At 63.5% G+C, this 56,657-nt stretch carries 54 protein-coding genes (2 of these 54 cut by a window edge); 38 read left to right on the top strand and 16 right to left on the bottom strand.

The window, feature by feature from the left end; translation table 11 throughout:
- From BM382_RS08805 to BM382_RS08740, 14 genes are all read left to right on the top strand, one after another.
- On the top strand, window positions 1-29 hold the final stretch of the coding sequence (locus BM382_RS08805) for an MIP/aquaporin family protein (protein WP_011063121.1). The gene continues 820 nt to the left of window position 1, outside the view; 29 of the gene's 849 nt are visible here — the last part of the coding sequence; the start codon falls outside the window, past its left edge; its stop codon occupies window positions 27-29.
- 76 nt (window positions 30-105) lie between these two features.
- Window positions 106-1,611: a glycerol kinase GlpK gene (gene glpK / locus BM382_RS08800; protein ID WP_019093252.1), complete on the top strand. Its 1,506-nt coding sequence runs from the start codon at window positions 106-108 to the stop codon at window positions 1,609-1,611.
- A 95-nt stretch (window positions 1,612-1,706) separates the two neighbouring features.
- The gene (locus tag BM382_RS08795; protein ID WP_011063123.1) at window positions 1,707-2,462 is read left to right on the top strand and encodes a DeoR/GlpR family transcriptional regulator; all 756 of its coding nucleotides are present in this window, start codon (window positions 1,707-1,709) and stop codon (window positions 2,460-2,462) included.
- Window positions 2,463-2,737: 275 nt separating this feature from the next.
- The gene (gene glpD / locus BM382_RS08790) at window positions 2,738-4,276 is read left to right on the top strand and encodes a glycerol-3-phosphate dehydrogenase (RefSeq protein WP_072442635.1); all 1,539 of its coding nucleotides are present in this window, start codon (window positions 2,738-2,740) and stop codon (window positions 4,274-4,276) included.
- A gap of 364 nt (window positions 4,277-4,640) precedes the next feature.
- The gene (locus BM382_RS08785; RefSeq protein WP_011063125.1) at window positions 4,641-5,555 is read left to right on the top strand and encodes a glutamate/aspartate ABC transporter substrate-binding protein; all 915 of its coding nucleotides are present in this window, start codon (window positions 4,641-4,643) and stop codon (window positions 5,553-5,555) included.
- A gap of 191 nt (window positions 5,556-5,746) precedes the next feature.
- Window positions 5,747-6,493 (top strand): amino acid ABC transporter permease, encoded by a 747-nt coding sequence (locus BM382_RS08780; protein WP_011063126.1) that lies wholly within the window; start codon window positions 5,747-5,749, stop codon window positions 6,491-6,493.
- A complete protein-coding gene (locus BM382_RS08775) occupies window positions 6,493-7,164 on the top strand; it encodes an amino acid ABC transporter permease (protein ID WP_011063127.1) in 672 nt (223 codons plus the stop codon). The genes BM382_RS08780 and BM382_RS08775 overlap by 1 nt, the downstream gene beginning before the upstream one ends.
- A complete protein-coding gene (locus BM382_RS08770; protein WP_011063128.1) occupies window positions 7,161-7,895 on the top strand; it encodes an amino acid ABC transporter ATP-binding protein in 735 nt (244 codons plus the stop codon). Before BM382_RS08775 ends, BM382_RS08770 begins: the two co-directional genes overlap by 4 nt.
- A gap of 133 nt (window positions 7,896-8,028) precedes the next feature.
- Window positions 8,029-9,930 carry a two-component sensor histidine kinase AauS gene (locus BM382_RS08765; protein WP_065365275.1) on the top strand — a complete coding sequence of 634 codons (1,902 nt, stop codon included), beginning with the start codon at window positions 8,029-8,031 and terminating at the stop codon, window positions 9,928-9,930.
- Window positions 9,927-11,252 carry a two-component response regulator AauR gene (locus BM382_RS08760; RefSeq protein ID WP_011063130.1) on the top strand — a complete coding sequence of 442 codons (1,326 nt, stop codon included), beginning with the start codon at window positions 9,927-9,929 and terminating at the stop codon, window positions 11,250-11,252. The genes BM382_RS08765 and BM382_RS08760 overlap by 4 nt, the downstream gene beginning before the upstream one ends.
- Window positions 11,253-11,279: 27 nt before the next feature.
- Window positions 11,280-11,609 (top strand): GlpM family protein, encoded by a 330-nt coding sequence (locus tag BM382_RS08755; protein WP_169892259.1) that lies wholly within the window; start codon window positions 11,280-11,282, stop codon window positions 11,607-11,609.
- A 177-nt stretch (window positions 11,610-11,786) separates the two neighbouring features.
- Window positions 11,787-12,707, top strand: coding sequence for an arginase family protein (locus tag BM382_RS08750; RefSeq protein ID WP_072442633.1), 921 nt, complete (start codon window positions 11,787-11,789; stop codon window positions 12,705-12,707).
- Window positions 12,704-13,078, top strand: coding sequence for a DMT family transporter (locus BM382_RS08745; protein WP_011063133.1), 375 nt, complete (start codon window positions 12,704-12,706; stop codon window positions 13,076-13,078). The genes BM382_RS08750 and BM382_RS08745 overlap by 4 nt, the downstream gene beginning before the upstream one ends.
- 31 nt (window positions 13,079-13,109) lie before the next feature.
- Window positions 13,110-13,511 carry a DMT family transporter gene (locus BM382_RS08740; RefSeq protein WP_011063134.1) on the top strand — a complete coding sequence of 134 codons (402 nt, stop codon included), beginning with the start codon at window positions 13,110-13,112 and terminating at the stop codon, window positions 13,509-13,511.
- A 106-nt stretch (window positions 13,512-13,617) separates the two neighbouring features.
- Here BM382_RS08740 and BM382_RS08735 read toward each other — a convergent pair whose 3' ends face one another.
- Both BM382_RS08735 and BM382_RS08730 read right to left on the bottom strand, forming a co-directional pair.
- Entirely contained in the window at window positions 13,618-14,484 is an 867-nt protein-coding gene (locus BM382_RS08735) for a fatty acid desaturase family protein (RefSeq protein ID WP_072442631.1), read from the bottom strand.
- 102 nt (window positions 14,485-14,586) lie between these two features.
- Window positions 14,587-15,396, bottom strand: coding sequence for a MipA/OmpV family protein (locus BM382_RS08730; RefSeq protein ID WP_081305227.1), 810 nt, complete (start codon window positions 15,394-15,396; stop codon window positions 14,587-14,589).
- Window positions 15,397-15,586: 190 nt separating this feature from the next.
- Between BM382_RS08730 and BM382_RS08725 the strand changes: the two genes are divergently transcribed.
- The 6 genes from BM382_RS08725 to BM382_RS08700 are packed head-to-tail and all read left to right on the top strand — an operon-like array spanning window position 15,587 to window position 22,830.
- A complete protein-coding gene (locus BM382_RS08725; RefSeq protein ID WP_011063137.1) occupies window positions 15,587-16,282 on the top strand; it encodes an HAD-IB family phosphatase in 696 nt (231 codons plus the stop codon).
- Window positions 16,275-17,669: an aspartate aminotransferase family protein gene (locus BM382_RS08720; protein ID WP_011063138.1), complete on the top strand. Its 1,395-nt coding sequence runs from the start codon at window positions 16,275-16,277 to the stop codon at window positions 17,667-17,669. The genes BM382_RS08725 and BM382_RS08720 overlap by 8 nt, the downstream gene beginning before the upstream one ends.
- Window positions 17,666-18,532 (top strand): alpha/beta hydrolase, encoded by an 867-nt coding sequence (locus tag BM382_RS08715; RefSeq protein WP_041119697.1) that lies wholly within the window; start codon window positions 17,666-17,668, stop codon window positions 18,530-18,532. Before BM382_RS08720 ends, BM382_RS08715 begins: the two co-directional genes overlap by 4 nt.
- A 14-nt stretch (window positions 18,533-18,546) precedes the next feature.
- Window positions 18,547-19,674 (top strand): GNAT family N-acetyltransferase, encoded by a 1,128-nt coding sequence (locus BM382_RS08710; protein WP_015636831.1) that lies wholly within the window; start codon window positions 18,547-18,549, stop codon window positions 19,672-19,674.
- Window positions 19,671-21,443, top strand: a complete 1,773-nt coding sequence (locus BM382_RS08705) for a sensor histidine kinase (protein WP_011063141.1) — start codon at window positions 19,671-19,673, stop codon at window positions 21,441-21,443. The genes BM382_RS08710 and BM382_RS08705 overlap by 4 nt, the downstream gene beginning before the upstream one ends.
- Window positions 21,433-22,830, top strand: a complete 1,398-nt coding sequence (locus tag BM382_RS08700) for a sigma-54-dependent transcriptional regulator (RefSeq protein ID WP_015636832.1) — start codon at window positions 21,433-21,435, stop codon at window positions 22,828-22,830. Before BM382_RS08705 ends, BM382_RS08700 begins: the two co-directional genes overlap by 11 nt.
- A gap of 71 nt (window positions 22,831-22,901) precedes the next feature.
- Here the strand turns inward: BM382_RS08700 and BM382_RS08695 are convergent, their stop codons facing one another.
- Window positions 22,902-23,936: an alpha/beta fold hydrolase gene (locus BM382_RS08695; RefSeq protein ID WP_015636833.1), complete on the bottom strand. Its 1,035-nt coding sequence runs from the start codon at window positions 23,934-23,936 to the stop codon at window positions 22,902-22,904.
- 289 nt (window positions 23,937-24,225) lie between these two features.
- Between BM382_RS08695 and metR the strand changes: the two genes are divergently transcribed.
- Window positions 24,226-25,143 carry a transcriptional regulator MetR gene (gene metR, locus BM382_RS08690; protein WP_011063144.1) on the top strand — a complete coding sequence of 306 codons (918 nt, stop codon included), beginning with the start codon at window positions 24,226-24,228 and terminating at the stop codon, window positions 25,141-25,143.
- Window positions 25,144-25,188: 45 nt separating this feature from the next.
- Here metR and BM382_RS08685 read toward each other — a convergent pair whose 3' ends face one another.
- The 8 genes from BM382_RS08685 to BM382_RS08650 form a co-directional block, all read right to left on the bottom strand.
- Window positions 25,189-25,698 (bottom strand): GNAT family N-acetyltransferase, encoded by a 510-nt coding sequence (locus tag BM382_RS08685; RefSeq protein ID WP_053159936.1) that lies wholly within the window; start codon window positions 25,696-25,698, stop codon window positions 25,189-25,191.
- A gap of 2 nt (window positions 25,699-25,700) precedes the next feature.
- The gene (locus BM382_RS08680) at window positions 25,701-26,066 is read right to left on the bottom strand and encodes a nuclear transport factor 2 family protein (RefSeq protein WP_072442629.1); all 366 of its coding nucleotides are present in this window, start codon (window positions 26,064-26,066) and stop codon (window positions 25,701-25,703) included.
- A gap of 15 nt (window positions 26,067-26,081) precedes the next feature.
- Window positions 26,082-26,720: a LysE family translocator gene (locus tag BM382_RS08675; protein WP_011063147.1), complete on the bottom strand. Its 639-nt coding sequence runs from the start codon at window positions 26,718-26,720 to the stop codon at window positions 26,082-26,084.
- A gap of 25 nt (window positions 26,721-26,745) precedes the next feature.
- On the bottom strand, window positions 26,746-27,180 hold the full coding sequence (locus tag BM382_RS08670; protein ID WP_011063148.1) for an NUDIX hydrolase: 435 nt from the start codon (window positions 27,178-27,180) through the stop codon (window positions 26,746-26,748).
- 100 nt (window positions 27,181-27,280) lie between these two features.
- Window positions 27,281-28,627, bottom strand: coding sequence for a response regulator c-di-GMP phosphodiesterase, NosR family (locus BM382_RS08665; protein ID WP_015636838.1), 1,347 nt, complete (start codon window positions 28,625-28,627; stop codon window positions 27,281-27,283).
- A gap of 196 nt (window positions 28,628-28,823) precedes the next feature.
- Window positions 28,824-29,093: a type B 50S ribosomal protein L31 gene (locus BM382_RS08660; RefSeq protein ID WP_011063150.1), complete on the bottom strand. Its 270-nt coding sequence runs from the start codon at window positions 29,091-29,093 to the stop codon at window positions 28,824-28,826.
- A 100-nt stretch (window positions 29,094-29,193) separates the two neighbouring features.
- Window positions 29,194-30,519, bottom strand: coding sequence for an APC family permease (locus BM382_RS08655; RefSeq protein WP_072442627.1), 1,326 nt, complete (start codon window positions 30,517-30,519; stop codon window positions 29,194-29,196).
- Between the two features lie 96 nt (window positions 30,520-30,615).
- The gene (locus tag BM382_RS08650; protein ID WP_015636841.1) at window positions 30,616-31,437 is read right to left on the bottom strand and encodes a carbon-nitrogen hydrolase family protein; all 822 of its coding nucleotides are present in this window, start codon (window positions 31,435-31,437) and stop codon (window positions 30,616-30,618) included.
- Between the two features lie 93 nt (window positions 31,438-31,530).
- Here BM382_RS08650 and BM382_RS08645 point away from each other — a divergent pair, with 93 nt between their 5' ends.
- The 7 genes from BM382_RS08645 to BM382_RS08615 all read left to right on the top strand — a co-directional run bounded on the left by BM382_RS08645 (window position 31,531) and on the right by BM382_RS08615 (window position 37,141).
- Window positions 31,531-32,331, top strand: coding sequence for a helix-turn-helix transcriptional regulator (locus BM382_RS08645; protein ID WP_011063153.1), 801 nt, complete (start codon window positions 31,531-31,533; stop codon window positions 32,329-32,331).
- Between the two features lie 108 nt (window positions 32,332-32,439).
- Window positions 32,440-34,059, top strand: a complete 1,620-nt coding sequence (locus tag BM382_RS08640) for an FMN-binding glutamate synthase family protein (RefSeq protein WP_011063154.1) — start codon at window positions 32,440-32,442, stop codon at window positions 34,057-34,059.
- Window positions 34,060-34,122: 63 nt separating this feature from the next.
- The gene (locus BM382_RS08635; protein ID WP_019093120.1) at window positions 34,123-34,407 is read left to right on the top strand and encodes a putative quinol monooxygenase; all 285 of its coding nucleotides are present in this window, start codon (window positions 34,123-34,125) and stop codon (window positions 34,405-34,407) included.
- Between the two features lie 76 nt (window positions 34,408-34,483).
- Window positions 34,484-34,780, top strand: a complete 297-nt coding sequence (locus BM382_RS08630; RefSeq protein WP_011063156.1) for a cupin domain-containing protein — start codon at window positions 34,484-34,486, stop codon at window positions 34,778-34,780.
- A gap of 79 nt (window positions 34,781-34,859) precedes the next feature.
- Window positions 34,860-35,702 carry an alpha/beta fold hydrolase gene (locus BM382_RS08625; RefSeq protein WP_015636843.1) on the top strand — a complete coding sequence of 281 codons (843 nt, stop codon included), beginning with the start codon at window positions 34,860-34,862 and terminating at the stop codon, window positions 35,700-35,702.
- A 240-nt stretch (window positions 35,703-35,942) separates the two neighbouring features.
- Window positions 35,943-36,533, top strand: coding sequence for a papain-like cysteine protease family protein (locus tag BM382_RS08620; protein WP_011063158.1), 591 nt, complete (start codon window positions 35,943-35,945; stop codon window positions 36,531-36,533).
- An 8-nt stretch (window positions 36,534-36,541) separates the two neighbouring features.
- Window positions 36,542-37,141: a hypothetical protein gene (locus BM382_RS08615; RefSeq protein ID WP_011063159.1), complete on the top strand. Its 600-nt coding sequence runs from the start codon at window positions 36,542-36,544 to the stop codon at window positions 37,139-37,141.
- 101 nt (window positions 37,142-37,242) lie between these two features.
- Here BM382_RS08615 and BM382_RS08610 read toward each other — a convergent pair whose 3' ends face one another.
- Window positions 37,243-38,664 carry an amino acid permease gene (locus tag BM382_RS08610; RefSeq protein WP_011063160.1) on the bottom strand — a complete coding sequence of 474 codons (1,422 nt, stop codon included), beginning with the start codon at window positions 38,662-38,664 and terminating at the stop codon, window positions 37,243-37,245.
- A 477-nt stretch (window positions 38,665-39,141) separates the two neighbouring features.
- On the opposite strand from BM382_RS08610, the gene BM382_RS08605 reads away from it, so the two are divergent.
- The 3 genes from BM382_RS08605 (at window position 39,142) to BM382_RS08595 (ending at window position 43,730) form a co-directional block, all read left to right on the top strand.
- Window positions 39,142-42,249, top strand: a complete 3,108-nt coding sequence (locus BM382_RS08605; protein ID WP_053111590.1) for a transglycosylase domain-containing protein — start codon at window positions 39,142-39,144, stop codon at window positions 42,247-42,249.
- Between the two features lie 120 nt (window positions 42,250-42,369).
- Window positions 42,370-42,948, top strand: coding sequence for a PadR family transcriptional regulator (locus BM382_RS08600; protein WP_011063161.1), 579 nt, complete (start codon window positions 42,370-42,372; stop codon window positions 42,946-42,948).
- Complete coding sequence (locus BM382_RS08595; RefSeq protein WP_015636848.1) at window positions 42,945-43,730, top strand: siderophore-interacting protein; 786 nt, start codon at window positions 42,945-42,947, stop codon at window positions 43,728-43,730. The genes BM382_RS08600 and BM382_RS08595 overlap by 4 nt, the downstream gene beginning before the upstream one ends.
- Before the next feature lie 72 nt (window positions 43,731-43,802).
- On the opposite strand, the gene BM382_RS08590 is transcribed toward BM382_RS08595, so the two are convergent.
- Window positions 43,803-44,471 (bottom strand): Pr6Pr family membrane protein, encoded by a 669-nt coding sequence (locus BM382_RS08590; protein ID WP_011063163.1) that lies wholly within the window; start codon window positions 44,469-44,471, stop codon window positions 43,803-43,805.
- Between the two features lie 8 nt (window positions 44,472-44,479).
- Entirely contained in the window at window positions 44,480-44,710 is a 231-nt protein-coding gene (locus BM382_RS08585) for a VF530 family protein (protein WP_019093117.1), read from the bottom strand.
- A 265-nt stretch (window positions 44,711-44,975) separates the two neighbouring features.
- On the opposite strand from BM382_RS08585, the gene BM382_RS08580 reads away from it, so the two are divergent.
- Window positions 44,976-47,015 (top strand): TonB-dependent receptor, encoded by a 2,040-nt coding sequence (locus BM382_RS08580; protein WP_072442625.1) that lies wholly within the window; start codon window positions 44,976-44,978, stop codon window positions 47,013-47,015.
- A 65-nt stretch (window positions 47,016-47,080) separates the two neighbouring features.
- On the opposite strand, the gene BM382_RS08575 is transcribed toward BM382_RS08580, so the two are convergent.
- Window positions 47,081-48,475: an aminotransferase-like domain-containing protein gene (locus BM382_RS08575; protein WP_072442623.1), complete on the bottom strand. Its 1,395-nt coding sequence runs from the start codon at window positions 48,473-48,475 to the stop codon at window positions 47,081-47,083.
- Between the two features lie 306 nt (window positions 48,476-48,781).
- Between BM382_RS08575 and BM382_RS08570 the strand changes: the two genes are divergently transcribed.
- From BM382_RS08570 to BM382_RS08545, 6 genes are all read left to right on the top strand, one after another.
- Window positions 48,782-49,984 carry a benzoate/H(+) symporter BenE family transporter gene (locus BM382_RS08570; RefSeq protein WP_011063167.1) on the top strand — a complete coding sequence of 401 codons (1,203 nt, stop codon included), beginning with the start codon at window positions 48,782-48,784 and terminating at the stop codon, window positions 49,982-49,984.
- A gap of 227 nt (window positions 49,985-50,211) precedes the next feature.
- Window positions 50,212-51,585 carry a carbohydrate porin gene (locus tag BM382_RS08565; RefSeq protein ID WP_072442621.1) on the top strand — a complete coding sequence of 458 codons (1,374 nt, stop codon included), beginning with the start codon at window positions 50,212-50,214 and terminating at the stop codon, window positions 51,583-51,585.
- A gap of 117 nt (window positions 51,586-51,702) precedes the next feature.
- Window positions 51,703-54,123, top strand: coding sequence for a glucose/quinate/shikimate family membrane-bound PQQ-dependent dehydrogenase (locus BM382_RS08560; RefSeq protein WP_015636854.1), 2,421 nt, complete (start codon window positions 51,703-51,705; stop codon window positions 54,121-54,123).
- Window positions 54,124-54,470: 347 nt separating this feature from the next.
- Window positions 54,471-54,782, top strand: coding sequence for a hypothetical protein (locus BM382_RS08555; RefSeq protein WP_019093113.1), 312 nt, complete (start codon window positions 54,471-54,473; stop codon window positions 54,780-54,782).
- A gap of 229 nt (window positions 54,783-55,011) precedes the next feature.
- Window positions 55,012-55,305: a hypothetical protein gene (locus BM382_RS08550; protein ID WP_015636856.1), complete on the top strand. Its 294-nt coding sequence runs from the start codon at window positions 55,012-55,014 to the stop codon at window positions 55,303-55,305.
- 105 nt (window positions 55,306-55,410) lie between these two features.
- Complete coding sequence (locus BM382_RS08545; protein ID WP_026019976.1) at window positions 55,411-56,058, top strand: carboxypeptidase-like regulatory domain-containing protein; 648 nt, start codon at window positions 55,411-55,413, stop codon at window positions 56,056-56,058.
- On the opposite strand, the gene BM382_RS08540 is transcribed toward BM382_RS08545, so the two are convergent.
- Window positions 56,036-56,657 carry the 3' end of an ATP-binding response regulator gene (locus BM382_RS08540; protein WP_072442619.1) on the bottom strand. The gene runs 1,037 nt beyond the window's last position, so 622 of the gene's 1,659 nt are visible here — the last part of the coding sequence; the start codon falls outside the window, past its right edge — the gene reads right to left on this strand; its stop codon occupies window positions 56,036-56,038. The genes BM382_RS08545 and BM382_RS08540 overlap by 23 nt on opposite strands.

The following is a 56,657-nucleotide window of genomic DNA, read 5'->3' as shown; positions in this document are numbered from 1 at the left end:
TCACCGAAGGCAAAGTCAAAGCTTCCTGAATCCAGTGGCGCGTGATCCTGCCCAAATCGATCGCGCGCCTGTTCTCACTCCCTTATTTCGTCCAAGGCAATCGACATGACCGACATTCAGAATAAGAACTACATCATTGCCCTCGATCAGGGTACGACCAGTTCCCGGGCGATCATTTTCGATCGCGACGCCAACGTGGTCTGCACCGCCCAGCGCGAATTCGCCCAGCATTACCCTCAGGCCGGCTGGGTCGAACATGACCCGATGGAAATCTTCGCCACCCAGAGCGCGGTGATGGTCGAGGCCCTGGCACAAGCCGGCCTGCATCACGACCAGGTGGCCGCCATCGGTATCACCAACCAGCGTGAAACCACTGTGGTCTGGGACAAGAACACCGGCCGGCCGATCTACAACGCCATCGTCTGGCAGTGCCGCCGCAGCACCGAGATCTGCCAGCAGCTCAAGCGCGACGGCCTGGAAGACTACATCCGCGAAACCACCGGCCTGGTGACCGACCCCTACTTCTCCGGCACCAAGCTCAAGTGGATCCTCGACAACGTCGAAGGCAGCCGCGAGCGTGCGCGCAACGGCGAGCTGCTGTTCGGCACCATCGACAGCTGGCTGATCTGGAAATTCACCGGCGGCAAGACCCACGTCACCGACTACACCAACGCCTCGCGCACCATGCTCTTCAACATCCACACCCTGGAGTGGGACGCGAAGATGCTGGAGGTGCTGGACATCCCGCGGGAAATGCTCCCGGAAGTGAAGTCCTCGTCGGAAATATATGGCCGCACCAAGAGCGGCATCGCCATCGGCGGTATCGCCGGCGACCAGCAGGCCGCGCTGTTCGGCCAGATGTGCGTCGAGCCGGGCCAGGCCAAGAACACCTACGGCACCGGCTGCTTCCTGCTGATGAACACCGGCGACAAGGCGGTTAAATCCCAGCACGGCATGCTCACCACTATCGCTTGCGGCCCCCGTGGCGAAGTGGCCTACGCCCTGGAAGGCGCAGTATTCAACGGTGGTTCCACCGTGCAGTGGCTGCGTGATGAACTGAAAATCATCAACGACGCCCACGACACCGAATACTTCGCCGGCAAGGTCAAGGACAGCAACGGCGTGTATCTGGTGCCGGCCTTCACCGGCCTGGGTGCTCCCTACTGGGACCCCTATGCCCGTGGCGCGCTGTTCGGCCTGACCCGCGGCGTGCGCGTGGACCACATCATCCGTGCCGCCCTGGAGTCCATCGCCTACCAGACCCGCGACGTGCTCGACGCCATGCAGCAGGACTCCGGCGAACGCCTCAAAGCCCTGCGGGTGGACGGCGGCGCCGTGGCCAACAACTTCCTCATGCAGTTCCAGGCCGACATCCTCGGCACCCAGGTGGAACGCCCGCAAATGCGTGAAACCACCGCCCTGGGCGCTGCCTACCTGGCGGGCCTGGCCTGCGGTTTCTGGGGCAGCCTGGAAGAACTGCGGGGCAAGGCGGTGATCGAGCGCGAGTTCGAACCACAACTGGCGGAAGCGGAAAAAGAAGGCCTGTACGCAGGCTGGAAGAAGGCCGTCAGCCGCACCCGCGACTGGGAACCTCACGACGAGGCCAAATAAGCCAAGCCGTGGATTGGTAACCGCTTGTAACTGGTAGGGAGGGGATTCCTGCGGCATCATGGGCAAATTTTGCACGGCAGCCCAAAGGAAGCCCCATGAATCTGCCTCCCCGTCAGCAGCAAATCCTCGATCTGGTTCGCGAACGCGGCTACGTCAGCATCGAGGAATTGGCCCAGCTGTTCGTCGTAACCCCGCAAACCATCCGCCGCGATATCAACCAGCTGGCGGAAGCCAATCTGCTGCGCCGCTACCACGGTGGCGCAGCCTATGACTCCAGCGTAGAAAACACCGCCTACGCCATGCGCGCCGACCAGATGCGCGACGAAAAGCAGCGTATCGGCGAAGCCGTTGCCGCGCAGATCCCCGATCACGCCTCGCTGTTCATCAATATCGGCACCACCACCGAATCCATCGCCCGGGCCCTGCTCAATCACAGCCACCTGAAGATCATCACCAACAACCTGCACGTGGCCTCGATGCTCAGCGCCAAGGATGATTTCGACGTGCTGCTCACCGGCGGCAATGTGCGCCGTGACGGCGGCGTGGTGGGCCAGGCCAGTGTCGACTTCATCAACCAGTTCAAGGTCGACTTCGCCCTGGTGGGCATCAGTGGCATCGACGAGGACGGCAGCCTGCTGGACTTCGACTACCAAGAAGTGCGGGTATCCCAGGCGATCATCGCCAATGCCCGGCAGGTAATCCTGGCTGCCGACTCCAGCAAGTTCGGGCGCAACGCCATGATCCGCCTGGGGCCCATCAGCCTGATCGATTGCCTGGTCACCGACCAGCAACCGGTACCGGCCCTGACCCAACTGCTCAACCAGCACAAGATCCGCCTCGAAGTGGTCTGACTGCTCCCCCTCCTGCGGATCCGGCCGCGCTCGAACGACGAGCCTCGACGCTTCATCGCTTTCGAAATCGCCGCGGCCGATCCCGCCATCCAGCCCAAGGCAACAGCAGCGGCTACAGTTACCCGTCGACAATGTTCGAAAACTTTCCTTTAGCGCTGCTTCGATCAGTTTTTTCAATCGAAGCACGCTGGATGCGTGCATCTTTATGCGCTAGTATTTTCGAAAATGAACATTAATGTTCGAATTCAAATATCAAAGTAACACGAGGCCTGTCGATGCCCACTTCTACCTTGCCCGCGCGCCCTCTTTCCGAGGTTTACGATATCGCCGTCATTGGCGGTGGGATCAATGGTGTTGGAATTGCCGCCGATGCGGCAGGTCGCGGCCTGTCCGTGTTCCTTTGCGAAAAGGACGACCTGGCCAGCCATACCTCCTCGGCCAGCAGCAAGCTGATCCACGGCGGCCTGCGCTACCTCGAACATTACGAGTTCCGCCTGGTGCGCGAAGCCCTGGCCGAACGTGAAGTGCTGCTGGCCAAGGCCCCGCATATCGTCAAGCCCATGCGTTTCGTCCTGCCGCACCGGCCACACCTGCGCCCGGCCTGGATGATTCGCGCCGGCCTGTTCCTGTATGACCACCTGGGCAAGCGGGAAAAGCTCGCAGGCTCGCGCAGCTTGAAGTTCGGTGCCGACAGCGCCCTGAAGGCCGAAATCACCAAGGGCTTCGAATACTCCGATTGCTGGGTCGACGATGCGCGCCTGGTGGTGCTCAATGCCATGGCCGCCCGCGAACACGGCGCCCACGTTCATACCCAGACCCGCTGCATCAGCGCCCGCCGCAGCAAGGGCCTGTGGCAACTGGAGCTGGAGCGCGCCGATGGCAGCCTGTTCTCCATCAGCGCCAAGGCCCTGGTGAACGCCGCGGGCCCCTGGGTCGCCAAGTTCATCAAGGACGACCTCAAGCTGGAGTCGCCATACGGTATCCGCCTGATCCAGGGCAGCCACCTGATCGTGCCCAAGCTGTACGAGGGCGAGCACGCGCACATCCTGCAGAACGAGGACCAGCGCATCGTCTTCACCATTCCCTACCTCAACCAGTTCACCCTGATCGGTACCACCGACCGCGAATACACCGGTGACCCGGCCAAGGTGGCGATCACTGAAGGTGAAACCGATTACCTGCTGCAAGTGGTCAATGCGCACTTCAAGAAACAGCTGAGCCGCAGCGATATCCTGCACAGCTATTCCGGCGTTCGCCCGCTGTGCAACGACGAATCCGACAACCCTTCGGCCGTGACCCGCGACTACACCCTGGCCCTTTCCGACCATGGCGAGGAAGCCCCCCTGCTGTCGGTGTTCGGCGGCAAGCTGACCACCTACCGCAAACTGGCGGAATCGGCGATGGCGCAGCTGGCGCCGTACTTCAAGCAGGCCAAGCCGAGCTGGACAGCCCAGGCCACCCTGCCCGGTGGCGAGAACATGAGCACGCCACAGGCACTGGCAGAAGCCATCCGCAAGAAGTTCGACTGGGTACCCAGCCAGATCGCCCAGCGCTGGGCCACCAGCTACGGCAGCCGTACCTGGCGCCTGCTGGAAGGCGTGCACAGCCTCAGCGACCTGGGCGAACACCTGGGCGGCGGCCTCTATACCCGTGAAGTGGATTACCTGTGCAGCGAGGAATGGGCAGTGAAAGCCCAGGACATTCTCTGGCGCCGGAGCAAGCTCGGGCTGTTCACCACCGAGGCGCAGCAGCAGCAACTGCAGGATTATCTGCAGAAAGTCGAGCACAATCGCGGCAAGATCAAGGCTGCCTGAGCCACATAGGCAAGCAAAGCCCCTGCACCGGAAGGTCCAGGGGCTTTTTTGTGGGCCAGCAGGATTGAACGTTTCGCCGGCAAGCCGGCTCCTACAATGGCAGGGGCGCGTTCGGTTTTCCGAATGACAAAGCCACAGGGGTTCGGATAACCGGATACAGCCGCTGAAATCCCCAGGTCATAAATATTCTATAGGCTTGAAAATCAAGGGTTTGACGATGATCAATGGGTCTGGCACGACTCATGCTCTACACTGTGCGACGAATGCCTGTCGTGCCAACACAACAGGAGCCGTCAAGGCATTCGCTGTATAAAAGAGCCGTCGAACTGGCTTCATAAAAAAAACAAATGTCGAGGAAATATTGATGCGCATCGTTCCCCATCTGTTGGGCGCAGCTATCGCTGCCGCTCTGATTAGCACTCCAGTTTTCGCTGCCGAGCTCACCGGCACACTGAAGAAAATCAAAGAGTCCGGCACCATCACCCTCGGACATCGCGACGCTTCCATTCCGTTTTCCTACATCGCTGACGCTTCCGGCGTGCCAGTGGGTTACTCCCACGACATCCAGCTGAAAATCGTCGAAGCGATCAAGAAAGACCTCGACATGCCTGACCTGAAGGTCAAGTACAACCTGGTCACCTCCCAGACCCGCATCCCGCTGGTGCAGAACGGCACCGTGGACGTCGAGTGCGGCTCCACCACCAACAACGTCGAGCGTCAGCAACAAGTCGACTTCTCCGTTGGCATCTTCGAGATCGGCACCCGTCTGCTGTCCAAGAAGGACTCTTCCTACAAGGACTTCGCGGACCTGAAAGGCAAGAACGTGGTAACCACAGCCGGTACCACTTCCGAGCGCATCCTCAAGGCCATGAACGCCGACAAGCAGATGGGCATGAACGTGATCTCCGCCAAGGACCACGGTGAGTCGTTCCAGATGCTGGAATCGGGCCGCGCCGTAGCCTTCATGATGGACGACGCGCTGCTGGCCGGTGAAATGGCCAAGGCCAAGAAACCGACCGACTGGGCCGTGACCGGTACCCCTCAGTCCTACGAAATCTACGGCTGCATGGTGCGCAAGGGCGATGCCCCGTTCAAGAAAGCCGTGGATGACGCCATCGTCGCCACCTACAAATCGGGCGAAATCAACAAGATCTACGACAAGTGGTTCCAGTCGCCGATCCCGCCAAAAGGCCTGAACCTGATGTTCCCGATGAGCGATGAGCTCAAGGCCCTGATCGCCAACCCGACCGACAAAGCGGCTGACGACAAAAAGTCCTGATTCCTGACTAACCTTATCTCCTGAAGGGGCCCTGCCCTTTCAGGAGTCTGTCACTACCTGCTGGCATTTTTTGGAAACACTCGAACCGGTGGTTGTCGAGCCGATCGTGTGTGCCTGATCGTCATGATCAGGCGGGAACGGACGTCCCCAGGCGGGTGCTTGTACATCGAACGATCTGAGGGGTAACCCTAATGAATTACAACTGGGACTGGGGCGTGTTCTTCAAGTCCACCGGCGTGGGCAGCGAGACCTATCTCGACTGGTTCATCTCCGGCCTGGGCTGGACCATCGCCATCGCCGTGGTGGCCTGGATCATCGCGCTGCTGCTGGGCTCGATCCTGGGCGTCATGCGCACCGTGCCGAACCGCCTGGTGTCGGGCATCGCCACTGTGTACGTGGAGATCTTCCGCAACGTGCCGCTGCTGGTGCAGCTGTTCATCTGGTACTTCCTGGTGCCGGACCTGCTGCCGGAGAACCTCCAGGAGTGGTACAAGCAGGACCTCAACCCGACCACCTCGGCCTACCTGAGCGTTGTCGTGTGCCTGGGCCTGTTCACCGCCGCACGGGTTTGCGAACAGGTACGTACCGGTATCCAGGCCCTGCCCCGTGGCCAGGAATCCGCCGCACGCGCCATGGGCTTCTCGCTGCCGCAGATCTACTGGAACGTGCTGCTGCCCCAGGCCTACCGGATCATCATTCCGCCGCTCACCTCGGAATTCCTCAACGTATTCAAGAACTCCTCCGTGGCGTCGCTGATCGGCTTGATGGAATTGCTGGCCCAGACCAAGCAGACCGCCGAGTTCTCGGCCAACCTGTTCGAAGCCTTCACCCTGGCTACCCTGATCTACTTCACCCTGAACATGAGCCTGATGCTGCTGATGCGCCTGGTGGAGAAGAAAGTTTCGGTCCCCGGCCTGATCTCCGTGGGAGGTAAATAATGGAATTCGACTTCTCGGGCATCATCCCGGCCATTCCCGGCCTGTGGAACGGCATGCTGATGACCCTCAAGCTGATGGTCATGGGTGTGGTCGGCGGGATCATCCTCGGTACCTTGCTGGCCTTGATGCGCTTGTCTCACAACAAGCTGCTGTCGAACCTGGCGGGCGCCTACGTCAACTACTTCCGCTCGATCCCGCTGCTGCTGGTGATCACCTGGTTCTACCTGGCGGTGCCTTTCGTGCTGCGCTGGATCACCGGCGAAGACACCCCGATCGGCGCATTCACCTCGTGCATCGTGGCCTTCATGATGTTCGAAGCGGCGTACTTCTGCGAAATCGTCCGTGCCGGCGTGCAGTCGATCCCCAAGGGCCAGATGGGCGCCGCCCAGGCACTGGGCATGAGCTACGGCCAGACCATGCGCCTGATCATCCTGCCCCAGGCGTTTCGCAAGATGACCCCGCTGCTGCTGCAGCAGAGCATCATCCTGTTCCAGGACACCTCCCTGGTGTACACCGTGGGCCTGGTGGATTTCCTCAACGCCTCGCGGTCCAGCGGCGACATCATCGGCCGCTCCAATGAATTCCTGATCATCGCTGGTCTGGTCTATTTCACAATCAGCTTTGCCGCCTCGCTGCTGGTCAAGCGTCTGCAAAAAAGGTTCGCCGTATGATCTCTATCAAGAACATCAACAAGTGGTATGGGGACTTCCAGGTGCTGACCGATTGCAGCACCGAGGTCAAGAAAGGTGAAGTGGTGGTGGTCTGCGGGCCGTCCGGCTCCGGCAAGTCGACCCTGATCAAGTGCGTCAACGCCCTGGAACCCTTCCAGAAAGGCGACATCGTGGTGGACGGCACTTCCATCGCCGACCCCAAGACCAACCTGCCGAAACTGCGTTCCCGCGTGGGCATGGTATTCCAGCATTTCGAGCTGTTCCCGCACCTGACCATCACCGAGAACCTGACCATCGCGCAAATCAAGGTGCTGGGCCGCAGCAAGGAAGAGGCCACCAAGAAAGGCCTGCAACTGCTGGACCGCGTCGGCCTCGCCGCCCACGCCCACAAGCACCCGGGGCAACTCTCCGGTGGCCAGCAACAACGTGTGGCCATCGCCCGCGCCCTGGCCATGGACCCGATCGTCATGCTGTTCGACGAACCGACCTCGGCCCTGGACCCGGAAATGGTCAACGAAGTGCTGGACGTCATGGTGCAACTGGCCCATGAAGGCATGACCATGATGTGCGTAACCCACGAAATGGGCTTTGCCCGCAAAGTGGCGAACCGGGTGATCTTCATGGACAAGGGCCAGATCATCGAGGACTGCCAGAAAGAAGAGTTCTTCGGCGATATCAGCGCCCGCTCCGAACGTGCGCAGCACTTCCTCGAGAAGATCCTGCAGCACTAAAACCCGCGTTCCTGTAGGCGCCGGCTTGCCTGCGAGGGGACGGTATCTGACTCCCCTATCGTCAGTGCCGCCCTGGTCGCCGGCAAGCCGGCTCCTACAGACACTGCGCAGTGGTTGACCCAAGGCATCTGTGATGAAATGCGACCCCACTCTCTATCGCGCCGCGCCGCCATCACTCGCCGTGAAACCCCGCCTGATCCGACATCTGTTCCTGCCGCCCCTGGTCATCCTGCTGATGATCGGCCTGGGCTACGTCGGGTTCTGGATCAGCGAGCACAACGGCATCCGCACCCTCGGCGAAAATGGCCAGCGCCAGCTGGAGCTGCATGCCCGCGCCGTAGAAAGTGAGATCAGCAAGTACACCTATCTGCCGAGCCTGCTGGAACTGGAATCCAGTGTTTCCCAGCTGCTGGGCGATCCTTCGCCGGAACACCGGCAAACCGTCAATCAATACCTCGAAGGCCTGAACCGCCGCAGCCGCAGCCGGGCCATCTATGTCATGGACACCACGGGCCGGGTGGTGGCCACCAGCAACTGGCGTGACGTCGACAGCTACCTGGGCGAAGACCTGTCGTTCCGGGCCTATTACCAGAACGCCGTGCGCGGCCAGCCCGGGCGCTTCTACGGCATCGGCAGCACCAACGGCGAACCTGGCTACTACCTGGCCCATGGCCTGGAAGAACAAGGCAAGATCATCGGCGTGGCGGTGGTCAAGGTACGCCTGGAGGCCCTGGAGGAACGCTGGCAGCGTGCCCGCCTGGAAGCCTTCGTCAGCGACGAGAACGGCATCATCATCCTGTCCAGCGATCCGGCGCGCCGCCTCAAGTCGGTCCGCCCGCTCAGCGACGACACCAAGGAACGCCTGGCCCGCAGCCTGCAATATTACTGGTTCCCCCTCAACGAACTGGAACCCCTGGCCCGGGAACGCCTGGCCGAAGGCGTGGAAAAGCTGACCTTTCCGGCCAACACCGAGCTGGTGTCCGACGAGAAAGCCATCAGCTACCTGTCCCAGACCCGGCCCCTGAGCGATACCCCCTGGAACTTCACCCTGCTCACCCCGTTGCAGGACCTGCGCCGCGAAGCCATCAACCAAGGCATCCTGGTGGCGGTGGCCTTTGCCCTGGTGGCCTTTCTGCTGATCGCCTGGAACGAACGGCGCAAGGTCATCGCCACTCGCCTGGCCGCCCGTGAAGCCCTGCAGGAAGCCAACAGCCAGCTGGAACGGCGGATCACCGAACGCACCGCCGACCTGCGGGCCAGCAACGAACGGCTCAAGGGCCAGATCCGCGAACGCCGCCAGGCCGAGGAAACCCTGCGCCGCGCCCAGGACGAACTGGTCCAGGCCGGCAAGCTGGCGGCCATCGGCCAGATGTCCACCAGCATCGCCCACGAACTGAACCAGCCCTTGGCGGCCTTGCGTACCTTGTCCGGTAACACCGTGCGCTTCCTCGAACGCGGCGCCCTGGACACCGCCAGCGCCAACCTCAAGACCATCAATGAACTGATCGACCGCATGGGCCGCATCACCGCCAGCCTGCGCTCCTTCGCCCGCCGTGGCGACGACCAGGGCCAGGCCAGCCTGGACAAGGCCGTTGACGCAGCCCTGCAAGTGCTCAATGCGCGCCTCGAACCCCTGCCCCTGCAACTGCACCGCGACTTCACCGAGCAGACCCTGCAGATCGACCAGACCCGCCTGGAGCAGATCCTGGTCAACCTGATCGGCAATGCCCTGGATGCCATGCAGGCCCAACCGGAGCCGCAACTGTGGCTGGAGGGCGAATTCAGCGAGGGCAAGTACCGCCTGCGGGTGCGCGACAACGGCCACGGCATCGATCTTGAAGCGCGCAAGCACCTGTTCGAACCCTTCTTCACCACCAAACCCGGCGAGCAGGGCCTGGGCCTCGGCCTGACCCTGTCCGCCAGCCTCGCCGCCGCCACCGGCGGCAGCCTGGGGGTGGAACACCCGGCAAGCGGCGGCACCGCCTTTGTCCTCAGCTTGCCCCTGGCAAGCCCCACTCGAGCCGAGCCGATATGAACAACGAGCTGACCGTGCTGATCGTCGAAGACGACCCCCATGTCCTGCTGGGTTGCCAACAGGCCCTGGCCCTGGAAGACATTCCCTGCATCGGTGTGGGCAGCGCCGAAGAAGCCCTGGCCCAGGTCGGTGAAAACTTTCCCGGCATCGTGGTCAGCGATATTCGCCTGCCGGGCATCGATGGCCTGGAACTGCTGAACCGCCTCAAGGCCCGGGACCGCAGCCTGCCGGTGGTGCTGATCACTGGCCACGGCGATATTTCCATGGCCGTGGGCGCCATGCAGAAAGGCGCCTACGACTTCATGGAAAAACCCTTCTCCCCCGAGCGCCTGGTGGATGTGGCCCGCCGCGCCCTGGAGCAACGGGGCCTGGCCCGGGAAGTGACCTCGCTGCGCCGCCAACTGGCCGAACGCAGTTCCCTGGAAGGGCGGATCATCGGCCGCTCGCCGGCCATGCAGAACCTGCGGGAGCTGATCGCCAACGTTGCCGATACCTCGGCCAACGTGCTGATCGAAGGCGAGACCGGCACCGGCAAGGAACTGGTCGCCCGTTGCCTGCACGACTTCAGCCGGCGCCACCAGCAGCAGTTCGTCGCCCTGAATTGCGGCGGCCTGCCCGAGAACCTCTTCGAAAGCGAGATCTTCGGCCACGAGGCCAACGCCTTCACCGGCGCCGGCAAACGGCGCATCGGCAAGATCGAGCACGCCCACCAGGGCACGCTGTTCCTCGACGAAGTGGAAAGCATGCCGATCAACCTGCAGATCAAGCTCTTGCGCGTGTTGCAGGAGCGTACCCTGGAGCGCCTCGGTTCCAACCAGAGCGTGGCCGTGGATTGCCGGGTGATCGCCGCCACCAAGTCGGACCTGGACGAAATGAGCCGGGCCAAGGAGTTTCGCAGCGACCTGTACTACCGCCTCAACGTGGTGACCCTGGAACTGCCGCCCCTGCGCGAACGCCGCGAAGACATCCTGCAGTTGTTCGAGCATTTCCTGCAGCAGTCGTCCCTGCGCTTTGACCGCGCGGTGCCGGAGCTGGACAACCAGACCCTGTCGACCCTCATGAGCCACGACTGGCCGGGCAACGTGCGCGAGTTGCGCAACGTCGCCGAACGCTTTGCCCTCGGCCTGCCGGCCTTCAAGAAGCCCGGCAGCAGTGTCGCCCAGGGGCTGGGCTTTGCCGAGGCGGTGGAAGCCTTCGAGCGCAACCTGCTCAACGATGCCTTGCAGCGCAGCGGCGGCAACCTGACCCAGGCCAGCCAGGAGCTGGGCATGGCCAAGACCACCCTGTTCGACAAGGTCAAGAAGTACGGCCTGAGCCACTAACCCAAGGCGCGAGTAACCATGGATCTATTGTTGAAGGCCGCCCTGGGCGCGGCGGTGGTGGTGATTCTGGCAGCCCTGGCCAAGACCCGGAACTACTACATCGCCGGCCTGGTGCCGCTGTTCCCGACCTTTGCCCTGATCGCCCACTACATCGTCGGCAAGGGCCGCTCCCTCGATGACCTGAAGACCACCATCCTGTTCGGCATGTGGTCGATCATTCCCTACTTCGTCTACCTGGCGACCCTGTATGTGATGGTCGACCGCCTGCGCCTGGAAGCTTCCCTGGCAGTGGCTGCCGTGGCCTGGCTGATCGCCGCGACGATCCTGGTCAGCGTCTGGGTGCGCCTGCACGCCTGAGCCCTGCCATTCCCGTAGGAGCGAGCTTGCTCGCGAAGCCTGCGCCGCGGTCTTTCACCGGCAACCCGGCAACGACCCTGGCCCGCCCCTTGCATTTACCCGGCAAAGCCCGCCCAGCCTGCGTTTCAGCCTGATCACGCAGTTTTCTGGAGGGCGCTGCCATGGGTAAAGAACACTTTGAATATCTTAGATCTCGACCACAGCCTGACCGCCCAGGAGCCGATCATCCGACGCCTGAACAGCGGCCAGGCGCGGCGTCTCGACCTGCTGGACCTGGGGCCCAAGCTGCGCCTGTGGTCCACCGAGCGCACCTACCGTCACTTCACCGAACGCCTGCGCCAGCGGCCCCGCCACAGCGGCCCGCAGCCGGAAATCTTCTTTGTCGGCTCCGGTGACTATCACCACCTGACCCCGGCCTTTCTCGGCGACCTGCAAGAGCCGGTGAGCCTGATCCACTTCGACAACCACCCGGACTGGGTGCGCCTGGCTCCGCGCCGGCATTGCGGCTCCTGGGTCAACCGGGCGCTGAAACTGCCGCACATCCAGCGCATCGTCACCCTTGGCCCCTGCAGCGAAGACCTGCACAACCCACAACTGCGCGGCGGCAATGTCGCCGCCCTCAAGCACGGCAAGCTGCAATTGTTCCCCTGGCAGCACGCGCCGTCCAAGGTATGGGGGCGGGTCGGCGACGGCGCCGGGCACCAGCAGCAGGAAAACCACCTGCACTGGCGCAACCTGGCGGAACTGGACTGGCAGGCCTTTCTCGAACAGATGATCGACAGCCTGCCCACCGAGGCGATCTGGATCACCATCGACAAGGATGTGCTGGCCAGCGAAGACGCCGCCACCAACTGGGACCAGGGCGGCATGCGCCTGACCCACCTGCTGCAGGCCCTGCGCACCCTGGCCGCGCGCAAGCGGATCCTGGGCATCGACGTCTGCGGCGAGTTCGCCCAGCCGGCCTTCAGCAACGCCCTCAAACGCTGGGAAGCCAAGTCCGACCAGCCTCCGGCCGAGCGCTGGAGCCAGGACGACCTGCTGCGCAACTCGGTGACCAATGAAGCCCTGATCTCGCTGTTCGAGGAGCTGTTCCCGTGACCCTGACCGTTGTTCTGCTGGTGGCCTTTTCCATTGTCCTGGACGTGGTCGGCCAACTCTGTTTCAAGCTCGGCCTGGACCGCCTGCCAGAGCTGGAAGGCGGTTTTCGCCTGAACGCTTTCTGGGGCCAGGTGTTCAACGCGCCCTTGCTGTGGTGCGGCATCGGCGCCTACGCCATCGAGTTCTTCGTCTGGCTCGAAGCCCTGTCCCGGGCGCCCCTGAGCCTGCTGTTCCCCGCGGCGGCCCTGGCCTATTGCGGCGTGGTACTGGCGGGCAAGGTGGTGCTGGGCGAGACCGTCAGCCGCCGTCGCTGGCTCGGCACCCTGGTGATCACCGCCGGGGTGATGCTGGTGTGCGTGGCCAGTACCTGAGCCTTGTTCAACGAATAGAAGGAAGCGTTTGATGAGTTCCAATACCTCCCACGGCTGGCTGCACGAGCGCCTGGGCACCATCGTGCTCTGGGCCTTGCTGATCGGTTTCGAAAGCGCCGGGCAGATCGCCACCAAGGTTGGCGGCGACCAGCTGGGCCAGATGGATTTCAACCTGCAGTGGCTGGCGGCGGTCGCGGTCAACCCCGGGGTGCTGATGGCGATTGCCTGCTATATCGGCGCGTTTTTCGTGTGGATGCTGATCCTGCGGCGCAGCAGCCTGTCCCTGGCCTTCCCCTTGAGCTCCCTGGTATTCGTGGTGGTGCTGCTGGGCTCGTGGCTGGGCCTGGGCGAGCAGATCAGCCTGCTGCACTGGGTCGGGGTCTTTGTGATCATCGGCGGGATTGCCCTCTTGGCGGAGGGTGAAGAGGCCTGAGGGCCTCTTTGCTACAGCGAAGGGATGTTGTGCAGGAGCCGGCTTGCTGGCGAAGGCGATCTTGCCGGCCCCTTCGCTGGCAAGCCAGCTCCTACAGCCTCGGGGTTTAGGCCTTGCGGTGGGACACCAGGAAACCCAGGCCGTGGGACACCGGAATCACTTTCACCCCGGCAGCCCGTTGCTGCTCGCGGATCTCGCGGTGGAAAGCCTTGACCTTGGTCCAGTGCATCTTCGGCCGGTAGTGATGCTCGGCGTGGTAGCCGTTGTTCATCCAGATCAGGTTGTACAGCGGGCTGTAGGAGCTCACGCCCCAGGCGATCGGCAGGTCCGGGTTGCCCCCCAGGTGCTCGTAGTAGCCATTGAGTGACGACAGTGACTGCCCCAGGTACCAGAACGGCAGCAGCACCAGCACCGCGTGCCAGTCATACAGCGCCAGAACCAGGTAGAAGGCGACCGTGACGCCGATTTCCACCTTTACCCAACGGGCATCATCAGGCCGCTTGCGCTGCATTTCCTGGTAGATCTCCTTGGGGTCGTCGCGGAAAAAGCTCAGGAAGGTGTAGGCCCAGGGATTGTCCGGCTGGCCATCCTTGCCATGCAGGTAGATGGAGAGCGGGTCGACGGTCTTGCCATTGGCGTCCGGCAGGTCGGAGTTGCCCCGGTGATGACGGTTGTGGATGTCGCGGTACAGGGTCTGGGAAAAACCTATGGTCACCGACAGCAGCAGGTCGAAGCCGCGGTTCATCCACCCGGGGGTGAAATAGGCGTTGTGGATCTGGTTATGGGAAATGCTGTTGATGCTCCACGACAGGCTGACTGCGTAGAGCAGCGCCGCCGGCAGGATGACCCACCAGGACAGGGCGTGGAAATCCAGCACCAACCACAGTACAAAGGCGAAATGTACCAGTGCCATGGCAATCGGGATCAGGTCCCAGAGGGAATAGGCGAGTAGACGATAGGCAGGTCGAGCCATGAAGAACTTCCTGAGAAATTGAATTCATGGCGACCATTGCAAAGGCCAGACCAGTTTTTGCTGTAGCCGCCCCAGGCCGTGCTCAGGCCTGGGCGGCGCCCCTCAGAACTTGTAGCTGATGGCGGTCTGCACCTGCCCCTGGTTGACCTCGCCCTTGTCGCGGACGATGGTGCTGTCGGCGGCGGAGTTGACCAGGCGCGTCCAGCTGGCACTGGCCACCAGCGCCCAGTTGTCCCCCAGGGGGAAGTGGAAATTCTGGCTCAGGGTGAAGTTCTGCATGCCACCGCTGGCGTTGTACTGGCCAATGCCGGAAGCGAGGGACTCCTTGGCGTCGACGCCGAAGAAGGTCTGGCTCTGGCGGCCATCGGCGAAGTGCAGGGTCAGGTTGTTGCTGCCAATGATGCCCAGGCCCAGCGGGTAGCCGATTTCACCCCCGACCTTGCCCAGCACCCCGCCCTGGCCCCCGGCACCGCCCACCGCCTGGCCCACGGCGGCGAACAGCCGCCAGAAGTCCTCGGGGGCGTACTCGATGAAGGCGCCGATATCGGCCATGTCGCGAACATCCCGCAGGCCGCGCAGCGCGCCGTCGGAATTACGCCCCTGCAGGTAATTGATGTAGGGGCCGATGCTCAAGCCATTGCTCTTGAAGGCATCCCAGGTCAGGCCATCGTCACCGCTCAGGCTGACATCTCCCCAATCCAGGTCCATGTACGGCAGCGGCACGGTGTCGTAGCTGCTGCCTGTGGGGTCATGGGGTTGATAGCCCAGGCCCAGGCCCAGTTCACCGGTGATGCCGGAGTCGGCCATGGCGCCACTGGCGAGGGTCAGGGAGAGCAGGCCGGCCAGTAAGGCGGGGGAAGAAAGCCTGGGCATGAATGAGTTTCCTTGTCTGAACATGCGCGCATCAATCATCAGAGCGGCCCTTGGGCGCAAGCACTGATGTTCTTTGTAGGGACCTACAAAAATTGTAGCCAGAACTCTACAAATCACCCTCTTTCCTCGCCAAGACCCCAGCCCCGCTGGGTTTTCGCCACTTGGCACAGTCCCTGCTCTACCCCTGCCACAAGCGCAAAGAGCGCTCTTATTCAACAGGTAACAGCAGATGATGCACTGGCATATCGTATGTGACTTCGACGGGACCATCTCCCGCGCCGACGTGATCGATAACGTTCTCCAACGCTTCGCCGACCCCAGTTGGGAAGGCATAGAGCAGGAATGGCTGGACGGTCACATCGGCTCCCGAGAATGCCTCAGCCGCCAACTGGCCCTGGTCAAGGCTTCGCCCGCCGAACTGCTGGGCTACTTCGACAGTGTCGAAATCGACCCCGACTTCCCCGACTTCGTCGATCACGTGATCGGCCTGGGCGCTTCCATCGAAGTGGTCAGCGACGGCATCGAGCAGGGCATCGCCCGCATCCTGGCACGCAACTACGTGACCCTGCTGCCGATCCTCGCCAACCGCCTGCGCCAGGTCGACCACAACAGCTGGCGCATCGACTTCCCCTACGCCAGCGACGCCTGCCGCGCCGCTTCCGGCAACTGCAAGTGCAAATCCACCCCGCGGGGCAAGCGCGTGCTGGTGATCGGCGATGGCCAGTCGGACATGTGCGTGGCTTCCACCGCCGACTTCGTGTTCGCCAAGGATCGCCTGGCCGACTACTGCGAACGCAACAAGATTCCCCATGCGCGGTTCGACTCCTTCGCCGAACTGCCAGCGCTGCTGGCCAAGCTGCCGAACAACGCCGCCAACGCGACCAACTTCTCTCTTGAAACCCAGGAACTCTTCCACCATGTCTGATATCCGCATCGCTACCGCAGAAGACCAGATCCTTCTGGAAAAAGAAGCCAAGTACTGCTCCTACGGCGATACCGTTCACTACATCGAACCACCGCGCATCTTCAGCCGCTGCGAAGGCTCCTACGTCTGGGACACCAGCGACCAGGCCTACCTCGACCTGCAGATGTGGTACTCGGCGGTGAACTTCGGCTACGCCAACCCACGCCTGAACAACGCCCTCAAGCAACAGATCGACACCCTGCCGCAGATCGCCAGCCAATACCTGCACAAAGGCAAGATCGAGCTGTCGGAAATGATCGCGGTCGACGCCAAGAAGAAGTTCGGCCTCGACGGCCGCGTGCACTTCAACGTCGGCGGTTCGCAGTCGGTGGAGGACTCGCTGAAAGTGGTGCGTAACGCCACCAACGGCAAGAGCCTGATGTTCGCTTTCGAAGGCGGCTACCACGGCCGTACCCTGGGCGCTTCGTCGATCACCTCCAGCTACCGCTACCGCCGCCGCTACGGCCACTTCGGCGAGCGTGCGCAGTTCATTCCATTCCCGTACCACTTCCGCGGCCCCAAAGGCATGACCAAGGAAGAGTACGGCAGCCACTGCGTGCAGCAGTTCGCCCGCCTGTTCGAAACCGAATACAACGGCGTCTGGGACCCGAAGGTCGGCCAGAGCGAATATGCCGCCTTCTATGTCGAGCCGATCCAGGGCACCGGCGGCTACGTGATCCCGCCGATGAACTTCTACAGCGAGCTCAAGCACGTGCTCGACCAGCACGGCATCCTGATGGTGGTCGACGAGATCCAGATGGGCTTCTACCGCACCGGCAAGCTGTGGTCGATCGAGCACTTCGACGTCAAGCCGGACGTGATCGTGTTCGGCAAGGCGCTGACCAACGGCCTCAACCCGCTGGGCGGCATCTGGGCCCGTGAAGAGCTGATCAACCCGGGCGTGTTCCCGCCAGGTTCGACCCACTCCACCTTCGCCTCCAACCCGCTGGGCACCGCCGTGGGCCTGGAAATGTTCAAGATGACCAGCGAGATCGACTACGGCGCGATGGTCATGGAGAAGGGCAAGTACTTCCTGGCCGGCCTGCAGGACCTGCAGAAGCGCTACCCGATCATCGGCGACGTCGACGGCCTGGGCCTGGCCCTGCGCTGCGAGATCTGCACCACCGACGGCTTCACCCCGGACAAGGCGACCCTGGACTACATGGTCGAGGAAGGCATGAAGGGCGACATCGAAATCAACGGCCAGCGCCTGGGCCTGATCCTCGATGTGGGCGGCTACTACAAGAACGTCATCACCCTGGCCCCGTCGCTGGAAATCAGCTACGCGGAAATCGACCTGGGCATCGCACTGCTGGATCGCCTGCTGGATCGGGCCATGAAGCGATGAGCAAGGCTGAGATCGATCTGGGCGAAGGCAGCGCCGGCTTCGTTCTCGGCACGGGTCCGGTCGGGGTCTTGTTGATCCACGGCCTGACCGGCACCCCGACGGAACTCCGTCGGGTGGCCCAGGGCCTGGCCAAGGACGGTACGTGCACGGTGTACGTACCGACCCTGCCCGGGCACTGCGGGGACAACAGCGACCTGCAGGCCACCGGCTGGCAGGACTGGTACGAGGGCGTGCGCAAGACCTTCGCCGATGTACAGCAGCGCCACGAGCAGGTGTTCGTCGGCGGCCTGTCCATGGGTGCGGTAATGTCCATGTACCTGGCCTCCGAGCATCCGGGACGGATCAGCGGCCTGCTGATGTACTCCACCACCCTGAAGTACGACGGCTGGAGCATCAACAAGCTGGCCTTCCTCACCCCGTTGCTGATGAAGATCCCCTTTGGCGTGCACATCTGCCGCTTCGAGGAAAAGCCACCCTACGGCATCAAGAACGAACGCCTGCGGGCCATCGTCGAGAAGCAGATGAAAGCCGGTGAAAGCAGCAATGCCGGGCTCCTGACCATGGAGGGCGTGACGGTGCGCGAATTGCACCGGATGAACGCCGTGGTCAAGAAACGCATGCCGTCGATCCTGACCCCGGCCCTGGTGCTGCACTCCAGCGAAGACGACATCACCAGTACCTGGAATGCCGACTACGTGGAGCGCAAGCTCGGCGGCCCGGTGACCAAGATCCTCCTCGACAACTGCTATCACATGATCACCGTGGACCTTCAGTACCAGCGGGTGATCGAACTGAGCGCAGATTTCATCCAGCAGCGAGTGGTGGCACCTGCGGTGCGCGAAGACTACCGACAGCTGGCGTGACTTAAGGAAGAGACGTGATAACCGCCCAAGCCTTTTCAACCATCCAGGCCATCGATCGCAGCGCCTGGAATGACTGTTTCCCAGGGGCCCTGGAGGATTGGGACTATTACCTGGCCGTGGAAAAAGCCGCGATCGCCGATTTTCGCTGGCGCTACCTGGCGCTCTACGAGGGTTCGACCCTGGTGGCAGTGGCGCCGGCCTTCACCACCCAGTACCGGCTTGATACCACGGTCTCCGGGCTGGCCAAGCGCTTCACCGAACGCCTGGCACGCCAGTGGCCCGGGGCCCTGGAGCTGCGCCTGTACGCCATAGGCTCGCCTGTGGCCGAACAGTGCAATGCCGGCACCGCCAGCCATGTGCCTGCGCAACGCCGCCAGGAGCTGCTGGAGCAGCTGCTGCAACTGGCGCGACGCGATGCCGACAGCTTCGGCATCGGCCTGATGGCAGTCAAGGATGCGCCAAGCAACGACCGGCAATGGGCTGCCAGTTGCCTGGCCGCGGGCCTGCAAGCCATGCCGAGCCTGCCCACGGCGCTGCTGCCGGTACCCTTTGCCTCGATCGACGCCTACCTGGGCACCCTGGGCAAATCCACCCGCAAGGACCTGCGCCGCAAACTCCGGACACCGGCGCCACGCATAGAATGGCGACGCCAGATCGACGACGTGCTGCCGGACATCATGCGCCTCTACGAGGCCACCCTGAATCGTAGCGACCTGCAGTTCGAACGCCTGCCGGCAGGCTACTTCACCGGCATCCTCGAGCAGTTGGGGGAACGCGCGGCCTGCGTCCTGTACTGGGTCGACGAGCAACTGGTGGCCTTCAACCTGGTGCTCATCGACCAGCATCGGCTGATCGACAAGTTCTTTGCCCACGACCTCAGTGTCACCCGTGAGCACAATCTGTATTTCCGCAGTTGGCTGGCCAACGTCGACTACTGTATTCAGCAACGCATTCCCCTGTACGAGTGCGGCCAGGCCGGTTATGCCAGCAAGTTGCGCCTGGGTTGCCAGTTCACCGGTAACATGTTGTTTTTCCGGCATCGCAATCCCTTGCTCAATGCCCTGCTCAAACTGATAAAACGCTTTGTCCGCCCGGATCGCTCCGACCCCGCCATGGCTGCTGCAATAAGCGAAAGTACATGACCAGAAAAGATCGTCGCCCTCCTCGCCCCTTCGCCATTTCCCGCTGGAGCCTGCAACGCAAGCTGGTGCTGGCGTTCTGGCTGGTCAGTGTGATTCCCACCATGATCGCCGCGGAACTGGCGGCCACTACCCTGTCGGAAATCTTCGACAGCAACGTGCGGATCTGGCTGCAGGAGTCCACCAAGATCGTCGAGGACGAGATCACCGAAATCCTCCATGACAACGCGCGGATCGCCCAGCTGTTCCTGCGCTATACGCGCCCGCCCACGGACCGCAATGCGGCCAAGCATGACAAGCTCACCGCCGACATCGCCGATTCCATGGGCATCGACGTGGTGGCGCTGATCCGCAAGAACGATCACAAGGTGGTGTTCACCACTGCCGCCGATGACGTGGTGGGGCAGATCAGTACCGCCTCCAATGCCGTGCTGCAGACCATCCAGGTCGGCGGCGTGGCCACCGGGGCGGTGGTCTCGACGTTCCAGACCCAGCTCGACGGGGTCGACTACCAGTTGCTGATCGCCACCTACCTGGACGCCAGCTTCCTCACCAGCGTGGCCGACGTGCATTCCCTGGACCTGCGCCTGTACCTGGCCAAGGCCGATGACTTCTCGGAAATCTTCGCCACCCAGCGCTTCGAGGACCACCCGCCCCAGGTGCCGCACAAGATCGAAGACATCCTGCGCGCCACCCGCCAGCCCACCGAGCAGTTCACCAGCCGCTACAGCGGCCTGTACCGGCCGATCTTCAACGACAGCGGCGACCTGGTGGGGGTGATCTTCAGCGGCCTGCTTCGCCATAGCAGCCTGGTGGGCCTGGTCAACCAGAGCAACCTGTTCATCCTGATCTTCCTGCTCAGCTCGGCAGCCTCGCTGTGCGTCGGCTGGCTGGTTTCCCAACGCCTGACCCGACCGCTGCGGGGCCTGTCCAAGGGCGTGCAGGCGGTGATCGCCGGCGACTACCGCCAACGGGTGCCGGTGATCGGCGGCGACGAACTGGCGGAGCTGAGCAGCACCTTCAACCACATGACCGAGCGCCTGGGGGAACTGCAGCATCTGGAAGCCCAGTTGCGCCGCCGCGACCGCCTGCACGCCCTGGGCGAAGTGGCCATGGGCCTGGCCCACGAGATCCGCAACCCGCTGGGCATCATCAAGACCGCCACGCAGTTGCTGCACCGCCGGGCCAACCTGCCGGAAAACGACAAGCGCCACCTGGAATACGTGATCAGCGAGGTCAGCCGGATCAACGACCTGATCACCGAATTCCTCGATTTCGCCAAGCCCAGCGCGCCGATACGCGCCACCCAGCTGGCCCGCCCGCTGGTGGAGGAATTGCTGGGCTTCTGCACCCCGGAACTGGCCACCCACAACATCGACGCGCGGATCGACGACCAGGCCCCCGGCGCGACCCTCCACGCCGATGCCCGGCAACTCAAGCAGGCCTGCCTCAACCTGATTCTCAACGCCATCGACGCCATGCCCGACGGCGGCCGCCTGACCCTGGGCATTTCCCAGCGCGACGACGAAACCATCATCAGCGTCAGCGACACCGGCCAGGGCATCGAGCCGGACATGCTGGAACGCATCTTCACCCCATTCGTCACCACCAAGGCCTCGGGCACCGGCCTGGGATTGGCTAAAGTCTTCTCGATCATGGAAAGCCATGACGGCCATATCGAGTGCACCAGCGAAAAAGATGCTGGCGCCACCTTCAGCCTGTACATTCCGGCCAACGGTGAAGAAGACGACGAGGACAGTGATGACGCATAACCTGCTGGTGGTCGATGACGAGCCGAAACTCTGCGACCTGCTGTCCTCGGCCCTGAGCCAGAACGGCATCCAGGTATTCACCGCAGGCAACGGCCTGCACGCGCTCAAGGTGCTGGAGCAGGAAGACATCGACCTGGTGATCAGCGACTGGCGCATGCCCGGCATGGACGGGCCGCAGTTGCTGGGGGAAATCAAGCAGCGCTACCCGCAGTTGCCGGTGATCGTGATGACCGCCTACAGCACGGTGAAGAATGCCGTGCAGTCCATGCGCAACGGCGCCTACGACTACATCGCCAAACCCTTCGACATCGACGAACTGGACATCACCGTCAGCAAGGCCCTGCAGTTTCGCGACATCCTCAAAGACAACCAGCGCATGCGCGCCGAGCTCGCAGAGCATCAGCAGATCGACAGCCTGGTGGGCGACAGCCCGGCCTTCCGTCGGGTGCTGCAAGCCGTGGATTCGGTGCGCGAAAGCAACGCCACCATCCTCCTGACCGGGGAAAGCGGCACCGGCAAGGAAATGGTCGCCCGGGCCATCCACAAGCACGGCAACCGGGCCGACAAGCCCTTTGTCGCGGTCAATTGCGCGGCCATTCCCGAGGGCCTGCTGGAAAGCGAGATGTTCGGCCACCGCAAGGGCGCCTTCACCGGCGCCGTGGCGGACCGGGTCGGGCGTTTCCAGCAAGCCGACAAGGGCACCCTGTTCCTCGACGAAGTCGGCGACATGCCCCTGGCCCTGCAGGCCAAGATCCTGCGTGCCCTGCAGGAGCGGGTGATCGAGCCGGTGGGCGATCCACGGGAGCGCAAGGTGGATGTGCGGGTGATCGCCGCCACCAACAAGAACCTGCTGGAAGCGGTGGCCAACAAGGAATTTCGCGAAGACCTGTACTACCGCCTGAATGTATTCCCGATCCCCTTGCCGGCACTGCGCGAACGGGTCGAGGACATCGCCCTGCTGGCCCGGCACTTTGCCCACAGCCTGGGTGCCACCGCCGGCAAGCGCATCAGCGGCTTCAGCCCCGAAGCCCTGCAGGCCATGGCCAGCTACGCCTGGCCGGGGAATATCCGCGAACTGCAGAACTGCGTGGAGCGGGCCACCATCGTCGCCAGCGGCCAGGTCATCGAAGAAAAGGACCTGCCAGGGTATCTGTTCGGCCCCCAGGCGCAGGGCACAGAGAGCAGCGCAGCCATCAGTGTCGGCCCGCAAGTGCCCAGCGACCTGGAAGCGGCCCTGGCGGAAGTGGAAAAGGCCTACATTCTCGCCGCCCTGCAGCAGAGCAACGGTGTCCAGGCGGCAGCGGCGCAGTTGATCGGCATTTCCGAGCGCAGCTTCTGGTACCGGCTGAAGAAACTCGGCATCCAGGTGGACAAGATCGTTCGCTGAAACCGCGGCGCTTCATTCGCCGGCAAGCCGGCTCCTGCACCCAACCGCAAGAGCCGGCTTGCCGCGCTGCCCTAGAGGATGTTGCTGCTATCGAGCGGCTCGATCTGCGCCCAGTGGGAAGTGTCTTCCCGGTGGGTTTGCAGGTATGGCAGCACCGCCGCCAGCAGCGGCGCCTTGAAGGCTTCCTGGAACCGGTGGGCCAGCCCCGGAATCAACTTCAACTGGCTGCCCTGGATCTGCGCCGCCAGGTGCACGCCGTGCATCACCGGCAATAACGGGTCGGCGGTGCCATGCACCACCAGGGTCGGCACCCGCAGTTGCTTGAGTAATGCCACCCGGCTCGGCTCGGCAAGAATCGCCATGATCTGGCGCTTGACCCCTTCCGGGTTGAACGCCCGGTCATAGGCCACCGCCGCCTGTTGCAAGAGGACCTGGCGGTCATCGCTGACCTTCGGGCTGCCCAGGGCCGCCAGCAGGTCGGCCTGCTGCTCCAGCGCCGCTTCCCGGCTTGGTGCATTGCGCCGCGAGAGCAGTTGCACCAGCGCGGCGTTCGGCGCCGGCAAACCTTCGGCCCCGGAACTGGTCATGATCAGCGTCAGACTCTCGACCCGCCGCGGCTCCATGGCTGCCAGGTGCTGGGCGATCATCCCGCCCATGCTCGCCCCCAGCACGTGGAATTGCTCGATATGCAGGGCGTCCATCAGGCCCAGGGCGTCATCGGCCATGTCGGTCAGGGTGTAAGGCGCCGCCACCGGCAGGCCCAGCTTGTAGCGCAGCACTTCGAAGGTCAGGTTGGCGCTGGCCGGGGCCTGGCGCCAAGTGGACAGGCCGACATCGCGATTGTCGTAGCGGATCACCCGAAACCCTTGCTGACACAGGGCCACCACCACCTCATCCGGCCAGTGGATCAGTTGCCCGCCCAGGCCCATGACCAGCAGTAACGCCGGGTCGGAGGTGCGCCCAATGCTCTGGTAGGCCAGGCTCACCTGCGGCAGGTCGACCCGTTGGGTCGGGACATTGACATCGCAGCGCGCGGCCGCAAAACACAGCGGGCCGAGCAGCAGCCCGGCCAAGAGTAGAACAGTTGAAAGAAATCGTACCCGCATGAAAAACACCGAAACGCAGAACCCCAGTGGAGCGCGAGTCTGATGAACCTGGATGATTCGCGCTGCCACAGTTGCGTGACAATTTGATGAAGATTGCCCCAGCGGTACTTTTTCCGCGGCTAGGGTCGGCGCTTGCCCCTGGCACCCGGTGCACAACACACAGGCGCTGTCGCCCGTATCGGCAAAGATGCCCGCGAATCGATGAACGCGGGATGGTCGACAGGCCCGTCAACATGAGACAAACTCAACATTTTCGCTTTAACCACAAAATTTACTCATGGAGATCCTGGTGCTCGAAATCCGTCACCTGAAGACCCTGCACGCCTTGCGCGAAGCCGACAGCCTGGTGGAAGCCGCTGAACGCCTGCACCTGACCCAGTCCGCCTTGTCCCATCAGTTCAAGGAGCTGGAAGAGCGCCTGGGCATGCCGCTGTTCGTGCGCAAGACCAAGCCGGTGCGTTTCACCAGCGCCGGTCTGCGCCTGCTGCAACTGGCGGATGCGACCCTGCCCCTGCTGCGCGGCGCCGAACGCGACATTTCGCGGCTGGCCGGCGGCACTGCCGGGCGCCTGCACATGGCCATCGAATGCCACAGCTGCTTCCAGTGGCTGATGCCGACCATCGATCAGTTCCGCGACGCCTGGCCGGAAGTGGAGCTGGACCTGGCCTCCGGCTTCTCGTTCGCTCCGTTGCCAGCCCTGGCCCGGGGCGACCTGGACCTGGTGGTGACCTCCGACCCGCTGGAGCTGGCGGGTATCACCTACGTGCCGCTGTTCACCTACGAAGCCATGCTCGCGGTCGCCAACCAGCACCCGCTGGCAAGCAAGCCATACGTAGTCCCGGAAGACCTGCTGAGCGAAACCCTGATCACCTACCCGGTGGAACGCGACCGCCTGGACATCTTCACCCGCTTCCTGGAACCGGCGGACATCGAACCGGCCCAGGTACGGACTTCGGAGCTGACGGTGATGATGATGCAACTGGTGGCCAGCGGCCGGGGCGTGTGCGGGATGCCTCACTGGGCCCTGCACGAGTACAGCTCACGGGGTTATGTGAAGGCCAAGCGGCTCGGGGAAAAGGGCCTGTTCGCCACCCTGTACGCGGCGATTCGCGCCGACATGCTGGATGCGCCCTACATGCGCGACTTTTTGCTCACGGCCAAGGACACCTCGTTCTCGACCCTGGACGGCGTCAGCGCCGTACGCTGACCCCAAGCAGGCTTGCCCAGGAGCCGGCTTGCCAGCGAACCGGGGTCAACCTTCGACCGGCAATTGGCGCCACATGTGGATCTTGTCGAAATAGTCCTCGCCCACCCGCACTGCCTGGGGTTCCAGGCCGAACTGGACGAAACCGCAGCGCTGGTACAGGGCCAGCGCCGCTTCATTACCGGCCGTCACGGTCAACTGGATCAGGCGCAGCCCTTCGTATTCAGCCGCTTCGGCCAGCAGCCCCTGGACCAGGCGGTAGCCCAGCCCGCTGTTGCGCTGCGTGCCGGTGACATAGAGGCCGAACAGGGTCGCCTTGTGCCGGGCCTTCTCCCGCAGCTCGAAGGCCAGGCCGACGATCCCCAGCAACCGCCCTTCGGAAAACGCCCCCAGCAACAGGTCGAGCTCGCCGTCCAGGCGTGCGGCCCACCAGGCCAGAGGCAGTTTTTCCCGCTCTTTGACGCTGGAGGTGAACGCCTGGGGATGGCGCTCATAGGCCTCGAGCATCAAGGCCCGGTATTGCTCCACATCGTCAGGGGTCAGGCGCTGGATCTGCATGCTCAGTCGAGGGTCTTGGGTCCGGTAATGAATGAAGCGCATTTTATCTTGCCGCCCTGCACTTCATAAATGGCCACGGTTTCCAGGGTGCCGCTGCCGTCGGCGAAGGTGCGGCTGATCAGTTCGTGATCGACCACCACGTTGCCCATGACCGTACGCTGGATCAGCCGGGCATGCAGGTTGGGTTCCTGGAAACGCACCACGGCCCGAGCTCGTATTTCCTCGTGCCCCCTGGCCAGCAAGGTGGCCGGATGTTCGTATTGCCGGGCATCTACGGCATAAGTCGCCAGCCAGGCCTCCAGATCCTTGCGGTTGTAGGCCTGCAGTTGTGCTTCGACCACCGCTTGCGGGCTTGGAAAATCACTCATGCTGGCGCTCCTCGATCAGTTGACGCGACGCTGTTCGAACATCAGGCGCACGGCCAGCCCCGCCAGCACAAAGCCCATGAAATAACGCTGCACCGAGAGCCAGGTGGGGTTGCTGGCAAACCAGGAGGCGATACCGGCGGCAAACAGGGCGATCAGCAGGTTCACCGAGAAACTCACGCTGATCTGGGTCAGGCCCAGGATGATGCTCTGGGAGAACACCGAACCGTGCTCGGGGTGGATGAACTGCGGAAAGATCGACAGGTAGAACACCGCGATCTTGGGGTTCAGGGCGCTGGTCAGAAAGCCCATGGTCACCAGCTTGCGCGGCGAATCCGCCGGCAGCTGCTGGGCTTCGAAGGGCGAGCGCGCGCCAGGCTTGAGCGCCTGCCAGGCCAGCCACAGCAGGTACAGGGCGCCGGCCCACTTGAGCACCTCATAGGCCATGGGCACCGCCATGAACACAGCGGTCAGGCCCAGCGCGGCGGCGAACAGGTGGACGAAGAACCCCGCCACCACCCCCAATAACGACGTCACCCCAGCCTTGCGCCCCTGGCAGATCGAACGGGAAATCAGGTAGATCATGTTCGGCCCCGGGGTCAGCACCATCAGCAGGGAAGCAGCGGCGAAGATCAGGTAGTCGTGGAGTGGAATCATGGCAATCCTTGGCAATGGGAGGGGGTCAGGCGTGGCCCGCTCGGGCCTTGCGATAAAACGGCAAGATCAGATCGCGTGTCAACGGCGCAAGGAACAAATCTCCATCGCCGGCCGGGTCGATCCAGCGTACTTCCTCGATCTCTGCCGCCGGGGTCACCGGGCTATGGATATGGACCAGGAACACCTCGGCTTCCACCACATGCCCCGGCTCGTTGGCCGCCGGTGCCGAGAACTGTTGCAGGTAACGGGCCTGGGCCGGGTCGATGCGCAATCCCAGTTCTTCTTCCAGCTCACGGGCCAGGGCGTGCACCGGCTGTTCACCGGCTTCGATCTTGCCACCGGGCTGCATGAAGGCTTGGGTGCCGCGCTTGCGCACCAGCAGGGTCTGGCCGTCGGCACCGATCAGCAGGGCAGCGGCGATACGAATGATGGAGGGTGCAGCAACGGACGACAGCGACATGGGAATCCGGGAGCCTTGAGAATGAGGGCGCAAGGATCACATGCGCGGCGGCAGCTCGTCATCCGCCGCCGGCATTTTTCGATGTGACCGCCACCCGGCTTCAGGCCCTTGCCTGCTGTTCCTGGGGCAACTTGACGAACACGCTGTAGCGGGCGCCCTCCATGGTTTCAAAAGCGATCAGCTTGTCCACCAGCGGCAGGTTGAGCACCTTGCCGGCGTTGAGCAGCAGCATGCCGTTATCGGCATTCAGGTTGCGCGCCAGGATCATCCCCGCCGCCAGCTCCCGGGTACTCAGAACCTTCACCGAAGGGTCGCCCAGGGTCACGTCGCTGAGGTAGACCGCACACACCTGGATGAAACCTTCCACCAGGTCCGGGTCGTACAAGCGGCCGGCGTACTTGCGGATGAACACCAGGGCCTCGTCGCTGTTCATGTGTCGTTCCAGGATCAGCCCGCACTGCAACTCGATGAAGTCCACCGCCAGCTTGAGCAGCCGCGAGCCCAGGGGAATCGCGTCGCCCTTGAGGTGGTCGGGAAAACCGCTGCCGTCCCAGTGTTCCTGATGATGGCGGATCAGCCGCGCGGCGTCCTGCACCGGTTCCAGGGTCATCAGCAACGATTCGCTCTGCGCCGGATAGGCCCGATAACGCTCGCGCTGATGGTGATGCAGCAAATCCGCCGGGCTGGTCATCATGCTGTCGCTCCAGCTCAGCTTGCCGATGTTGTGCAACGCCGCGGCCATGGCCAGGTCACGCTGGGCGCCAGGGTCGATGCCCTGGACTTTGCAGTAGGCCCGCACCAGCTCGATGATCCGCCGGTTGGTCTGCTTGTCCGCGGGCAAGCGCTGGTTGACCAGCAGGGAAAACAGCTCGGCGCCAGTGGCGTAGCTGTGCTTGAGCTCCTCATAGGCCAGGTCGAGCATGTCGGCGGTCTGCTGCAGCTCCGAGGTGCGTGCCGCCACGCGTTTTTCCAGCAGCGTGTTGAGCGCCTTGAGCTCGGCATTCTGCTGCTGGGCCAGATCCTGCAGGCGCAGGCGCTCGCGCTCGGAGTGCTGATGCTCAAGGGCCTGGCGCAGGGCCAGCAGCAATTCCTGGTCATCCCAGGGCTTGCTCAGGTAACGGTAGATCTCCCCTTCGTTGATGGCCTTGGCAATCAATTTCAGGTCCGGGTCGCCGGTCAGCAGGATGCGGGTGGTGCTCGGGTACTGCTGATGGATGCGCGCCAGCAGGGTCGGGCCATCCATCTGCGGCAGATGGGCGGCGCTGATCACCAGGTCCACCTCCCGGCTGGCCAGGAGCTGCAGGGCCTGGGTGGCATCGCGGGCGAAATGCAGCGTGTAGGGAAGCGGGCTGAGCAACTGCTGCAGGCGTTGCAGGATCACTTCCTGGCTATCGACCAGCAGAATCTCGGGTCGGCGTGTGACAGTGGCAACGTTTAGCTCACCCATGAGACACCTCGGGTCAACGTCGATGCACGTGTCCTTCATTGTTAGAGCTGGCAACGGTAATCCCTGTTGCCTGATTGAAGACTAGAAGAATTTCCAATCGAGATAGTGGCTTTTTAATACCATCGGTCCGCTGCGGCTGCGCCGCCAACCGCCTTCAGCGAGTGTTGCGTAGTCGCAACACTCGCCGTGCATGCCATCACTGGGCGGCTTTGGCGCCGGAACCGAAGGAAGCGAAACGCTTGTTGAAGCCGGCGATGCGGCCTTCGGACTGGGTCTTGCGCTGCTGGCCGGTGTACACCGGGTGCGAGGCGCTGGAAACATCCAGCGCCACATAGGGGTAAGTCTTGCCGTCGCTGTAGGTGTGGCTGCGATCGGTATCGACGGTGGAGCCGATGAGGAAGTACACGTCGGCAGCCGTATCGTGGAAAAGCACGGTGCGGTAGTCAGGATGGATACCGGGTTTCATGAGGCCTCCTGGGCATCTGGGTGAGCTGAATGCGTTATACAATAACATATCCAAATCACCCAAACGAGAACCGATTGCAATAAGGAAACTGTCGACAGTTCTATGCCGCTTCCTGAAAATCCATTTCCGGAGGCTGGCGGGAGAAACCGCGAGTGAGGAAACCCAGGTACACCAGGCCAATAACCAGCCAGCTCGCCCCCAGGTAGATCGCCAGGTGATCGAGGCTGGACATCAGCCACAGATCGGCCGCCAGACCGATGAGGGGGAAGATCAGGAACAGGATCAACTCCCGCAGGCCACGCTGCCGGCCCCCCACCCAGTAATGAAAGATCACCGACAGGTTGACCAGGCTGAAGGCCAGGAAGGCGCCGAAATTGATGAAGGACGTCGAGGTGGTGACATCCAGCTTCAATGCCAGCAACGCCACCACGGCGCACAGCAGGATGCTGTTGACCGGGGTACCGAAACGCCCGTGCAGGCTGCCGAAAAAGCGCTTGGGCAAGACCCCGTCGCGGCCCATGGCGAACAGCAGTCGCGAGCCGCTGGCCTGGGCCGAAAGCCCCGAGGCGAACTGACCGACAATCAGCCCGATCAGGAAGATCGAGACGAACAGGTCGCCGCCGATATTGCGCGCAATCTCGTAGGCCGCCGAATCCACATCGGCGAACTCGAAGGACGGATGGGCAACCTGGACGAAGTAGGACACCGCGACAAAGATCAGCCCGCCCACCAGGGTGATCAGCATGATCGCCCGGGGAATGGTCCGCCGTGGGTCGCGGGTTTCCTCGGTCAGGGTGCTGACCGCGTCAAAGCCCAGGAACGAATAACAGGCGATTGCCGCCCCGCTCATGATCAGCGGCAGGTGCATCTGCCCGTTGAAGAACGGTGCCAGGGTGAACAGCGGCCGCCCGGCCTCGCCACCAAGGTAGTGGATGCACAGGCCGACAAAGGCGATCAGCACCAGGAACTGCACCAGCATCAGCAGGCCGTTGATGCCGTTGGCCAGTTTCAGGCCAACGATATTGATCGCGCTGGTCACCCCGATGAAAGCCAGCACCCAGACCCACTGCGGTACACCGGGAAACGCCGAATGCAGGTAAGCGGCGCCGATCAGCCAGATGGCCATGGGCAGGAACAGGTAATCCAGCAGCACCGCCCAGCCGGCGATGAAACCCAGCTTGGGGCTGATGGCCTTGCGCACATAGCTGTAGGCCGAGCCGGCCACGGGAAACGCCGCGGCCATGCGCCCATAGCTCATGGCGGTGAAGAACATCGCCACCAGCGCCGCCAGATAGGCTGCCGGCACCATGCCAGCGGTGGATTGGGCGAGGATGCCAAAGGTGCCGAGGACAATGATCGGCGTCATGTAAGCGATACCGAACAGCACTACCGCGCCCAATGAAAGGGTGCGTTGCAAGCGAGCCATGAGCGAGTACTCCGCAATTATTAGATTTATGGCAGGACTGAAATGAGTGCAGCAGGGGGTCTTTCTTATGGGATTGGCCGTCCGCGGACGGCCCTTTCAGCGGATCGGAATCAGCAGTTCACGCACGCCATCGCCGTGTTCGAGCACTTCGCCCGCAAGCTTCAGGCGCTGGTCTTCGAGGTAGCGGTAGTCCTGGCGCGCCACCTGCAGTTGCTTGAGATCCAGCTCGACCTTGAACTGACCTTCCTCGCGCCCGGCTTCGAACAGCAGGCTGCCCAGGGGGTCCACCAGGGCGCTGCCGCCGGCGAACAGCAGGCCGCCATCGCCTTCTTCCACTCGGTTGACCATTAGCGCGAACGCCTGGTTTTCCTGGGCCCGGGCCATGATCGCGGTACGGTGGGTGGGCCCGTAGGGGTCCATGTTGCCGTTGGTCACGATCAGCAGTTCGGCGCCCAGTTGCGCCAGGGCCCGGGCGCTTTCGGGGAACTCGATGTCGTAGCAGATCAGCAGGCCGACCCGCACACCGTTCCACAGGCAGGTGGCGTAGCGGTCACCGGGGGTGAACACACCGCGGTCGGACGCCCACAGGTGGGTCTTGCGATAACGCAGGGCGATGCCCTCGGGGGTAATCAGCAAAGTGGTGTTATAGAATCGGCCGTCGTCGTTTTCGGCCATGCCGATCACCACCGCGATATTGCGCGCCCGGGCGGCCTGGATCACGGCCTGCACGGTGGGGCCATCCAGCGGCTCGGCCACGGCGGCCACGGTCTCGGCGCTGGGGAAACCCATCAGGTGGGTTTCTGGAAACACGATCAACCGGGTATCGGCGGCGCAGGCGGCAATGGCCGCCAGGGCCCGTTCCAGGTTGTAAGCTGTGGCGTTATCACGGCCCGCCAACTGGGCCAGTTCAACCTTCATGGGTATTCCTTGTTCTTTGGCTGTGCCGCAGTATGCGCAGCAGCAACCGGCCCGCAAATCACGCAGCCGGGGTAACCCGATAGGGGTAGATGCATGACATTGTCGCTGGATGACATCGCCTGGCACCGCTCGGTGGGGCAGATGATCGAAGCCCTGGACCAGGCCAGTTTCTGGCCCCAGCTGGTGCGCCTGCTGGAGCAGTACGTGAGTTTCGACAGCTGGGTGGCGCTGCTGTTTTGCAGTGAGCGCAAACCCCTGGTGTTCGCCGAATGCCCGGGGGAGGACGGCAGCCCCGACCAGTTGTTCCAGGACTACCTCAACGGCCTGTACCTGCTCGACCCCTTCTACGTTGCCAGCCGCGAACAATCGCGCAGCGGCCTGTTGCGCCTGGCGGAGGTGGCCCCGGAACACTTCCAGCTGACCGAGTACTACCAACGCTACTTTCGTCTGAATGTGGTGGCCGATGAGATCCAGTTCAATTGCCAGCTGGCGGACGGCCGCACCCTGTGCCTGTCCCTGGGTTCGCGACAACGCTTCGCCCCACCCCAGATCGCCCTGCTGTCACTGATCGAGCCCTGGGTGGTGGCCTTGCTGCGCCAGCGCCTGCCCCACGAAAGCATTGAGCAAGACAACCCAGCGCAATTGCATCCAATGCCCGATTGGCGCAGCCAGCTGGACCACTCCATGCAACAACTGCGGGGCGCACAACTCACCGCCCGGGAGCTGGATGTGGGGCGCCTGATGCTCAGCGGTTGCTCCAACAAGGAGATCGCTCGTAAGCTGGAAATCTCCGCCGAAACCGTGAAAGTTCATAAAAAGCACATCTACAGCAAGCTGGGCATCAAATCCCAGTCCGAGCTGTTTTCGATTTTTCTCCAGGCGCAAAGCGCCTGATACCCCTTCAGGGCCGCCCCGGCAGCCCCACACAACAATAAGATCTTGTGCACCCATAAGAATGAGTACTGATAAACGACCTTAATGAGTCCGAACCAAGGAAACCGTATGAGCCTGTCCCTTCTGAGCCGCTACGCCTTCTTTGCCGCCTGTGTGATTTTCACCCTCGCCAGCCTGCCCTTTCTCGAACACGACTGGCTCTGGCCATTCGCCCTGGTCACCGGCCTGCTGAGCCTGCTGGGGATCTTCGACCTGCTGCAAAGCCCGCACGCGGTGCGGCGCAATTACCCGATCCTGGGCAATATCCGCTACCTGGTGGAAGGCATCCGCCCGGAGATCCGCCAGTACCTGCTGGAATCCGACAGCGACGCCCTGCCCTTTTCCCGCGCCCAACGCTCCCTGGTGTACTCCCGGGCCAAGAACGAAAGCGCCGACAAACCCTTCGGCACCCTGATCGATGTCTACCAGTCGGGCTTCGAATTCATCGGCCACTCCATGCGCCCGGCGCCCCTGAGTGATCCCAACAGCTTTCGCGTGACCGTCGGCGGCCCGCAATGCACCCAGCCCTACTCGGCCTCGGTGTTCAACATCTCGGCCATGAGCTTCGGCTCCCTCAGCGCCAACGCCATCCGCGCCCTGAACCAGGGTGCCAAGCTCGGCAACTTCGCCCACGACACCGGTGAAGGCAGCATCAGCCCCTACCACCGCGAACACGGCGGCGACCTGACCTGGGAACTGGGCAGCGGCTACTTCGGCTGCCGCACCAGCGACGGCCGTTTCGACCCGGAGCGCTTCGCCGTGCAGGCGCAGAACCCCCAGGTGCGGATGATCGAGATCAAGATGAGCCAGGGCGCCAAGCCTGGCCACGGCGGCATCCTGCCCAAGCACAAGGTGACCCAGGAAATCGCCGACACCCGGGGCATCCGCATGGGCGAGGACTGCATATCACCGTCGAGCCACAGCGCCTTTTCCACCCCGATCGAGATGATGCATTTCATCCAGCAACTGCGTGAGCTGTCCGGCGGCAAGCCGGTGGGCTTCAAGTTCTGCCTGGGCCACCCCTGGGAGTTCATGGGCATCGCCAAGGCCATGCTGGAAACCGGCATCCTGCCGGACTTCATCGTGGTGGACGGCAAGGAAGGCGGCACCGGCGCGGCCCCCGTGGAGTTCACCGACCACATCGGCGCACCGATGCGCGAGGGCCTGCTGTTCGTCCACAACACCCTGGTGGGCCTGAACCTGCGGGACAAGATCAAGCTCGGCGCCAGTGGCAAGATCGTCAGCGCTTTCGACATCGCCAGCGTGCTGGCCATCGGTGCCGACTGGGCCAACTCGGCCCGGGGCTTCATGTTCGCCATCGGCTGCATCCAGTCCCAGAGCTGCCATACCAACAAGTGCCCCACCGGCGTCGCCACCCAGGACAACCTGCGCCAGCGCGCCCTGGTGGTGCCGGACAAGGCCCAGCGGGTATTCAGCTTCCACCGCAACACCCTCAAGGCACTGGCGGAAATGCTCGCTGCCGCCGGCCTGCAACACCCTTCGCAACTGGAAGCCAAGCACCTGGTGCGACGCATGTCGGCCACCGAGATCAAGCTGTTCTCCCAGTTGCACGTGTTCCTCAAGCCCGGCGAGCTGCTCACCGGCGAGGTCAACGGCGAGTTCTACTCGCGCATGTGGCAACTGGCCCGGGCCGACAGCTTCGAACCCAACACCGAAGCCGCCGCTTAAGCCCCACTGCCCAGTGCTCCCCGGTTGCCGGGGAGCGCGGGGCGTCACCCAAGGAAGATTGCAATGCTCAAGGTCATCGCTGAAGATTTCATCCAGCCCGAACACCTGGACACCGTGCGCCCGTGGTACGCCGAACTGGTGGAAAAAACCCGCCAGGAACCGCTGTGCATCGCCTACGATCTGTTCGTCGATCAGAAAGACCCCGGGCACTTCATCTTCGTCGAACAATGGCCGGACCAAGCGGCCCTCGACACCCACTGCCAGACCGAGCACTTCACCCGCCTGGTGCCGCAGATCAATGCTTTTCAGCGCCGCGAATGCCGTGTGCTGTTGATGAACGAGTTCTAGAAAACCCGACCCAGACCTTGCTTGACCGGACCACCGAAAGCAGACCCCAACCCCACTGACCTTTCGGAGACCCGCCATGCCCTTGCTGTCATTCGAACAACTGTCCCGCCAACTGCCAGCGCCCTGGCAATCCACGCTGGTGGGCCAGGTCGGCCCGGCCCGCATCAAGGTGCTGCGCATGGACGGCCAGCCCTACCCGGAAGAAACCCACGACTTCAACGAAGGCCTGCTGGTGACCCAGGGCTGCCTGCACCTGGGCATTGGCCAGGCCGTGGTGGAAGTGGCGACGGGCCAGATGTACCTGGTGGAGGCCGGCCAGGCCCATAGCGTGCTGCCCGGCAGCCACGGCACCCTGGTGATCATCGACGTCTAGCCTGTCTCGCATCGACTCAATCGCGGTAACCACCTGCCCAAGGTCGGTCCGACCAGAGGGCCCATGCACGGAGAAGCCCATGCCTCGTCGTCTGTTTGCAGTGATCGCTCTACTGATGTCCTTCAACAGCGCCTTTGCCGGCGAACGCTGGCAGAGCCTGCCGCCCACACCGGCCCCGGTGGCCGGGGCGCAAGCCGGTTATGCCGAAGTCAACGGCATCCGCCTGTATTACAGCAAGCTCGGCCACGGCTCACCGGTGGTGCTGCTGCATGGCGGCCTGGGTAATGCCGACTATTGGGGGCTGCAGGCCAAGGCCCTGGCGGCCAGGCACACGGTGATCAGCGTCGACAGCCGCGGCCACGGGCGCAGCACCCGGGACGCCCGTCCCTACGGCTACGATCTGATGGCCGACGACGTGATCGCCCTACTGGACCAGCTGAAGATCCCCCGCGCCGATTTCGTCGGCTGGAGCGACGGCGCGATCCTCGGCCTGGACCTGGCCATGCGTTACCCGCAGCGGGTCGGCAAGGTCTTCGCCTATGCCGCCAACACCCAGACCTCAGGGGTCAAGGAAGGCGTGGAGAACAACCCGACCTTCGCCGCCTACATCGAGCGCGCCGGCCAGGAGTACACCCGCCTGTCACCCACGCCCAAGGAGTACCCGGCCTTTGTCGAGCAGATCGGCCACATGTGGGCCAGCCAGCCGAACTGGAGCGACGCCGACCTGGCGAAGATCAAGACGCCGGTACTGATCGTCGATGGCGACCACGATGAAGCCATCAAGCGCGAGCACACCGAATACATGGCCCAGGCGATTCCCGGCGCCGGGCTGCTGATCCTGCCCAACGTCAGCCACTTCGCCTTCCTCCAGGACCCGGGCCTGTTCAATGCAGCCCTGGAACATTTCCTCGACGAAAAATAGCCCCGGCCATCGCCATGGATGCCCCTCTTTCCAGGGACGTCCACGGCAGGGGATATGCATAAACGCATTTTTTAATTGCATTGACGCATCAATCCTCTAAGGTTGTTTGCAGACCCGGTCAACGCAGGCCATCGAGGCTGGCCCAGCGCAGCATCATGTCCCGGGTCCGGCTACGCGCAGTAGCCCGACACGCAACGACGACACCAGCCGGAGGCTGGATTTCATTCATGGAGGATGAACATGTTAAGTAGCAACCTGACCCCAGGCGACGCTCCCCAGGCCCTGCCCCAGTGCCTGGCCGGCAGCCTGCTCGACCCGCAACTGAGCGAAGTCGATCCACACACCGAAGCTGCGCCCCAGGCCGCTGCCCGGCTCAACTTCAGCGTGCAGCAGCAAACCCAGAGCAACTGGTGCTGGGCAGCATTGTCCGCATCGGTGGGCAACTACTACGGCACCGGTTCCTGGACCCAGTGCGGAGTGGCCAACGCCGAACTGGGCCGCAACTCCTGCTGCAGCCAGCCCGGGCCGTGCAACGTCTACGGCTACCTGGATTCGGCCCTGCGCACCACCCGCTGCTACGGCGGCATGCGTGAGGACCGGATGCAAATGCCGGCCATCGACAACCAGCTCGGTATGGGCCGCCCCGTGGGCCTGCGCTGTGCGTGGTACGGCGGCGGTGCGCATTTCCTGACGATCTACGGCAGCGATGGCGGCTACATCCTGGTGGCGGATTCGATCTACGGTTACTCGACCCGCGCCCTGAACAGTTTCCCCGGTTCCTACAACGGCGGTGGCAACTGGACCCACACCTACTTCACCCGAAAAAACTAGGAGGCGACATGCAACTGACTTACCCCAAGGCGCCTGTCGATGGCGTCCAACACCTGCGCTCGGCCCTTCAGGCGGCCCTGCAGACCCAGGGTTTCGGTATCAACCGCGGGTTTGCCAAGGCCAGTGCCCGTAACCTGAATCTGTCCCAGGCCTTTCGCGGCTACGCCCTGAGCCTGGAGGACCTGGCCCAGGGCAAGGGGCTGGCCGAGGCCAAGGCCGGTGACTGGCATTACCTGGTGTTCGATGCCGGAGTGTCGATTGCCGATGCGCAGTTGACCGAGGTGGCCGGCAAGGTCGGCTTCTCTGCGCTGAACCATGGCAGCCTGGCGGCGTCCGCCGTCAACGCCCTGGACCTGGCGGAACAGGCGCCGCAACTGCAGGGAAAAAGCTATGAACTGCGCCTGCTGTTCATCTCGGCGCTGCAGGTCACGGCGATCTGGCTGCATGGGCCCGGCGAAGAGGTGCTGATTCCCATCGAGCCGACACCCAAGACCCTGGCCGCCCATCAGCTCCACAGCGAAACGGCGTTGCTCGCCCTGCTGGCGCCGGCGGCGCTGCAGGCCAAGGCTATCTTCGACGCCGATACCAGCGGCACCCTGGGCGGTTGACCCGGGCAAAAAAAATCCGGCGGCCTTTGCAGGTCGCCGGATTTCTGGTCTCAGCGTTTCAGTCCAGGATGCTCAAGCCAGCCGCATCACCCAAGCGCAGGTCAGGACGCCGACCGCGCCGAACCTTGCTGGACATTGGTCGGTTGCAGCTTGAACAGATAGAACAGCACTGTCAGCAGCACCAGGAACGCCGGGCCGACATACAGCGCCACACGGGTATCCGGGAAGTAGGCCATCAGCCCCACCACCAGTACCAGGAAGGCCAGGGCCAGGTAGGAACTGATCGGGTACAGCCACATGCGGTACTTCAGGCCGGCACGTTCTGCCGGGCTCAGGCCCTTGCGGAACTTGAGCTGGGCCAGAAGGATCATCACCCAGGTCCAGATCGCACCGAAGGTGGCGATGGAGGTCACCCAGACGAACACTTTTTCCGGCACCAAATAGTTCAGCAGCACGCCCAGCAGCAGGGCGAAGATCGACAGCAGCAACGCGCGACGCGGCACGCCGTTGTTCGAGGTCTTGGCGAAGCCGGCCGGGGCCTGGCCGTTCTGCGCCAGGCTGTAGAGCATGCGCCCGGTGCTGAAGATGCCGCCGTTGCAGGAGGACAGCGCGGCGGTGATCACCACGAAGTTGATGATGCCGGCGGCGGTCTTGATACCCAGGCGCTCGAAGGTCATCACGAAGGGGCTGCCCTGGGTGCCAATCTCGTTCCACGGGTAGATCGACAGGATCACGAACAGCGCGCCCACGTAGAACAGCAGGATGCGCCAGAACACCGAGCCGATGGCGTTGGGAATGGTCTTTTGCGGGTTGCGCGCTTCACCGGCGGTGAGGCCGATCATCTCTACGCCCAGGTAGGCGAACATCACCATCTGCAGGGACATCAGCACGCCGGTCACGCCATTGGGCATGAAGCCGCCGTGGCTCCACAGGTTGGAGATGCCCAGGGCCACGCCGTCATTGCCGAAACCGAAGGCGATGATGCCGATGCCGCCGACCACCATGGCGATGATGGTGACGATCTTGATCAGGGCGAACCAGAACTCGAACTCACCGAAGGCCTTGACCGCGATCAGGTTGATCGAGCCCATGCTCACCAGGGCCGCCAGGGCCCAGATCCAGCGCGGCACATCGGGGAACCAGATCCCCATGTACACCGCCACTGCGGTGATTTCCGCAACACAGGTCACCAGCCACAGGAACCAGTAGTTCCAGCCGGTGAGAAAGCCCGCCAGCGGGCCCAGGTAGTCTTGTGCGTAACGGCTGAAGGAACCTGCGACCGGGTTATGCACCGCCATCTCGCCGAGGGCGCGCATGATCACCAGGATCGCCAGGCCGCCAATGATGTAGGACAGCATGATGGCCGGGCCGGCCATTTCGATGGCCTTGGCCGAGCCGAGGAACAGGCCGACACCGATACAGGCGCCGAGGGCCATCAAGCGAATATGCCGTTCGCCGAGTTCGCGTTTCAGCGGGCCGCCCTGAGCGGTCTCGCCGTGGGGCAGTTGGTTGCCAACTGGCATAGAGATACAACCTCATTTTGTTATTGGATATGAACCACCGAGCCTTCGAAGCACCAGCGGATAGCCGAAGCTTGCTCGACCGCACCGGCCTTGTGGGACGGAGCGTCTGGTAGGACAAGACCTGCCAGATCAGCGGGGTGCGCAGTATAAAAAGCTCCCGACAGGGCTTTTCACTCTATAAGTTGCAATATTCAGAGAGAAATCTCGGCAAATACCGCTTTCACGGAGAAGCATTACCTGCTTTTTGCCCTGAAACCTCACCCGGAAAGGGCCGGGAGTATTGCACAGGCCTGGTGCATCGTCATGCCCCTACCTAGGGCGTATTTACCTCGGAAAAGGCTCTACCCTGTGGCGAGGGAGCTTGCTCCCTCGCCACAGAAGCGAGGCTGGGTCGTTTTCACATTTTCTTCACCGACGCCCACCACCGACTAAGCTTCAGGCAAGTCCGATCAATCTGCGTGAATGGATCAATCGACTATGGGCGCTCTGTGGCAGACCGATTCGCATAAGAACGCAGTGCCAAGCCACAGCGAGGACGAAACGCCTTTACCGAAACGCCGCAAATCCCGCCGTTATGCCTGGCGCCTGTTCTGGCTGTTGCTGCTGATCGCCCTGATTGCCCTTGGCTTTGCCGCTGCCCGGGAGATGCGCACCTCGAAACTCCAGGCCCGGGAATTCAGCCGGCTGGCCGCTGACCTGAGCTACTCCCTGGAGCCCGGCCCCAGTGATGCCGTGCTCTATCCCGGTGCCGGGCCGTTCGACCGGCGCCTGGGCTACAGCGCCCTGGGGGAGTTCCTGCCACGCTTGCTCAAGCGCGGTTACCTGATCGACGCCCAGACGCGTTTCTCCCCGGCACTGATGGACTACAGCAAAAGCGGATTTTTCGTGCCCTACACCGAAAAGATCCAGGCTGGCCTGTCCATTACCGACTGCCGCGCCGCGCCCCTGTACCAGTTCAATTACCCGCAACAGCTGTATGAGAGCTTTGCCAGCATTCCGCCGCTGGTGGTGCACAGCCTGCTGTTCATCGAGAACCGCGATCTGCTGGCCCCCAAGCCGGCCGAGGCCAACCCGGCGGTGGACTGGCCGCGCTTTGCCAAGGCCGCCTGGTCGCAGATCGCCCGGCTCTTGCACCTGCCGGGGCAGAGCGCCGGGGGTAGCACCCTGGCCACCCAGTTGGAAAAATACCGCCATTCGCCGGATGGCCTGACGGTATCCGGGGGCGAGAAGATCCGGCAGATGGTTTCCGCCAGCGTGCGGGCCTATCAGGACGGCCCACAGACCCTGGAGGCCCGCAAACGCATCGTGCGCGACTACCTCAACAGCGTGCCGCTGTCCGCGGTGCCCGGCCACGGCGAAGTGCACGGCATGGCCGAGGGGCTGCGGGTCTGGTATGGCGCTGACTTCGACAAGGTCAACCAGGTGCTCGGCAGCACCGCCATGGACTCGAAAAGCCTCGCCGCACGAGGGCTGGCCCTGCGCCAGGTGCTGTCACTGATGATTGCCCAGCGCCGTCCCTCCCATTACCTGGCCAAGGGGCGCGCAGAACTGGCGGAACTGACGGACAGCCATATCCGCCTGCTGGCACAGAACAACGTCATCGACCCGGCGCTGAGCAGCGCCGCCCTGGCCAGCCAGGTGACCTACCGGGACTGGCAGCAGCAGCCGACCATTCAGCCGATCGAGACCAACAAGGGCATCAGCGTCGCCCGCAGCCGCCTCGCCGCCCTGCTCAACCGACCGCTGTATGACCTGGACCGCCTCGACCTCTCGGCCACCAGCACCTTGCAGAGCGACCTGCAGCGCCAGGCCACCGAATACCTCAAGCACCTTGCGGACCCGGCCTTCGCCGCGCAGATTGGTGTGCTCGGCGAACGCCTGCTGACCCCCACCAGCACCACCCAGGTGCGCTACAGCTTCACCCTGTTCGAACTGACCCCCGACGGCTCGCGGGTGCGGGTGCAGACCGACAGCACCGACCAGCCTTTCGACATCAACGAAGGCAGCAAGCTGGAACTGGGCTCCACCGCCAAGCTGCGGGTGCTGACCACCTACCTGCAGATCATTTCCGAGCTGCACGACAAGTACGCCACGCAAACACCCGCGCAGTTGAAAAAGATCCCGGTGAACGAGCAGGACCGCCTGAGCCGCTGGGCCCTCGACTACCTGATGCAGAACAGCGACCGCAGCCTGCCGAAGATGCTCGACGCCGCCCTGGACCGCACCTACTCCGCCAGCCCCGGCGAGGCCTTCTTCACCGGTGGCGGGGTGCATCACTTCCACAACTTTCGCAACGAAGACAACGGCCGCAGCCCGACCCTGCGCGATGCCCTGCGCGAATCCATCAACCTGCCGTTCATCCGCCTGATGCGCGACCTGGTGCGCTACAGCACTTATGGCGGCGACAGCAGCAGCGCCGAATTGCTCAAGGACGACCAGAACCCGCGGCGCCAGGAGTACCTGGCACGCTTTGCCGACCGTGAGGGCACCTCGTTCCTGCTGCGCTTCTGGAAGAAGTACCGCAACAAGGACACCCAGTCGCGCCTGGAAACCTTCCTCGACAGCATGCACCCCACGGCAATCCGCCTCGCCGCCGTGCACCGCTACCTGCTGCCGGACGCCAGCCAGGAGAGCTTCAACCGCTTCGTCCGGGCCCACATGAAGAGCGCCAAGGTCAGCGAGAAGCTCACCGACGAGCGCCTGGACAAGCTCTACGCCAGCTACGGCCCCGGCGCCTATGACCTGCCGGACCAGGGCTACATCGCCAAGGTCCACCCCCTGGACCTCTGGCTGCTGGGCTACCTGATGAACAACCCGGAGGCGAACTTCACCCAGATCGTCAAGGCCAGCGAGTTCGAGCGCCAGGAGGTCTACAGCTGGCTGTTCAAGAGCCGCCATCGCAGTGCCCGCGACAGCCGTATCCGCACCATGCTGGAGATCGAGGCCTTCCTCGATATCCACCAGCGCTGGCAGAGCGTCGGCTATCCGTTCGACCACCTGGTACCGTCCCTGGCCACTGCTATCGGCAGCTCCGGCGACCGCCCCGCGGCGTTGGCGGAACTGGTGGGCACCATCCTCAACGACGGCGTGCGCCTGCCAACCTTGCGCATCGACAGCCTGCACTTCGCCGCCGGCACGCCCTATGAAACCCGCCTGCTCAACGACCCGGACAAGGGCAAGCGGGTGATGCCCTCGGAGGTGGCCACGGCGCTGCGCGGAGCCTTGTCGCAGGTGGTGGATGCCGGCACCGCGAAACGGGTGTCCGGCAGCTTCAAGCTGGCTGATGGCACGCCATTGGCCATGGGCGGCAAGACCGGTACCGGCGACAACCGCATCGAAGCCATTGGCGCCGGCGGGCGGGTGTTGAGCTCCAAATCCATCAACCGCACCGCAACCTTCGTGTTCTACATCGGTGACCACCATTTCGGCACCCTTACCGCCTACGTGCCGGGGGCCTCGGCCCAGGCCTTCAGATTCACCTCGGCCTTACCGGTGCAGGTGCTCAAGGGCATGGCGCCGATCCTCATGCCCTACCTGCAACCGGGCAGTGGCACCCAATGCCTGGGCAGCGTGGCGCAACGCTGAATCACGACAGGCAGCCCCCTCTCTCTCCGACAAACGGCAGCTTTGCCGCAGGCAGAAGTGCTTGCGTCGCTCTTAAGATATATCTTAAGTTATGTCTAAATCGAAACGGAGAAAGAGAAAATGAGAGAGCACCACCACCCTCCCCATCGCGAGCACGGGGACAGCCATGAGATCTTCGAACGCCGCCCGGGCCGCGAACGCGGTGGCCGCGGGCCCCGGGTATTCGCCCCCGGCGACCTGAAACTGCTGCTGTTGGCGCTGATCGCCGAGCAGCCCTGCCACGGCTACGACCTGATCCGCCAGATCGAAAGCATGTTCGACGGCGCCTACAGCCCCAGCCCCGGGGTGATCTACCCGACCCTGACCTTTCTCGAAGAGAGCGAAATGATCCAGGGCGATGCCGAAGGCGGCAAAAAGCGCTACAGCGTGACCGACGCCGGACGTCTTTCCCTGCAGGAGCAGGCCATCGCCCTGGACGGCGTGCGCATGCGCATCGAGGTCAGCAAGCGTTCCCTGCGCGGACATGATCGCCCCGCTGAAATCCACGAGGCGGTGCACAACCTGCGCCACGCCCTGCAAATGCACCATGGCCGCTGGAGCCCGGAAGAAATCCTTCGGGTGCGCGACCTGCTGAACAACACCGCCAAGGCCATTGTCGATGGTCCTGTGAGCCACCCCGCCCCGGAGAAAAGCCAATGACTGCCAGCCCAGAACTGTCCATCCATCGGGTCATGCACGAGATCAAGCGCCGCCGCCTGGAGGTGCTGCGCGTAGTCGACCTGACCCCGCGCATGCGCCGCATCACCCTGGGCGGCCCTGAGCTGGCCGGGTTCATCAGCCTGGGCAGCGACGACCATGTGAAGCTGCTGTTCCCGCAGAACGCCGAACAGCAAGCCGCCCTGGAAACCCTGGTACTGGGCCCGGGCAAGGACAGCGGCCCGATGCCCGCCATGCGCGACTACACCCCGCGCCGCTACGACCTGGAGTTGGGCGAACTGGACATCGACTTCGTGCTCCACGGCGACGGCCCCGCCTCCACCTGGGCCGAACAGGCCGCACCGGGCCAGTTCCTGCACATTGGCGGGCCACGGGGCTCGATGGTGGTGCCGGATATCTTCGACAGCTACCTGCTGATAGGCGATGAAACCGCGCTGCCGGCCATTGCCCGGCGCCTGGAAGAACTGCCGGCCGGGCGCCAGGTGCTGGCGGTGATCGAGGTGCAGAACGCCGCCGAACGCCAGGCTCTGGACAGCGCCGCCCAGGTGCAGGTGATCTGGGTTGAACGGGACGCAGGCGGGCAGGACCTGATCAGCACGGTGCGCCAGGTGCAGGTGCCGCAAGGCAAGCTGTATGCCTGGGTAGCCACCGAGAGCAAGGTGTCGCGCCAGGTGCGTCGAGTGCTGCTGGATGAGCACCAGCTCAACGACGAATTCGTCAAGGCCGCCGGTTACTGGCGCCTGGACAGCAGCGAAGAAGAATAATCGCGCATCAGGGTAGGAACTGGCTTGCCAGCGAAGGCGGTCCCAAGGGCCCCTTCGCTGGCAAGCCGGCTCCTACGGGGCCCGGGACCGGAGTTTACCCAGCCAGCGGTCCAGCCCCAGCAACAGCAGGGATACCAGGACGAACCCCGCCAATATCCCGAGGGCATTGAGCAGCACCCGGGGGTAGCCCAGCCTGTCCACGGAGATGAAGGGATAGGGGTACAGCCCAAGCAAGTGCCCGCGCAGCAACAGGTAGGCGAAATACACAATCGGGTAGAGCGTCCACCACCCGATGTGCCTCATCCGCAGCCCGCCCTTGGGCACGCAACACCACCAATAGACCAGGAACAGCAGCGGCATCACGTCATGCAGCAACTCGTCCGCCAGCCATTGCCAACCCTGGGGATGCCACAGGTGGCGCAACAGCAGGCTGTAGGCCAGCCCCACCAGCAGAATGCTCGCCGCCACGGCGCCGCTGACCCAGGGCTGGAGCATGAACGCCTGCCCCTTGGAAACCCGCAGGTTGAGGGCGCAGGTCAGCACGCTGGCCACCAGGGTATTGCTGAGCACGGTGAAGAAACTGAAGAAGTTCACCAGCCCGCCCAGCAGGCTGGCGCCACTGTCCCAGCGCAACAGCAGGATCAGGTACAGCTGGACGGTCAGCCCGAACCAGCCAAGGATCGCCGCCACGGCAATCAGGCCACGCCGAGTGCACAGCCCCGGCAGCGAGAAGCCAGCCATAGGGCTCCTTAAAGCGGGCGCTTGGTGCGTTGCAACTTCACATAGAGTTTCTCGACCTTCTCCCTCGCCCAGGGCGTCTTGCGCAGGAAGGTCAGGCTCGACTTGATGCTCGGGTCGCTCTTGAAGCAGCGGATATCAATGCGTTCGGCCAGCCCCGACCACTCGTAGTGTTCCACCAGCGCCTTGAGGATCTGTTCCAGGGTCACGCCATGCAGCGGGTCGGTGTGGGTGTCGGTCATGCCAGGCCTTTGCGGGAAGAAAATGAGGAAAGCCGCGCACCTTAGCCGAGGGCTTGGCCCCGCGCCAGCACGCTTGAGTAACTGTAGTCGCAGCCCGCCACCGAGGCGATCGGGCATGAACGGCGAAAAGTTCCTGGCTTTTCGAAATAAAAGAGATGTTATATTGTATCAATCAATAACAACTCACCCGTATTTTGGGCACCCCCGTGTCCCGCCTGCTCACTGACTCAAAGCGCCTAGCGCTCTGTTCGCCAAGGAATGACCGATGTCCCGCTCAACTCCCCGCCCTTCTCGCTCCCTGCTCTGGCGCCTGTCGCCACTGTCCGCCGCGCTGCTGATCGCCTCCCAGGCCCATGCCGTGGAATTGCCCCAGCAGGTCATCACCGCCAACCCCCTGGGCAGCACCGAACTGGCCGCCCCAAGCACTGTGCTGGAAGGCGACCAACTGACCCTGGAACAAAAAGGCAGCCTCGGTGAAACCCTGAACAAACAGCCGGGCGTGTCTTCATCCTACTTCGGGCCGGGGGCCAGCCGGCCGATCATTCGCGGCCTGGATGGCGACCGGATTCGCATTCTGCAGAACGGCGTCGGGGCCCTCGACGCCTCGTCGCTGTCCTACGACCATGCGGTGCCCCTGGACCCGGTTAACGTCGAGCGCATCGAGATCGTCCGCGGCCCGGCGGCCCTGCTGTACGGCGGTAACGCCATTGGCGGGGTGGTCAACAGCTTCGACAATCGGATTCCCACCGAGGCCATCGAGGGCATCCACGGGGCGGGCGAGTTGCGCTACGGCGGCGCCGACACCACCCGCAGCAGCGCCGGCAAGCTGGAAGCCGGCGATGGCACCTTTGCCCTGCACCTGGATGCCAACTCGCGGCAGTTCAATGACCTGAAGATTCCCGGCTACGCCCGCAGCCGTCACGCTGCGGCCAGTGAAGACGGGGATGGCAAGAAAGGCCGCCTGGGCAACAGCGACGGTCGCCAGGACGGCGGTGCCATCGGCGGTTCCTACACCTGGGACGACGGCTATGCCGGCCTGTCCTACAGCAACTACGACTCCAACTACGGCTCCCCCGCCGAAGAAGACGTGCGCATCCGCATGAAGCAGGACCACTACGCCTTCGCTTCGGAACTGCGCAACCTGCAGGGCCCGTTCAGCTCGCTCAAGTTCAACGCCGGCTACACCGACTACGAACACCGCGAGATCGAGGGCGGTGAAACCGGCACCACCTTCAAGAACAAGGGCTACGAGGCCCGTGTCGAGGCCCGGCACCAGCCGCTGGGCCCGCTCGAAGGGGTGATCGGTGCACAGGTCAACCGCAACGAATTCTCCGCCCTGGGCGAAGAAGCCTTCGTGCCACAGACCGATACCAACAGCGGCGCGCTGTTCATCCTCGAAGAACTGCAAGCCACCGAACGCCTGCGGCTCAGCCTCGGCGGGCGCCTGGAACACACCACCGTGGACCCGGACAGCAAGGGCAACGCACGCTTCGCCCAGGCCGACAAGTCCAGCAGCTTCACCGCCGGCAGCCTGTCCTCGGGGGCGGTCTACACCCTGACCCCGGTCTGGTCCCTGGCCGCGACCCTGGGCTACACCGAGCGCGCCCCGACCTTCTACGAGCTGTATGCCAACGGCGCCCACGTCGCCACCGGCACCTATGAAGTGGGCAGCGCCAAGCTATCGAAGGAAAAAGCCGTGTCCAGCGACCTGGCCCTACGCTTCGACAACGGCATCCACAAAGGCAGCGTCGGCGTGTTCTACAGCCACTTCTCCAACTACATCGGCCTGCTGGGCACAGGGCGCACCCTCAACGATGAAGGCGAAGAAGATGCGACAGGCATCCCGGAATACGCCTACAGCGGAGTGCGGGCACGCTTCAGTGGGATCGAGGCCCAGGATCGCTGGACCCTGGGGGAAAACGCCTACGGCAAGTTCGCCCTGGAACTGTCCGGCGACTACACCCGGGCCAAGAACCTGGATAACGGCCAGGACCTGCCCCGCATCGCTCCATTGCGCCTGAACAGTGGCCTGCTGTGGGAACTGGACCGCTGGCAAGCACGCCTGGATGTACAACATGCCGCCAGCCAGGGCCGGGTGCCGGACAACGAAAGCGGCACCGATGGCTACACCACCTTTGGCGCCAGTGCCGGTTATCGCTTCGATATCGGACATAGCCAGTGGCTGGCCTTCGTCAAGGGCGAGAACCTGACCAACCAGACCGTGCGCTATGCCAGCTCGATCCTGCGGGATATCGCGCCGGCCGCGGGGCGCAGTGTGGAAGTGGGGTTGCGTACTACCTTTTAAGGCGCTGTTCGCTGGCAAGCCGGCTCCTACACGGCCCCGTAGGAGCCGGCTTGCCGGCCAAGGGTTTAGCGGTAACGCCGCGGGTCAGCCTCGATCAGGCTGGCCAGCTGTGTCAGGGCAAAGCGCAACTCGTCCTGGGTGGTGGGCGACATCAATACCACCCGCACACAACGGGAGCTGGCACCGCGTTCCACCTGGAACTGGCTGCCGCTCATCACCAGCACGCCATTGGCTCGGGCCAGGGTGGCGAACTCATCGCCCGTCCAGGGCTCCGGCAAGGTCAGCCACAGGTGATAGCTGTGGGGCTGGGTCCGGATCTCCAGGCCGGCAAACACGTCCCGGGCAATCGCCTGGCGCGCCGCCGCTTCGTTACGCTGGGTCTGCACCAGCTTGCGGTCCAATCCCTCGACAATCACATTGCTGGCCAATTGCGCGGTCAGCGGCGACGGCATCCACACGCTGCTACGGACCATGGAACTCAGCCGCGACAGCAGCTTCGGCGGGCTGTAGAGGTAACCCACGCGCAACGCCGGCATGATCGCCTTGGACAGGCTGGTGAGGTACACCGAACGCTGCGGCGCATAGCTCGATAGCGGCTTGATCGACGGATCGGTGGCGAGAAAGCCGTAGATATCGTCGTCGATGATCAAAAAATCGAACTCTTCGGCAATCGCCGCAATCTGCGCCCGACGCCTTGGCGACATGATCGCCGTGGTGGGATTCTGGCAACTGGCGACACACACCAGCAGCGCCGGTTTTTCCCGCAGGCACTGCTCGCGCAGGGCCTCGGGGAGTATCCCCTCTTCATCCATGGCCACGCCCCGCAGGCGCCGCTCCAGGCCGTGGGCCACGGAGATGATGCCCGGGTAGCAGAGCGACTCGCAAAGCACCAGGTCGCCGGCGTTGCTCAGGGCGCTGATGGCCACCATCAGCCCGTGCTGGGCACCGGAGGTAATGACCACCTGCTGCCAGTTGGCCTCGGGCAAGGAATGCCGCAACCACTGCGCCCCGGCCTCGCGATGAGCCGGGTGGCCTCCATCGGGGGCGTAGTCCAGCGCCCGGCCGAAGTCACTGCTGCGGGCCATGCCCACCAGGGCGCCACGCAACCAGTACTCCAGGGTTTCGCTGTAGGGCTTGATGATCGACAGGTCCAGGGCTTCGGCCTGCCCCAGGGACAGGGACAGGGACGGAGCGCTGGAACCTTCGGGCAACACCAGCGGCGGCTGCGCCAGCACGTAAGTGCCGCGGCCGACTTCGCCCTGCACCAACCCGCGCCGCTGAGCTTCGCTGTAGGCGCGGCTGATGGTGCCAGGGGTGACATTCAGGGTTACCGCCAGCTCGCGCAGAGTCGGCAAGCGGTCACCATCATTCAACAAACCGCTGCCGATATCCCGCGCCAGGGCGTCGGCGATGGACAGGTAGACCGGTTGATTGAACTCGCTTAACTGGGGAACCCACATGGAGGCTGATGACCATCGGCTGCGTTGAGGTGGACCGGAGCATATCACAGCCATGGATCGCCCCTTAACATCGACTCATTTGGAAAATTGATTCGATCTTCAAGCCAAACTGGCGACTCAAAACCGCTAAAAAATTTTTATATGATCTATAAATCCCTATAAATCATTAAGTTATCAACAAACCACAGTCAACTTCGGTACAGCCATCCCGAGAAACAATTGAATCGATTCAATTCATTGAAATACACTCAGGCAGCACCAACCCAATCGACTCAATCCCTCCCACCCATGCCCAGTCGAGATGCCATGCACAGTCTCAGCAAGGACCTGTCCCTCTCCGCCGTGATCGCCGGCCTGATCGCCGTGATCATTTCCTACGCCGGCCCCTTGATCATCGTGTTCCAGGCCGCCCGCGAAGCCCATCTGCCCAGCGACCAGGTGTCATCGTGGATCTGGGCCATCTCCATCGGCAGCGGCCTCACCGGCCTGCTGCTGAGCTGGCGCCTGAAAGTGCCGGTGATCACCGCCTGGTCCACCCCCGGCGCGGCGCTGCTGGTGTCGATGCTACCCACGGTGTCGCTGCCCCAGGCCATCGGCGCCTACATCGTGGCCTCATTGCTCATCGCGCTGGTCGGGCTTTCCGGGGCCTTCGACAAGCTCATGAGCCGCCTGCCCAAGGCGATTGCCGCCGCCATGCTGGCGGGCATCCTGTTCCGCTTCGGCGCCGGCCTGTTCACTTCGGTCAGCCTGCAACCGGCCCTGGTGCTGGCGATGATCGCCGCCTATTTGCTGGGCAAGCGCCTGTCACCCCGCTACGCGATCCTCGCGGTGCTGCTGGTGGGCTGCGCGATGGCCGCAGGCCTGGGCGAACTCAATGGCGGTGCCATCACCCTGGCGATGGCCCAGCCGATCTTCATCGCTCCCGAGTGGAGCTGGCACGCCATCATCAACATCGGCCTGCCCCTGGCCCTGGTCACCCTGACCGGGCAATACGTGCCGGGCATGGCGGTGATGCGCAGCGCCGGCTACAACACCCCGGCCCGCTCGATCATTTCCTGGACAGCCATCACCTCGGCACTGCTGGCGCCGTTCGGCTCCCACGGGATCAACCTGGCGGCCATCACCGCTGCCATCTGCACCGGCCGCGAAGCCCATGAAGACAAGGATAAGCGCTACATCGCCGGGATCGCCTGCGGCCTGTTCTACATCCTCATGGGGATTTTCGGCGCGACCCTGGCCTCGGTGTTCGCCGCCCTACCCAAGGAACTGATTGCGGCACTGGCCGGCCTGGCCCTGTTCGGCGCCATCAGCGCCGGGTTGAGCGGCGCCATGGCCGACGAAAAACAGCGTGAAGCGGCGCTGATCACCTTCCTGGTCACGGCATCGGGCATGAGCTTCCTGGGCCTAGCCGCCGCGTTCTGGGGGTTGATCTTCGGCCTGGTGGCGCACTTTGCCCTGAGCCACACCCGGCACAAACCCAGCCTCGCCCAGGCCAGCACCCCACGCTGAGCAGAGCCCGGGCCGGGAACTGTTACCGATTGCGAAACTGTTCATGTCAATAAAAGCGCTTTCTCTCCCGGAGACGGCGCTTTATCCTTAGCCCCCTAATAAAGCTGAACCGTTTCATCTTTCCCTTTGAAATCAGTGGCCTGCCGTTCTCGATCAACCTGCATCGATGCTACGCGCCATGCCCTTGCTTCTGCCTATTCCTAGAAAAAGACCTTATCCGAATGCCTATGCCCACTTTTCAGCGTTTAAAAGACAGCGCTGTCCTGACTTCCGTCGCCCTGCCCAAGAGCCTGAGCCTGCTCGGCGCCCTTGGATTTGCCGCCTGCGCCCAGGCCGCACCGGCCTTCGACAGTGACTCACCATGGATGCTCGGCGACTGGAATGGCACCCGCACGGAACTGGCCAACAAAGGCTACGACTTCAAGATCGACTACGTCGGCGAGATGGGCGCCAACCTGCACGGTGGCTACGACCACGACCGCACCGCGCGCTACAGCGACCAGTTTGCCTTCGGCAGCCACCTGGACCTGCAGAAGATCCTCGGCTGGGACGACGCCGAATTCCAACTGACGGTGACCAAGCGCGACGGCGACAACATCAGCAACGACCGGATCAACGACCCGCGGGTCGGCGGCTTCACCTCGGCCCAGGAAGTCTGGGGCCGCGGCCAGACCTGGCGCCTGACGCAAATGTGGTACCAGCAGAAATTCTTCGACCAGAAGCTCGACATCAAGGCCGGCCGCTTCGGCCAGGGCGAAGACTTCAACAGCTTTCCCTGCGACTTCCAGAACCTGGCGTTCTGCGGCTCCCAGGTGGGCAACTGGGCCGGCAGCGTCTGGTACAACTGGCCGGTCAGCCAGTGGGCCCTGCGGGTCAAGTACCACCTGAACGCCGAGCTCTACGCACAGATCGGTGCCTATGAGCAAAACCCCTCGAACCTCGATCGCGACAACGGCTTCAAGCTCAGCGGCAGCGGCACCCAGGGCACACTGTTGCCAGTGGAACTGGTGTGGACACCCAAACTCAACGGCCTGGCCGGTGAGTACCGCGCCGGCTATTACTACAGCAGCGCCAAGGCCAGCGACGTCTACAAGGATGGCAATGGCCAGCCTGCAGCCCTGACCGGCGAGGCCTACCGCAGCAGCTCCAGCAAGCACGGCCTGTGGCTGGGCGCGCAACAGCAGGTCACCAGCCAGGCCAGCGACCACTCCCGCGGCCTGAGCCTGTTCGCCAACGTCACCGCCCACGACAAGAAGACCAACGCCATCGACAACTATGTCCAGGCGGGCCTGGTCTACAAGGGGCTGTTCGATGCCCGGGCCAAGGATGACATCGGCTTTGCCCTGGCCCGGGTCCATGTCAACCCGGCGTACCGCAAGAACGCCCAGGCCAGCAACCAGGCCCGGGCGCTCTACGAATACGACAACCCGAGCTACCTGCCGCCCCAGGACACCGAATACAGCGCCGAGCTGTACTACGGCGTGCACCTGGCCAACTGGCTGACCGTGCGCCCCAACCTGCAATACATCCGCCACCCCGGCGGCGTGAGCCGGGTGGACGACGCCCTGATCGGCGGGATCAAGATCCAGAGTTCGTTCTAAGGCCGACAGGCACACAACGACGCCATTCACAGTTTTCAGCTGAACCAAGCCCGCGCCTGATCGTCATCTACAGTGAACATGCGCGGGAACACTCTAAACGTCACGGAGAACCACACTATGAGCACTGAGGGTGCTTCAAGTCCGAGCCGCTTGCTGCCAAGCCTGCTCGGGATCTTGCTGCTGCTAATGGGCCTGGCCTTGCTGGCCGGGGGGATCAAGCTGAGCATGCTCGGCGGCTCGCTGTACTACGTTTTGGCCGGTATCGGCCTGACGTTGACCGGCCTCTTGCTGCTGGCCGGTAAACGCGCGGCGCTGGGCCTGTACGCCCTGGTACTGTTCGCCAGTACCGTCTGGTCGCTATGGGAAATCGGCCTGGACTGGTGGCAACTGGTGCCACGCCTGTCGCTGTGGTTCGCCCTCGGCGTGGTCCTGCTGCTGCCCTGGTTCCGTCGCCCGCTGCTGCGCGATGGCCCGGCCCCGCTGGGCACCGCTGCCCTGAGCGTGGCCGTGGTCCTGGCCGGTGGCGCCGCCATTGGCAGCCAGTTCACCAACCCCGGGGAAATCTCCGGTGACCTGGGCCGCGACACCGCGGACATGACCAGCACCGCGCCGGCCATCCCCGACGGTGAATGGCAGGCCTACGGCCGCACCGAGTTCGGCGATCGCTACTCGCCGCTGAAGCAGATCACCCCGGCCAACATCGGCAAGCTGCAGGAAGCCTGGCGCATCCGCACCGGCGACATGCCGACCGACAAGGACCCGGTGGAAATCACCAACCAGAACACCCCGCTGAAGGTCAACGGCAAGCTCTATGCCTGCACCGCCCACAGCAAGGTGCTGGCCCTGGACCCGGATACCGGCAAGGAAATCTGGCGCTTCGATCCGCAGATCCAGGGCCCCAACGGCGACGACTTCCGTGGCTGGGCACACATGACCTGCCGTGGCGTGTCGTACTACGACGAAGCCAACTTCAAGAACGCCGACGCCATCAGCCAGCCGGCCACCCTGTCCCCCGCGGGCCAGGCCATCGCCACCAGCTGCCCGCGTCGCCTGTTCCTGCCTACCGCCGATGCGCGCCTGATCGCCATCAACGCCGACACCGGCAAGGTCTGTGAAGACTTCGGCACCAAGGGCGCCGTGGACCTGAAGGCCGGTATCGGCCCATTCACCCCGGGCGGCTACTACTCCACCTCCCCGGCGGCCATCACCCGTAACCTGGTGATCATTGGCGGCCACGTGACCGACAACGAGTCGACCAACGAGCCGTCCGGCGTGATCCGCGCCTTCGACGTGCACGACGGCCACCTGGTGTGGAACTGGGACTCGGGCAACCCGGACGAGACCACTCCGCTGCCGGAAGGCAAGACCTATACCCGCAACTCGCCGAACATGTGGTCCCTGGCCAGCGTCGACGAGAAACTGGGCATGGTCTACCTGCCACTGGGCAACCAGATGCCTGACCAGTGGGGCGGCAACCGCACCGCAGGCGCCGAGAAATTCAGCGCCGGCACCGTGGCCCTGGACATCGACACCGGCAAGCTGCGCTGGAACTACCAGTTCACCCACCACGACCTGTGGGACATGGACGTGGGCAGCCAGCCGACTCTGCTGGACATGAAGACTGCGGACGGCGTCAAGCCGGCGCTGATCCAGCCGACCAAGCAAGGCAGCCTGTACGTACTGGACCGTCGCGACGGCACCCCGATCGTGCCGATCCGTGAAGTACCGGCCCCGACCGGCGCAGTCGAAGGCGACCACACCGCACCGACCCAGGCCCGTTCGGACCTGAACCTGCTGCCGCCGCCACTGGACGAGAAAGCCATGTGGGGCGCGACGCCGTTCGACCAGATGCTGTGCCGCATCCAGTTCAAGGAGCTGCGCTATGAAGGCCAGTACACCCCGCCGTCGGTGCAGGGCAGCCTGATCTACCCGGGTAACGTGGGCGTGTTCAACTGGGGCAGCGTGTCCCTGGACCCGGTTCGCCAACTGCTGTTCACCAGCCCGAACTACATGGCCTTCGTTTCCAAGCTGGTGCCGCGCGCCGAAGTGGCTGCCGGGAGCAAGCGCGAAAGCGAGACCTCGGGCGTGCAACCCAACACCGGCGCGCCTTACGCGGTGATCATGCATCCGTTCATGTCGCCGCTCGGCGTACCTTGCCAGGCTCCGGCCTGGGGCTACGTGGCCGGTATCGACCTAACCACCAACAAAGTGGTGTGGAAGCACAAGAACGGCACCAGCCGTGACAGCTCGCCGATCCCGATCGGCCTGCCGATGGGCGTGCCGAGCATGGGCGGCTCCATGGTTACCGGTGGTGGCGTGGGCTTCCTCAGCGGCACCCTGGACCAGTACATCCGCGCCTATGACGTGAAGAACGGCAAGGAGCTGTGGAAGTCCCGCCTGCCAGCGGGTGGCCAGGCCACGCCGATGAGCTACACCGGCAAGGATGGCAAGCAGTACGTGCTGGTGGTCGTGGGCGGCCACGGCTCCCTGGGCACCAAGATGGGCGACTACATCATTGCCTACAAACTGTCGGAATAAGCTTTACCGGCAGGCATGAAAAAGGCGGCTACCTTCTGGTAGCCGCCTTTTTTTGTGCCGTTCGCCCTCTGCGTAGGAGCTGGCTTGCCAGCGAAGGTGCGGGCCCGGGCGCTGCATGGCTTGCGGGCCTCTTCGCCGGCAAGCCGGCTCCTACAAGGGGCTTGTCATTCCATCTTGCTCGCCCGGCAGCCCTTCAAAGGAAGGTCACCGAAAATTCCTACAACTCACGTCCCATCGCATCACCTTGCCCCTCAAGGGCTCTGCCCTTAAGGTCTGGGGGTCATTGAAAACTCAGTGACAGGGGTGTGGAAGCCCCCCATATCGTCAGGCGCGCAAAGCACCAGCAAATGCCTGACCTGTTTGTAGCCTGCACTTTGGACAAAGCCGTGGAGCAATACATGCCCCTCACCAGCAACGACTACAACATCCCCGCCCTGCTGGTGGACACCCAGGCCCCGCTGGACGCTCTCCACGAAGCCGCCGCACACCGCATCCGCGCGGCCACCCAGTTGCTGGAGAACATCGCCAGCCACGACAACCTGCAGAGCAACCCGGCCCTGCTCCAGGACTTCGCCCAGCTGTGCGTCATCCCCCTGCGCGATGGCTGCGACCTGCTGGACGTACTGGGCCGACGCCTGCAGGAACAACTGCTGACCTGACCCCGGCTCCAGGACCGGCGGCGCCTCGCCGGCCCTCTCAAGCGGCCCTGTTCGCCTGCCCAGCAGTCCCGTAATTGCAAAGCGACATTAGCCCATTTGTGCTAATCGACCCTCCCCCAACCCGGGGCTATAGTGCCGAGCAACCATCTGATCTCCCCACCGTTGCCAGCCTGCGGTGTCGGGAGCGGCTGCGCCGTTGAAAACACAACAACACCAAGGAAGATTCATCATGAAACTCCAGTCCAGCCTCCGCCCCGTTGCCCTGCTCAGCCTCCTGGCACTCGCCCTGGGCGGTTGCGCCATCGCCAAACCGAGCAACGACGACCTCAAGAACCGCGCCCAGATCACCCTTGGCAAGCCGGTTTCCACGGTTTCCAACGTGCGCAGCGACGCGTCCCAGACCTACTTCACCGCCAGCACCAGTGCCGGCGAATACAATTGCGTACTGCCCAGCGGCGGCATGGTCGCCTTCGCCACCATGGGTGGAGCAGTAGCGCTGCCGGCCGAGTGCAGCAAGCAATAAACCGCTAGCCCCTGGCCAACCAGGTTCGCCGCGACGGGCTGCCCCGGTGTAGCAGCGGGACAGCGTCGGGCGAGCACCGCTCCCTCCTGAAAAGGTCCTGAGTTGATGAAACCCCGTCTCTTCATGGTGACAGGCCTGGCCCTGCTCGCCTGTACCCTGATTGCCTGCGCGCCGCGCCAAGGGCGAACCCTGGACGAATACCCGCCAGTCAAGATTCCCACCGTGCAGTACCCCGACGAGCCCTTCGACACCCAGGCCGCGCGCGCCGCGCTGCAACCCGGCACCGCAACGCTCACCGGCAAGTTCTGTATCGTCGGCAATGACGGTATCGAAGACAGCCGCAACGTCGAGATCTATCTCTACCCGGCCACCCCGCACTTGCAGGCCTGGCACAAGTTGCGCGCGTCCCAACCCGAAGGCGCACCGGTGAGCATGGTCCCCGAAGCCCTGGCCGTGCACCGGGTGACCCGCACCGACGGCAACGGCATCTTCCAGTTCACGGGGCTGCAACCGGGCCGCTACTTCGTCCAGGGCCACGATATGGTGTACGGCACCAGCCGCTGGAACGAGTACGTGGGCACCGGCCAGAGCAACACCAACTACGGGCCGGTGACCACCCACTACTACACCGAGCGCAGTTCGATCTCTTCGTACTCGGGCATGCTGGATGACTTCGTCGAACTGGCCAGCGGCGAGAACAAGAAGCTGACCATGACCAACTACCCCCTGCTTATCCCGTGCCGGACCTGGTAACTGTCTCTGGCGCCGCAGCCCTGTGGGCAGGCACCAGCGGTGCCTCGCGCAGGGCTCGCAAGGTGCTGCGCAGTTCCACCGGCCGCACCGGCTTGGACAGGATGGCGATGTTGCGGTCGTGCAGGGCGGCGTGGATTTTCTCGATGTCGTGCCCGGTGATGATCAGCGCCGGCACTTCCCAGCCCCGCTGCTGACGGATGCTGTCGATGCATTCGATACCCGAGGCCCGGGTGCCCAGGTCATAGTCGGCGACGATAATGTCGCAATCGGTCAGCAGGTTCTCCCCGCTCGATTCGGCCTGGACCACGCAGCCCCAGCGCTCCAGCAGCGCCGAAGTGGCCAGCAGCACGTTACGGTCATCCTCCACCAGACAGACCCGCAGCCCGGTCAGCAAGCCGCTCTGCAACGCCTCGTCACGACCGTGCAAACGCTGTGGCGCGGCCAGTGACAGGCCGTGCAGGCTGACCGTGGTGCCGTGGTCGACCCGCGAACGAATCGTCACCTGCAGGTCAGTCATCTGCCCCAGGCGCTTGACGATGGACAGGCCCAGGCCGACGCCTTCGACGTCCTTGTCCCGTACCTGGCGAACCCGGTAGAAC

This window comes from Pseudomonas sp. NFPP25 (assembly GCF_900116505.1).
GTDB classification, from domain to species: domain Bacteria; phylum Pseudomonadota; class Gammaproteobacteria; order Pseudomonadales; family Pseudomonadaceae; genus Aquipseudomonas; species Aquipseudomonas protegens.
Note: the sequence above shows the minus strand (reverse complement) of the source record. Positions and strands in the feature narration are given on the sequence as shown.

What these genes read in the sequence shown, in the direction of transcription:
- BM382_RS08575 (WP_072442623.1), bottom strand. Translation starts at nt 48,475, where the DNA reads ATGTGGGTTCCCCAGTTAAGCGAGTTCAATCAACCGGTCTACCTGTCC.
- BM382_RS08585 (WP_019093117.1), bottom strand. Translation starts at nt 44,710, where the DNA reads ATGACCGACACCCACACCGACCCGCTGCATGGCGTGACCCTGGAACAG.
- BM382_RS08700 (WP_015636832.1), top strand. Translation starts at nt 21,433, where the DNA reads ATGACGCATAACCTGCTGGTGGTCGATGACGAGCCGAAACTCTGCGAC.
- glpK (WP_019093252.1), top strand. Translation starts at nt 106, where the DNA reads ATGACCGACATTCAGAATAAGAACTACATCATTGCCCTCGATCAGGGT.
- BM382_RS08590 (WP_011063163.1), bottom strand. Translation starts at nt 44,471, where the DNA reads ATGGCTGGCTTCTCGCTGCCGGGGCTGTGCACTCGGCGTGGCCTGATT.
- BM382_RS08765 (WP_065365275.1), top strand. Translation starts at nt 8,029, where the DNA reads ATGAAATGCGACCCCACTCTCTATCGCGCCGCGCCGCCATCACTCGCC.
- BM382_RS08680 (WP_072442629.1), bottom strand. Translation starts at nt 26,066, where the DNA reads ATGAGTGATTTTCCAAGCCCGCAAGCGGTGGTCGAAGCACAACTGCAG.
- BM382_RS08785 (WP_011063125.1), top strand. Translation starts at nt 4,641, where the DNA reads ATGCGCATCGTTCCCCATCTGTTGGGCGCAGCTATCGCTGCCGCTCTG.
- BM382_RS08695 (WP_015636833.1), bottom strand. Translation starts at nt 23,936, where the DNA reads ATGCGGGTACGATTTCTTTCAACTGTTCTACTCTTGGCCGGGCTGCTG.
- BM382_RS08660 (WP_011063150.1), bottom strand. Translation starts at nt 29,093, where the DNA reads ATGAAACCCGGTATCCATCCTGACTACCGCACCGTGCTTTTCCACGAT.
- BM382_RS08555 (WP_019093113.1), top strand. Translation starts at nt 54,471, where the DNA reads ATGCCTGACCTGTTTGTAGCCTGCACTTTGGACAAAGCCGTGGAGCAA.
- BM382_RS08650 (WP_015636841.1), bottom strand. Translation starts at nt 31,437, where the DNA reads ATGAAGGTTGAACTGGCCCAGTTGGCGGGCCGTGATAACGCCACAGCT.
- BM382_RS08725 (WP_011063137.1), top strand. Translation starts at nt 15,587, where the DNA reads ATGATGCACTGGCATATCGTATGTGACTTCGACGGGACCATCTCCCGC.
- BM382_RS08600 (WP_011063161.1), top strand. Translation starts at nt 42,370, where the DNA reads ATGAGAGAGCACCACCACCCTCCCCATCGCGAGCACGGGGACAGCCAT.
- BM382_RS08610 (WP_011063160.1), bottom strand. Translation starts at nt 38,664, where the DNA reads ATGCCAGTTGGCAACCAACTGCCCCACGGCGAGACCGCTCAGGGCGGC.
- BM382_RS08615 (WP_011063159.1), top strand. Translation starts at nt 36,542, where the DNA reads ATGCAACTGACTTACCCCAAGGCGCCTGTCGATGGCGTCCAACACCTG.
- BM382_RS08770 (WP_011063128.1), top strand. Translation starts at nt 7,161, where the DNA reads ATGATCTCTATCAAGAACATCAACAAGTGGTATGGGGACTTCCAGGTG.
- BM382_RS08655 (WP_072442627.1), bottom strand. Translation starts at nt 30,519, where the DNA reads ATGGCTCGCTTGCAACGCACCCTTTCATTGGGCGCGGTAGTGCTGTTC.
- BM382_RS08760 (WP_011063130.1), top strand. Translation starts at nt 9,927, where the DNA reads ATGAACAACGAGCTGACCGTGCTGATCGTCGAAGACGACCCCCATGTC.
- BM382_RS08715 (WP_041119697.1), top strand. Translation starts at nt 17,666, where the DNA reads ATGAGCAAGGCTGAGATCGATCTGGGCGAAGGCAGCGCCGGCTTCGTT.
- BM382_RS08730 (WP_081305227.1), bottom strand. Translation starts at nt 15,396, where the DNA reads ATGATTGATGCGCGCATGTTCAGACAAGGAAACTCATTCATGCCCAGG.
- BM382_RS08735 (WP_072442631.1), bottom strand. Translation starts at nt 14,484, where the DNA reads ATGGCTCGACCTGCCTATCGTCTACTCGCCTATTCCCTCTGGGACCTG.
- BM382_RS08620 (WP_011063158.1), top strand. Translation starts at nt 35,943, where the DNA reads ATGTTAAGTAGCAACCTGACCCCAGGCGACGCTCCCCAGGCCCTGCCC.
- BM382_RS08545 (WP_026019976.1), top strand. Translation starts at nt 55,411, where the DNA reads ATGAAACCCCGTCTCTTCATGGTGACAGGCCTGGCCCTGCTCGCCTGT.
- BM382_RS08570 (WP_011063167.1), top strand. Translation starts at nt 48,782, where the DNA reads ATGCACAGTCTCAGCAAGGACCTGTCCCTCTCCGCCGTGATCGCCGGC.
- BM382_RS08605 (WP_053111590.1), top strand. Translation starts at nt 39,142, where the DNA reads ATGGGCGCTCTGTGGCAGACCGATTCGCATAAGAACGCAGTGCCAAGC.
- BM382_RS08560 (WP_015636854.1), top strand. Translation starts at nt 51,703, where the DNA reads ATGAGCACTGAGGGTGCTTCAAGTCCGAGCCGCTTGCTGCCAAGCCTG.
- BM382_RS08780 (WP_011063126.1), top strand. Translation starts at nt 5,747, where the DNA reads ATGAATTACAACTGGGACTGGGGCGTGTTCTTCAAGTCCACCGGCGTG.
- BM382_RS08720 (WP_011063138.1), top strand. Translation starts at nt 16,275, where the DNA reads ATGTCTGATATCCGCATCGCTACCGCAGAAGACCAGATCCTTCTGGAA.
- BM382_RS08565 (WP_072442621.1), top strand. Translation starts at nt 50,212, where the DNA reads ATGCCCACTTTTCAGCGTTTAAAAGACAGCGCTGTCCTGACTTCCGTC.
- BM382_RS08705 (WP_011063141.1), top strand. Translation starts at nt 19,671, where the DNA reads ATGACCAGAAAAGATCGTCGCCCTCCTCGCCCCTTCGCCATTTCCCGC.
- BM382_RS08640 (WP_011063154.1), top strand. Translation starts at nt 32,440, where the DNA reads ATGAGCCTGTCCCTTCTGAGCCGCTACGCCTTCTTTGCCGCCTGTGTG.
- BM382_RS08645 (WP_011063153.1), top strand. Translation starts at nt 31,531, where the DNA reads ATGACATTGTCGCTGGATGACATCGCCTGGCACCGCTCGGTGGGGCAG.
- BM382_RS08740 (WP_011063134.1), top strand. Translation starts at nt 13,110, where the DNA reads ATGAGTTCCAATACCTCCCACGGCTGGCTGCACGAGCGCCTGGGCACC.
- BM382_RS08595 (WP_015636848.1), top strand. Translation starts at nt 42,945, where the DNA reads ATGACTGCCAGCCCAGAACTGTCCATCCATCGGGTCATGCACGAGATC.
- BM382_RS08580 (WP_072442625.1), top strand. Translation starts at nt 44,976, where the DNA reads ATGTCCCGCTCAACTCCCCGCCCTTCTCGCTCCCTGCTCTGGCGCCTG.
- glpD (WP_072442635.1), top strand. Translation starts at nt 2,738, where the DNA reads ATGCCCACTTCTACCTTGCCCGCGCGCCCTCTTTCCGAGGTTTACGAT.
- BM382_RS08670 (WP_011063148.1), bottom strand. Translation starts at nt 27,180, where the DNA reads ATGTCGCTGTCGTCCGTTGCTGCACCCTCCATCATTCGTATCGCCGCT.
- BM382_RS08630 (WP_011063156.1), top strand. Translation starts at nt 34,484, where the DNA reads ATGCCCTTGCTGTCATTCGAACAACTGTCCCGCCAACTGCCAGCGCCC.
- BM382_RS08795 (WP_011063123.1), top strand. Translation starts at nt 1,707, where the DNA reads ATGAATCTGCCTCCCCGTCAGCAGCAAATCCTCGATCTGGTTCGCGAA.
- BM382_RS08635 (WP_019093120.1), top strand. Translation starts at nt 34,123, where the DNA reads ATGCTCAAGGTCATCGCTGAAGATTTCATCCAGCCCGAACACCTGGAC.
- BM382_RS08775 (WP_011063127.1), top strand. Translation starts at nt 6,493, where the DNA reads ATGGAATTCGACTTCTCGGGCATCATCCCGGCCATTCCCGGCCTGTGG.
- BM382_RS08665 (WP_015636838.1), bottom strand. Translation starts at nt 28,627, where the DNA reads ATGGGTGAGCTAAACGTTGCCACTGTCACACGCCGACCCGAGATTCTG.
- BM382_RS08550 (WP_015636856.1), top strand. Translation starts at nt 55,012, where the DNA reads ATGAAACTCCAGTCCAGCCTCCGCCCCGTTGCCCTGCTCAGCCTCCTG.
- BM382_RS08685 (WP_053159936.1), bottom strand. Translation starts at nt 25,698, where the DNA reads ATGCAGATCCAGCGCCTGACCCCTGACGATGTGGAGCAATACCGGGCC.
- BM382_RS08675 (WP_011063147.1), bottom strand. Translation starts at nt 26,720, where the DNA reads ATGATTCCACTCCACGACTACCTGATCTTCGCCGCTGCTTCCCTGCTG.
- BM382_RS08625 (WP_015636843.1), top strand. Translation starts at nt 34,860, where the DNA reads ATGCCTCGTCGTCTGTTTGCAGTGATCGCTCTACTGATGTCCTTCAAC.